The sequence below is a fragment of the Burkholderia sp. MR1-5-21 genome, assembly GCF_053427715.1.
This window is the reverse complement of the sequence record NZ_JBSAXD010000024.1, coordinates 1-55739: the sequence shown is the minus strand read 5'-3', so window position 1 is coordinate 55739 and position 55739 is coordinate 1. Positions and strand designations below refer to the sequence as shown.

General features: G+C 64.4%; 60 protein-coding genes, 1 tRNA gene and 1 pseudogene (1 of these 62 running past the window's edge). 47 read left to right on the top strand and 15 right to left on the bottom strand.

Translation table 11 applies throughout. The features are described 5' to 3' along the window. The 27 genes from ACV229_RS28145 to tatC form a co-directional block, all read left to right on the top strand. Positions 1–271, top strand: the 3' portion of a protein-coding gene (locus tag ACV229_RS28145) for a thiazole synthase (RefSeq protein WP_448086380.1). The gene continues 545 nt to the left of window position 1, outside the view; only the last 271 of its 816 coding nucleotides appear in the window; its start codon lies off the left edge, out of view; it ends in the stop codon at positions 269–271. After that, positions 268–1398, top strand: a complete 1131-nt coding sequence (gene thiE, locus ACV229_RS28140) for a thiamine phosphate synthase (RefSeq protein WP_448086379.1) — start codon at positions 268–270, stop codon at positions 1396–1398. The genes ACV229_RS28145 and thiE overlap by 4 nt, the downstream gene beginning before the upstream one ends. 102 nt (positions 1399–1500) lie before the next feature. Beyond that, positions 1501–2322, top strand: coding sequence for an ABC transporter ATP-binding protein (locus ACV229_RS28135; protein ID WP_448086378.1), 822 nt, complete (start codon positions 1501–1503; stop codon positions 2320–2322). Next, positions 2319–3086, top strand: coding sequence for a lipid asymmetry maintenance ABC transporter permease subunit MlaE (gene mlaE, locus ACV229_RS28130; protein ID WP_448086377.1), 768 nt, complete (start codon positions 2319–2321; stop codon positions 3084–3086). The genes ACV229_RS28135 and mlaE overlap by 4 nt, the downstream gene beginning before the upstream one ends. Positions 3087–3110: 24 nt before the next feature. Continuing rightward, complete coding sequence (gene mlaD / locus ACV229_RS28125) at positions 3111–3659, top strand: outer membrane lipid asymmetry maintenance protein MlaD (RefSeq protein ID WP_448086376.1); 549 nt, start codon at positions 3111–3113, stop codon at positions 3657–3659. A gap of 31 nt (positions 3660–3690) precedes the next feature. Next, the gene (locus ACV229_RS28120; RefSeq protein WP_448086375.1) at positions 3691–4641 is read left to right on the top strand and encodes an MlaA family lipoprotein; all 951 of its coding nucleotides are present in this window, start codon (positions 3691–3693) and stop codon (positions 4639–4641) included. Positions 4642–4753: 112 nt separating this feature from the next. Further along, complete coding sequence (locus ACV229_RS28115) at positions 4754–5383, top strand: MlaC/ttg2D family ABC transporter substrate-binding protein (RefSeq protein ID WP_448086426.1); 630 nt, start codon at positions 4754–4756, stop codon at positions 5381–5383. Further along, complete coding sequence (locus ACV229_RS28110; protein ID WP_448086374.1) at positions 5380–5649, top strand: STAS domain-containing protein; 270 nt, start codon at positions 5380–5382, stop codon at positions 5647–5649. The genes ACV229_RS28115 and ACV229_RS28110 overlap by 4 nt, the downstream gene beginning before the upstream one ends. 192 nt (positions 5650–5841) lie before the next feature. Continuing rightward, entirely contained in the window at positions 5842–6768 is a 927-nt protein-coding gene (locus ACV229_RS28105) for an ABC transporter ATP-binding protein (RefSeq protein WP_448086373.1), read from the top strand. After that, positions 6765–7604 carry an ABC transporter permease gene (locus ACV229_RS28100; RefSeq protein ID WP_448086372.1) on the top strand — a complete coding sequence of 280 codons (840 nt, stop codon included), beginning with the start codon at positions 6765–6767 and terminating at the stop codon, positions 7602–7604. The genes ACV229_RS28105 and ACV229_RS28100 overlap by 4 nt, the downstream gene beginning before the upstream one ends. A gap of 93 nt (positions 7605–7697) precedes the next feature. Further along, positions 7698–7937 carry a BolA family protein gene (locus tag ACV229_RS28095; protein ID WP_017333595.1) on the top strand — a complete coding sequence of 80 codons (240 nt, stop codon included), beginning with the start codon at positions 7698–7700 and terminating at the stop codon, positions 7935–7937. Positions 7938–7950: 13 nt separating this feature from the next. Then, positions 7951–9300 carry a UDP-N-acetylglucosamine 1-carboxyvinyltransferase gene (gene murA / locus ACV229_RS28090; protein WP_448086371.1) on the top strand — a complete coding sequence of 450 codons (1350 nt, stop codon included), beginning with the start codon at positions 7951–7953 and terminating at the stop codon, positions 9298–9300. Beyond that, a complete protein-coding gene (hisG, locus tag ACV229_RS28085; RefSeq protein ID WP_448086370.1) occupies positions 9297–9950 on the top strand; it encodes an ATP phosphoribosyltransferase in 654 nt (217 codons plus the stop codon). The genes murA and hisG overlap by 4 nt, the downstream gene beginning before the upstream one ends. 25 nt (positions 9951–9975) lie before the next feature. After that, positions 9976–11310: a histidinol dehydrogenase gene (hisD, locus tag ACV229_RS28080; RefSeq protein WP_448086369.1), complete on the top strand. Its 1335-nt coding sequence runs from the start codon at positions 9976–9978 to the stop codon at positions 11308–11310. Positions 11311–11447: 137 nt separating this feature from the next. Further along, the gene (hisC, locus tag ACV229_RS28075) at positions 11448–12527 is read left to right on the top strand and encodes a histidinol-phosphate transaminase (RefSeq protein ID WP_448086368.1); all 1080 of its coding nucleotides are present in this window, start codon (positions 11448–11450) and stop codon (positions 12525–12527) included. A 60-nt stretch (positions 12528–12587) separates the two neighbouring features. Next, positions 12588–13175: an imidazoleglycerol-phosphate dehydratase HisB gene (gene hisB, locus ACV229_RS28070; protein WP_448086367.1), complete on the top strand. Its 588-nt coding sequence runs from the start codon at positions 12588–12590 to the stop codon at positions 13173–13175. A 63-nt stretch (positions 13176–13238) separates the two neighbouring features. Continuing rightward, entirely contained in the window at positions 13239–13859 is a 621-nt protein-coding gene (locus tag ACV229_RS28065) for a YchE family NAAT transporter (protein WP_010092886.1), read from the top strand. After that, positions 13856–14497 (top strand): imidazole glycerol phosphate synthase subunit HisH, encoded by a 642-nt coding sequence (gene hisH / locus ACV229_RS28060; RefSeq protein ID WP_448086366.1) that lies wholly within the window; start codon positions 13856–13858, stop codon positions 14495–14497. The genes ACV229_RS28065 and hisH overlap by 4 nt, the downstream gene beginning before the upstream one ends. Positions 14498–14660: 163 nt before the next feature. Continuing rightward, complete coding sequence (hisA, locus tag ACV229_RS28055) at positions 14661–15416, top strand: 1-(5-phosphoribosyl)-5-[(5-phosphoribosylamino)methylideneamino]imidazole-4-carboxamide isomerase (protein WP_448086365.1); 756 nt, start codon at positions 14661–14663, stop codon at positions 15414–15416. A 138-nt stretch (positions 15417–15554) separates the two neighbouring features. After that, positions 15555–16331: an imidazole glycerol phosphate synthase subunit HisF gene (gene hisF, locus ACV229_RS28050; RefSeq protein WP_448086364.1), complete on the top strand. Its 777-nt coding sequence runs from the start codon at positions 15555–15557 to the stop codon at positions 16329–16331. Beyond that, entirely contained in the window at positions 16328–16744 is a 417-nt protein-coding gene (gene hisI / locus ACV229_RS28045) for a phosphoribosyl-AMP cyclohydrolase (protein WP_448086363.1), read from the top strand. Before hisF ends, hisI begins: the two co-directional genes overlap by 4 nt. After that, entirely contained in the window at positions 16741–17106 is a 366-nt protein-coding gene (locus tag ACV229_RS28040; RefSeq protein WP_084900054.1) for a phosphoribosyl-ATP diphosphatase, read from the top strand. Before hisI ends, ACV229_RS28040 begins: the two co-directional genes overlap by 4 nt. A gap of 88 nt (positions 17107–17194) precedes the next feature. After that, positions 17195–17587, top strand: coding sequence for a DUF4870 family protein (locus ACV229_RS28035; protein WP_448086362.1), 393 nt, complete (start codon positions 17195–17197; stop codon positions 17585–17587). Positions 17588–17618: 31 nt separating this feature from the next. Continuing rightward, positions 17619–17984, top strand: coding sequence for a histidine triad nucleotide-binding protein (locus tag ACV229_RS28030; RefSeq protein ID WP_448086361.1), 366 nt, complete (start codon positions 17619–17621; stop codon positions 17982–17984). A gap of 90 nt (positions 17985–18074) precedes the next feature. Continuing rightward, positions 18075–18305 carry a Sec-independent protein translocase subunit TatA gene (tatA, locus tag ACV229_RS28025; protein ID WP_448079506.1) on the top strand — a complete coding sequence of 77 codons (231 nt, stop codon included), beginning with the start codon at positions 18075–18077 and terminating at the stop codon, positions 18303–18305. 26 nt (positions 18306–18331) lie between these two features. After that, entirely contained in the window at positions 18332–18853 is a 522-nt protein-coding gene (gene tatB, locus ACV229_RS28020) for a Sec-independent protein translocase protein TatB (RefSeq protein WP_448086360.1), read from the top strand. Between the two features lie 41 nt (positions 18854–18894). Next, positions 18895–19677 (top strand): twin-arginine translocase subunit TatC, encoded by a 783-nt coding sequence (gene tatC / locus ACV229_RS28015; protein WP_448086359.1) that lies wholly within the window; start codon positions 18895–18897, stop codon positions 19675–19677. 60 nt (positions 19678–19737) lie between these two features. On the opposite strand, the gene ACV229_RS28010 is transcribed toward tatC, so the two are convergent. Continuing rightward, positions 19738–19893, bottom strand: a complete 156-nt coding sequence (locus tag ACV229_RS28010; protein ID WP_448086358.1) for a hypothetical protein — start codon at positions 19891–19893, stop codon at positions 19738–19740. 49 nt (positions 19894–19942) lie between these two features. Beyond that, positions 19943–21148, bottom strand: coding sequence for a Do family serine endopeptidase (locus tag ACV229_RS28005; RefSeq protein ID WP_448086357.1), 1206 nt, complete (start codon positions 21146–21148; stop codon positions 19943–19945). 21 nt (positions 21149–21169) lie between these two features. On the opposite strand from ACV229_RS28005, the gene ACV229_RS28000 reads away from it, so the two are divergent. The 8 genes and pseudogenes from ACV229_RS28000 to ACV229_RS27965 form a co-directional block, all read left to right on the top strand. Next, positions 21170–21916 (top strand): Nif3-like dinuclear metal center hexameric protein, encoded by a 747-nt coding sequence (locus ACV229_RS28000; protein WP_448086356.1) that lies wholly within the window; start codon positions 21170–21172, stop codon positions 21914–21916. A gap of 218 nt (positions 21917–22134) precedes the next feature. Beyond that, on the top strand, positions 22135–22755 hold the full coding sequence (gene petA, locus ACV229_RS27995) for a ubiquinol-cytochrome c reductase iron-sulfur subunit (RefSeq protein WP_448086355.1): 621 nt from the start codon (positions 22135–22137) through the stop codon (positions 22753–22755). After that, positions 22756–24138, top strand: coding sequence for a cytochrome b (locus tag ACV229_RS27990; RefSeq protein ID WP_448086354.1), 1383 nt, complete (start codon positions 22756–22758; stop codon positions 24136–24138). Between the two features lie 21 nt (positions 24139–24159). Beyond that, positions 24160–24918, top strand: coding sequence for a cytochrome c1 (locus ACV229_RS27985; RefSeq protein WP_448086353.1), 759 nt, complete (start codon positions 24160–24162; stop codon positions 24916–24918). A 93-nt stretch (positions 24919–25011) separates the two neighbouring features. Further along, positions 25012–25623 carry a glutathione S-transferase N-terminal domain-containing protein gene (locus tag ACV229_RS27980; protein ID WP_006400565.1) on the top strand — a complete coding sequence of 204 codons (612 nt, stop codon included), beginning with the start codon at positions 25012–25014 and terminating at the stop codon, positions 25621–25623. A gap of 71 nt (positions 25624–25694) precedes the next feature. Continuing rightward, positions 25695–26216: a ClpXP protease specificity-enhancing factor gene (locus ACV229_RS27975; protein WP_448086352.1), complete on the top strand. Its 522-nt coding sequence runs from the start codon at positions 25695–25697 to the stop codon at positions 26214–26216. A 19-nt stretch (positions 26217–26235) separates the two neighbouring features. Next, positions 26236–26311 (top strand) — tRNA-Thr (locus ACV229_RS27970). A gap of 297 nt (positions 26312–26608) precedes the next feature. Continuing rightward, positions 26609–26935 (top strand): annotated as a pseudogene (locus tag ACV229_RS27965) (phage portal protein); the annotation flags it as partial. Between the two features lie 78 nt (positions 26936–27013). On the opposite strand, the gene ACV229_RS27960 reads toward ACV229_RS27965, so the two are convergent. The 8 genes from ACV229_RS27960 to ACV229_RS27925 form a co-directional block, all read right to left on the bottom strand. Next, positions 27014–28102 carry a type VI immunity family protein gene (locus ACV229_RS27960; protein WP_448086351.1) on the bottom strand — a complete coding sequence of 363 codons (1089 nt, stop codon included), beginning with the start codon at positions 28100–28102 and terminating at the stop codon, positions 27014–27016. Positions 28103–28634: 532 nt separating this feature from the next. After that, positions 28635–29753 (bottom strand): DUF3396 domain-containing protein, encoded by a 1119-nt coding sequence (locus tag ACV229_RS27955; protein ID WP_448086350.1) that lies wholly within the window; start codon positions 29751–29753, stop codon positions 28635–28637. 9 nt (positions 29754–29762) lie between these two features. After that, a complete protein-coding gene (locus tag ACV229_RS27950) occupies positions 29763–30491 on the bottom strand; it encodes a VRR-NUC domain-containing protein (RefSeq protein WP_448086349.1) in 729 nt (242 codons plus the stop codon). After that, positions 30488–31015: a PAAR domain-containing protein gene (locus ACV229_RS27945; protein WP_448086348.1), complete on the bottom strand. Its 528-nt coding sequence runs from the start codon at positions 31013–31015 to the stop codon at positions 30488–30490. Before ACV229_RS27945 ends, ACV229_RS27950 begins: the two co-directional genes overlap by 4 nt. A gap of 360 nt (positions 31016–31375) precedes the next feature. Continuing rightward, the gene (locus ACV229_RS27940) at positions 31376–31864 is read right to left on the bottom strand and encodes a hypothetical protein (protein WP_448086347.1); all 489 of its coding nucleotides are present in this window, start codon (positions 31862–31864) and stop codon (positions 31376–31378) included. Further along, positions 31861–32919, bottom strand: a complete 1059-nt coding sequence (locus tag ACV229_RS27935; protein WP_448086346.1) for a helix-turn-helix domain-containing protein — start codon at positions 32917–32919, stop codon at positions 31861–31863. The genes ACV229_RS27940 and ACV229_RS27935 overlap by 4 nt, the downstream gene beginning before the upstream one ends. 221 nt (positions 32920–33140) lie before the next feature. Then, on the bottom strand, positions 33141–33389 hold the full coding sequence (locus ACV229_RS27930) for a hypothetical protein (protein ID WP_448086345.1): 249 nt from the start codon (positions 33387–33389) through the stop codon (positions 33141–33143). Between the two features lie 73 nt (positions 33390–33462). Then, positions 33463–33888, bottom strand: a complete 426-nt coding sequence (locus ACV229_RS27925; protein WP_448086344.1) for a helix-turn-helix domain-containing protein — start codon at positions 33886–33888, stop codon at positions 33463–33465. Between the two features lie 293 nt (positions 33889–34181). Between ACV229_RS27925 and ACV229_RS27920 the strand changes: the two genes are divergently transcribed. Beyond that, the gene (locus tag ACV229_RS27920; RefSeq protein WP_448086343.1) at positions 34182–36011 is read left to right on the top strand and encodes a methyl-accepting chemotaxis protein; all 1830 of its coding nucleotides are present in this window, start codon (positions 34182–34184) and stop codon (positions 36009–36011) included. A gap of 352 nt (positions 36012–36363) precedes the next feature. Here ACV229_RS27920 and ACV229_RS27915 read toward each other — a convergent pair whose 3' ends face one another. Further along, a complete protein-coding gene (locus tag ACV229_RS27915; protein ID WP_448086342.1) occupies positions 36364–38007 on the bottom strand; it encodes a cell wall anchor protein in 1644 nt (547 codons plus the stop codon). Here ACV229_RS27915 and ACV229_RS27910 point away from each other — a divergent pair. After that, positions 37997–38410 (top strand): hypothetical protein, encoded by a 414-nt coding sequence (locus tag ACV229_RS27910; protein WP_448086341.1) that lies wholly within the window; start codon positions 37997–37999, stop codon positions 38408–38410. The genes ACV229_RS27915 and ACV229_RS27910 overlap by 11 nt on opposite strands. A 472-nt stretch (positions 38411–38882) precedes the next feature. Here the strand turns inward: ACV229_RS27910 and ACV229_RS27905 are convergent, their stop codons facing one another. Together ACV229_RS27905 and ACV229_RS27900 are read right to left on the bottom strand one after the other, a co-directional pair. Further along, on the bottom strand, positions 38883–39614 hold the full coding sequence (locus ACV229_RS27905; RefSeq protein ID WP_448086340.1) for a LytR/AlgR family response regulator transcription factor: 732 nt from the start codon (positions 39612–39614) through the stop codon (positions 38883–38885). A gap of 1 nt (position 39615) precedes the next feature. Further along, complete coding sequence (locus ACV229_RS27900) at positions 39616–40638, bottom strand: sensor histidine kinase (RefSeq protein ID WP_448086425.1); 1023 nt, start codon at positions 40636–40638, stop codon at positions 39616–39618. A gap of 556 nt (positions 40639–41194) precedes the next feature. Between ACV229_RS27900 and ACV229_RS27895 the strand changes: the two genes are divergently transcribed. Continuing rightward, a complete protein-coding gene (locus ACV229_RS27895; protein ID WP_448086424.1) occupies positions 41195–41731 on the top strand; it encodes a hypothetical protein in 537 nt (178 codons plus the stop codon). Between the two features lie 75 nt (positions 41732–41806). Here ACV229_RS27895 and ACV229_RS27890 read toward each other — a convergent pair whose 3' ends face one another. Then, positions 41807–42784 carry a LysR family transcriptional regulator gene (locus ACV229_RS27890; RefSeq protein ID WP_448086339.1) on the bottom strand — a complete coding sequence of 326 codons (978 nt, stop codon included), beginning with the start codon at positions 42782–42784 and terminating at the stop codon, positions 41807–41809. 145 nt (positions 42785–42929) lie between these two features. On the opposite strand from ACV229_RS27890, the gene ACV229_RS27885 reads away from it, so the two are divergent. From ACV229_RS27885 to ACV229_RS27870, 4 genes are all read left to right on the top strand, one after another. Beyond that, a complete protein-coding gene (locus ACV229_RS27885; protein WP_448086338.1) occupies positions 42930–43058 on the top strand; it encodes a hypothetical protein in 129 nt (42 codons plus the stop codon). Next, a complete protein-coding gene (aguB, locus tag ACV229_RS27880) occupies positions 43055–43951 on the top strand; it encodes an N-carbamoylputrescine amidase (RefSeq protein ID WP_448086337.1) in 897 nt (298 codons plus the stop codon). Before ACV229_RS27885 ends, aguB begins: the two co-directional genes overlap by 4 nt. Positions 43952–44142: 191 nt before the next feature. After that, positions 44143–44403 carry a hypothetical protein gene (locus ACV229_RS27875; RefSeq protein ID WP_448086336.1) on the top strand — a complete coding sequence of 87 codons (261 nt, stop codon included), beginning with the start codon at positions 44143–44145 and terminating at the stop codon, positions 44401–44403. Positions 44404–44747: 344 nt separating this feature from the next. Further along, positions 44748–44951: a hypothetical protein gene (locus ACV229_RS27870; protein ID WP_448086335.1), complete on the top strand. Its 204-nt coding sequence runs from the start codon at positions 44748–44750 to the stop codon at positions 44949–44951. 189 nt (positions 44952–45140) lie between these two features. Here the strand turns inward: ACV229_RS27870 and ACV229_RS27865 are convergent, their stop codons facing one another. Next, positions 45141–45941 (bottom strand): transporter substrate-binding domain-containing protein, encoded by an 801-nt coding sequence (locus ACV229_RS27865; RefSeq protein ID WP_448086334.1) that lies wholly within the window; start codon positions 45939–45941, stop codon positions 45141–45143. Between the two features lie 410 nt (positions 45942–46351). Between ACV229_RS27865 and ACV229_RS27860 the strand changes: the two genes are divergently transcribed. The 5 genes from ACV229_RS27860 to ACV229_RS27840 all read left to right on the top strand — a co-directional run bounded on the left by ACV229_RS27860 (position 46352) and on the right by ACV229_RS27840 (position 55533). Then, positions 46352–49531, top strand: a complete 3180-nt coding sequence (locus ACV229_RS27860) for a type VI secretion system Vgr family protein (RefSeq protein ID WP_448086333.1) — start codon at positions 46352–46354, stop codon at positions 49529–49531. Between the two features lie 37 nt (positions 49532–49568). Further along, on the top strand, positions 49569–54182 hold the full coding sequence (locus ACV229_RS27855; protein ID WP_448086332.1) for an RHS repeat-associated core domain-containing protein: 4614 nt from the start codon (positions 49569–49571) through the stop codon (positions 54180–54182). A 41-nt stretch (positions 54183–54223) separates the two neighbouring features. Then, the gene (locus ACV229_RS27850) at positions 54224–54589 is read left to right on the top strand and encodes a DUF6896 domain-containing protein (RefSeq protein ID WP_448086331.1); all 366 of its coding nucleotides are present in this window, start codon (positions 54224–54226) and stop codon (positions 54587–54589) included. Positions 54590–54788: 199 nt separating this feature from the next. Then, positions 54789–55118, top strand: a complete 330-nt coding sequence (locus ACV229_RS27845) for a hypothetical protein (protein WP_448086330.1) — start codon at positions 54789–54791, stop codon at positions 55116–55118. 91 nt (positions 55119–55209) lie between these two features. After that, a complete protein-coding gene (locus tag ACV229_RS27840) occupies positions 55210–55533 on the top strand; it encodes a hypothetical protein (RefSeq protein WP_448086329.1) in 324 nt (107 codons plus the stop codon). The last annotated feature ends 206 nt before the right edge of the window (positions 55534–55739 follow it).

The window sequence follows — 55739 nt, the reverse complement described above, 5'->3', positions numbered from 1 at the left end:
GCTGCCGGACGTGCCGTTGATCGTCGACGCGGGGCTCGGCGTGCCGTCGCACGCGTGCCAGGTGATGGAGTGGGGCTTCGACGGCGTGCTGCTGAACACCGCGGTGTCGCAGGCGACCCATCCGGAGATCATGGCGCGCGCGTTCGCGCAGGGCGTCGACGCCGGCCGCGCGGCGTATCTCGCGGGGCCGATGGACGCGCGCGAAACCGCGCACGCGAGCACGCCCGTCGTCGGCATGCCGTTCTGGCACCAGGACGGGGGCTGCGCGTGAGCGCGGGGTTCGCCGCCGCATTCTGGCCGCCGGCCGACGAGCTCGCGGAAGCGGCCGAACGGATCCGCGCGCGGCTCGGCGACTGGCCGCGCGGCCCGGCAAGCTGGCGCCTGTGCGTCGCGCCGCCCGCCACGCTCGCCGACGGCGACGTGCTGATCGCGACGGCGGGCGACCACGCGGCGCGTGCGCTTGCATCGGCCGCGTCGCGGCCGGCGTCGCCCGACGTCGCGGTGATCGAGTACGGCGAACGCAGCGCGGTGCTGCATCGCGCGGGCGAGCGTCATGCGCTCGACGCCGCGCATCCGCTCGGGGACGACTGGATCCCCGCGCTGGCCGCGTTCGTCGATTGCGGCTTCGCGCCGCTCGATGCGCTGGTGCTCGCGCTCGCGTGGCGCGACGGCGACGAGACGGTGACCGATACCGTGACCGAGAGGCGCGCGGCCGACGCGTGGCCGGTCGACGCCGCGCGGTTCCCGCGCATCGCGGGGCTGCCGGCCGCGCCCGAGCCGGCGTTCCCGCCGTGTCCGGCGCAACTGGGGCTGTATCCGGTCGTGCCGAGCGCGGAATGGGTCGAACGGGTGCTCGACTGCGGTGTCCTCACCGTGCAGCTGCGCGTGAAAGACGCTGCGCCGGACGTGCTGCGTGCCGAAATCGGGCGTGCGGTCGCGGCAGGGCGCCGCCATCCGGATGCGCGCGTGTTCATCAACGATCACTGGCAGATCGCTGCAGATGCCGGTGCATACGGTGTACATCTGGGCCAGGAGGACCTCGAGACGGCCGATCTCGCCGCGATCGCGCGCGCGGGACTGCGGCTCGGACTGTCGAGCCACGGCTATTACGAAATGTTGCGCGCGCTGCACGTGCGTCCGAGCTATCTCGCGCTCGGGCCCGTATTTGCGACCCGGACCAAGGCGGTGGCCGCGCCGCCGCAGGGGCTTGCCCGGATCGCCCGCTACGCGGCCTTCGCGGGTGCGCAGGCGCCGCTCGTCGCGATCGGCGGGGTGGCGCAGGACACGCTGCCGGCCGTGCTCGCGACAGGCGTCGGCAGCGTCGCGGTGGTCAGCGCGGTGACGGGCGCGGACGACTATCGGGCTGCGCTTATTGCGTTGCAGCAAAATTTCGCCTGATAATTTGACAATGGTTGACCGGAGGGCCGCAGGCAGCGTCACGACATGATTCCAATGCAGGCCCTATAATTCGGCGTTCTGCGTAAAAGGACTGTCAGCTCCGTGAGCCCCTCCCCCACCGAGACACTGCTGGAACTCCGCGACGTCGATTTCGGTTACGGCGATCGCCTCGTGCTGTCGAACCTGAACCTGCGCTTCGCGCGCGGCCAGGTCGTCGCGGTCATGGGCGGCTCGGGCTGTGGCAAGACCACCGTGCTGCGCCTGATCGGCGGGCTCGTGCGGGCGCGCCGCGGCCAGGTGCTGTTCGACGGCGCGGACGTCGGCGCGCAGACGCGCGACGGCCTGTACGCGCTGCGCCGCAAAATGGGCATGCTGTTCCAGTTCGGCGCGCTCTTCACCGACATGTCGGTGTTCGAGAACGTCGCGTTCGCGCTGCGCGAGCATACCGACCTGCCCGAGGAGCTGATTCGCGATCTCGTGCTGATGAAGCTCAACGCGGTGGGCTTGCGCGGCGCGCGCGACCTGATGCCGTCCGAGGTGTCGGGCGGCATGGCGCGGCGCATCGCGCTCGCGCGGGCCATCGCGCTCGATCCGCAGCTGATCATGTACGACGAGCCGTTCGCGGGCCTCGACCCGATCTCGCTCGGCATCACGGCGAACCTGATCCGCACGCTGAACCAGGCGCTCGGCGCGACGTCGATCCTCGTCACGCACGACGTGCCGGAATCGTTCGCGATCGCCGACTACGTCTACTTCCTGGCCAACGGCGGCGTGCTCGCGCAGGGCACCCCCGACGAGCTGCGCGCATCGACCGATCCGAGCGTGCGCCAGTTCATCGACGGCGCGCCGGACGGCCCGTTCAAATTTCACTACACGAGCCCGCCGCTCGGCGCGGACTTCGGGCTCGGCGGAGGGCGCGCATGATCAGCGCGATCGGACGTTACGTCATCGGCGGCCTCGAACGCGCAGGCTACGGCACGCGCCTGTTCGTGCGCCTCGTGCTGGAATTCTTCCCGCTGCTGCGGCGGCCGCGGCTTGTCACGAAGCAGATCCACTTTCTCGGTAATTATTCGTTCGTGATCATTGCCGTGTCGGGGCTGTTCGTCGGCTTCGTGCTCGGCCTGCAGGGCTATTACACGCTGAACCGCTACGGATCCGAGCAGGCGCTCGGCCTGCTCGTCGCGCTGTCGCTCGTGCGCGAGCTCGGGCCCGTCGTCACGGCGCTGCTGTTCGCGGGCCGGGCGGGCACGTCGCTGACCGCCGAGATCGGCCTGATGAAGGCCGGCGAACAGCTCACCGCGCTCGAGATGATGGCCGTCGATCCGATCAAGACCGTGATCGCGCCGCGCATGTGGGCGGGGATCATCACGATGCCGCTCCTGGCCGCGATTTTCAGCGCGGTCGGCGTGCTCGGCGGCTACATCGTGGGCGTCGTGCTGATCGGCGTCGATCCGGGTGCGTTCTGGTCGCAGATGCAAGGCGGCGTCGAGGTCTGGGCCGACGTCGGCAACGGCGTGCTGAAGAGCATCGTGTTCGGGTTCGCCGTGACCTTCATTGCACTGTTTCAAGGGTACGAGGCGAAGCCCACGCCTGAAGGCGTGTCGCGCGCGACGACCAAGACGGTCGTGTTCGCGTCGCTCGCGGTACTCGGCCTCGATTTCCTGCTGACTGCGCTGATGTTCAGCTAAGCCTCAGCCAAGCCATATTTTGGGATGACGATGAAAAAGACTGCTCTCGACTTCTGGGTCGGCCTGTTCGTGGTGGTGGGCTTCCTCGCGGTGCTGTTCCTCGCGCTGAAGGTCGGCAACATGAGCTCGCTGTCGTTTCAGCCGACCTATGCGGTGAAGATGAAATTCGACAACATCGGCGGCCTGAAGCCGCGCGCGGCGGTGAAGAGCGCGGGCGTCGTGGTCGGCCGCGTGAAGGCGATCGGCTTCGATTCGAACACCTACCAGGCGCTCGTGACGATCGATCTCGACAACCAGTACCAGTTTCCGAAGGATTCGTCCGCGAAGATCCTGACGTCGGGCCTGCTCGGCGAACAGTACATCGGCCTCGATCCGGGCGGCGATTCCGAGATGCTGAAGGCGGGCGACACGATCACGATGACCCAGTCGGCGATCGTGCTCGAGAACCTGATCGGCCAGTTCCTGTACAGCAAGGCAGCGGACGCGGGCGGCTCGAAGCCGGCTTCCGGCGCGGCCGCCGTGCCCGCACCGGCGCCGGCGCCTGCCGCCGCGTCGGGCGCCGCTGCCCAATAACCACACGAGAGCATCCAAGAGGGTAACGATCATGCAGACGATTCGCATCAGGCACGCCGCGCTCGCGGTGGCAGCGGTGACTGCGCTCAGCGGCTGCGCCACCGTGCAGACGCCGACCAAGGGCGATCCGCTCGAAGGCTTCAACCGCACGATGTTCAAGTTCAACGACACCGTCGACACGTATGCGCTGAAGCCGGTCGCGAAGGGCTACCAGTACGTGGTGCCGCAGCCGGTGCGCGACAGCGTGACGAACGTGTTCTCGAACATCGGCGACCTCTACATCGCGGCGAACAACATCGTGCAGCTGCGGATCGCCGACGGCGTCGGCGACCTGATGCGCGTCGTGATCAACACGGTGTTCGGCGTCGGCGGCCTGTTCGACGTCGCGACGGTCGCGAAGCTGCCGAAGCACACGGCCGACTTCGGCGTCACGATGGGCCGCTATGGCATGCCCGCCGGCCCGTATCTCGTGCTGCCGCTGCTCGGGCCGAGCACGGTGCGCGACGCGGCGGGGCTCGGTGTCGACTACGTCGGCAATCCGCTCACCTATGTGAAGCCGGACAGCCTGAGCTGGGGCGTGTATGGCGTGAACCTGGTCAACACGCGCGCGAACCTGCTCGGTGCGGGCGACGTGCTGGAGGCGGCGGCGATCGACAAGTATTCGTTCGTGCGCAACGCGTACCTGCAGCGCCGGCAGATGCTGATCAGCAACGCGCGCGGCGAAGCGGGCGTGTCGTCGGGCAGCGAAGCGCTGCCGAAATACGAGCTGCCGGACGACGGAACGGCTGCGCCGGCAGCGACGGGGGCGGCAGCGCCGGCCGCAGCGTCCGCGCCGGCGGGTGCATCCGGCGCCGCAGCGCCGGCATCGGGGTCGGAAGCGGCCGGTGCGCCGAATCCGGGCAGCGAAACGTCCGTGCCGCCGATGCAGGTGACGCCGCCCGCGCCTGGCGGGCTGCGCTTCCCGAGCATCCGCCTGCATTGATCGGATTTACATACGTTACAGCCGGAAACGATTCAGTCGGTAGCAGCCGCGAACTTGCGCGTAAGCTACCGGCTCCAACCTCCGCATCGACTCATCCATGCAGGCCAATATTATGAAGAAACTGTTCCTGATCCCTGTTTTCGCGGCACTGTTCTCGTTTGGCAGTGCGGCACACGCGCAAGTCGACCAGACGAACCCGCAAGCGCTGATCAAGACGGCGACCCAGCAGGTTCTCGATGAAGTGAAGCAGCAGACGATCAAGCAGGGCGACACGAACCGCATCATCACGATCGTCAACAAGGACATCCTGCCGTACACCGATTTCCGCCGCACCACGCAGCTCGCGATGGGCCGCCACTGGCGCGAGGCGTCGCCGGCGCAGCAGCAGCAGGTGATGGAGCAGTTCAAGCTGCTGCTGATCCGCACGTATTCGGGCGCGATCGCGCAGTTGAAGCCGGACCAGCAGATCCAGTACCCGCCGTTCCGCGCGAGCCCGGACGACACCGATGTCGTGGTCCGCACGGTCGCGATGAACAACGGCCAGCCGGTCCAGATCGACTACCGTCTGTACAAGACGCAGCAGGGCTGGAAGGTGTATGACCTGAACGTGCTCGGCGCGTGGCTGATCCAGACGTACCAGCAGCAGTTCAACGAGAAGATCCAGCAAAGCGGCGTGGATGGCCTGATCCAGTTCCTCGCGCAGCGCAACCAGGAGCTTGCTGCCGGCAAGCAGGCATCGTGAGCGGCTTCGAAGCCGGCTCCTCGCTGACCCACGCGAGCGCGCAGGCCGCGCTCGCGGCGGGGCTCGCGCAGATCGGCGCGGGCGCGACCGCCGTCGACTGCGCGGCGCTGACGCAGTTCGACTCGTCCGCGCTCGCCGTGCTGCTCGCATGGCAACGTGCCGCGCGCTCGCGCGGCGCCACCCTCGACATCCTCAATCTCCCCCCGAAGCTCGAGAGCCTCGCGCAGGCGTACGGCGTCGACGCGCTCATCAGCGGGCGACATTGACGCTCACCCGCTGAACCCTGCCGGCCCGCTCCCGGGCGCCGGCCCCGGGTACCCGTCCCCCGTGTGCCCGTCCCACCCGCCGGTTTGCCCTATAATCAAGCGTTTTGCGGGGCCGCCGATCGTTGTCGGGCCCCCTTTTTCTTTCGCAGCAAGCACAGAATAGGCGTCGCGGCCGTTGCGCCGCGCACAGTCATGTCAGCCATAGAAATCCGTCACGTCAAGAAGCGCTACAAGTCGCTTCAGGCGCTCAAGGGCGTCAGCCTGTCGGTCGAAGAAGGCGAGTTCTTCGGTCTGCTCGGCCCGAACGGCGCGGGCAAGACCACGCTCATCAGCATCCTCGCCGGGCTTGCCCGGGCCGACGAAGGGAGCATCTCGGTGCGCGGCCACGACGTCGTCAAGGACTTCCGGGGTGCGCGCCGCGCGCTCGGCGTCGTGCCGCAGGAGCTCGTGTTCGATCCGTTCTTCACCGTGCGTGAAACGTTGCGGATCCAGTCCGGCTACTTCGGGCTGCGCCGCAACGACGACTGGATCGACGAGGTGATGGCCAATCTCGACCTGACCGAGAAGGCCGATGCGAACATGCGTGCGCTGTCGGGCGGGATGAAGCGCCGCGTGCTCGTCGCGCAGGCGCTCGTGCACCGGCCCCCCGTGATCGTGCTCGACGAGCCGACCGCCGGCGTCGACGTCGAGCTGCGCCAGACGCTGTGGAAATTCATCTCGCGCCTGAACCGCGAAGGTCACACGATCGTGCTGACCACCCACTACCTCGAGGAAGCCGAGTCGCTGTGCGACCGCATCGCGATGCTGCGCCGGGGCGAAGTGGTCGCGCTCGACCGCACCGACGCGCTGCTGCAACGCTTCGCGGGCCTGCAGCTGTACCTGCGCTTCGCGCTCGGTGCGCTGCCCGTCGAGCTGCGTGCGCTGGAATCCGATCCGGCCGCCCGCGCGCCCGGCGAACACCTGCTGCGGCTCGCGAACTACGACGAGGTCGAGCGGATCCTCGCGCAGTGCCGCGCCGCGGGCTGCACGTTCGACGAGATCGAGGTCCGCAAGGCCGACCTCGAGGATGTGTTCGTCCAGGTGATGAACGGGGCCGAGATGATCGAGGGGCTGGCATGAAACAACAGCCCCCACGCTCACTTCGTTCGCTGCCCCCCGAGGGGGCGCCCAGCACGCTTGGGGCGGCCCGGCGCGAGCTGGGCAGCGGTTTTCGGACGCTGTTCTACAAGGAAATCCTGCGTTTCTGGAAGGTGTCGTTCCAGACGGTGCTCGCGCCCGTCGTGACGGCGCTGCTGTACCTGACGATCTTCGGCCACGCGCTGACGGGCCGCGTCCAGGTGTATCCGGGCGTCGAGTACGTGAGCTTTCTCGTGCCGGGCCTGGTGATGATGAGCGTGCTGCAGAATGCGTTCGCGAACAGCTCGTCGTCGCTGATCCAGTCGAAGATCACCGGCAACCTCGTGTTCATGCTGCTGCCGCCGCTGTCGTACCGCGATTTCTACGGCGCGTACGTGCTCGCGTCCGTCGTGCGCGGGCTCGCGGTCGGCACGGGTGTGTTCGTCGTGACGGTGTGGTTCGTCCCGATGCAGTTCGCAGCGCCGGTGTTCATCCTCGCGTTCGCGCTGCTCGGCGCGGCGATCCTCGGCACGCTCGGCCTCATCGCCGGGATCTGGGCCGAGAAGTTCGACCAGCTCGCCGCGTTCCAGAACTTCCTGATCATGCCGCTGACGTTCCTGTCCGGCGTGTTCTACTCGACGCATTCGCTGCCGCCCGTGTGGCGCGAAATCTCGCGTCTCAACCCGTTTTTCTACATGATCGACGGCTTTCGCTACGGGTTCTTCGGCGCGTCCGACGTCAACCCGCTCGCGAGCCTCGCGATCGTCACCGGTTTCTTCGTGCTGCTCGCGCTCGTCGCGATGCGGCTGCTCGCGACCGGCTACAAACTGCGTCATTGATTTGAATCGGCCGCCGCTCGCGGCGCACGCCGCCCCGCCGGGGCGCGTCGTGACGCCGCGAGCGGGCTGGCACGTACCGACAGGAGCATCACCATGTTGCCGACTCCCGAACAGGTCAAGCAATACATCGCGGGCGGGCTCGCCTGCACGCATCTGGAAGTCGAAGGCGACGGCCAGCACTTCTTCGCGACGATCGTGTCGTCCGCCTTCGAGGGCAAGCGGCCGATCCAGCGGCACCAGCTCGTCTACGCGGCGCTCGGCGACCGCATGAAGCAGGAAATCCACGCGCTCAGCATGAAGACGCTGACGCCCGCCGAATGGCAGAACGCATAACCGGAAACACTGAGTGCAAGACACCGTCAACGAGCGCGACGCCGTCGAGAACGTCGCCACGGCACACCCGGCCGGCAATCGGGATTCGCAGGGACATGGGATGGACAAGCTCGTGATCGAAGGCGGCCGCCGGCTGTCGGGCGAGATCGTCGTGTCGGGTGCGAAGAACGCGGCGCTGCCGATTCTGTGCGCGGGCCTGCTCACGGCCGACCCGGTCCATCTCGACAACGTGCCGAACCTGAAGGACGTCCGCACCACGCTGAAGGTCCTGAACCAGATGGGCGTCAGAAGCGAGATGACGGGCAGCCACGTGCAGCTCGACGCGTCGCGCGTCGACAACCTCGTGGCGCCGTACGAACTCGTGAAGACGATGCGCGCGTCGATCCTCGTGCTCGGGCCGCTGCTCGCGCGCTTCGGCGAGGCAAAGGTGTCGCTGCCGGGCGGCTGCGCGATCGGCGCGCGGCCGGTCGACCAGCACATCAAGGGCCTGCAGGCGATGGGCGCCGAGATCAGCATCGAGCACGGCTTCATCGAGGCGCGCGCGAAGCGGCTGAAGGGCGCGCGCATCGTCACCGACATGATCACGGTGACGGGCACCGAGAACCTGCTGATGGCCGCGACGCTCGCCGACGGCGAGACGGTGATCGAGAACGCCGCACGCGAGCCGGAAGTGAGCGATCTCGCACACTTGCTCGTCGAAATGGGCGCGAAAATCGACGGCATCGGCACCGACCGGCTCGTGATCCAGGGCGTCGAGCGGCTGCACGGCGCGCGTCATTCGGTCATTCCGGACCGCATCGAGGCCGGCACGTTCCTGTGCGCGGTCGCGGCCGCGGGCGGCGACGTGACGCTGACGGGCGTGCGCCCGCACATCCTCGACGCGGTAATCGACAAGCTGCGCGAGGCCGGCGTGACGGTCGAGGAAGGCGATACCTGGCTGCGCGTGAAGATGGACCGCCGGCCGTCCGCGGTGACGATCCGCACGTCCGAATACCCGGCGTTCCCGACCGACATGCAGGCGCAGTTCATGGCGCTCAACACGGTTGCGACGGGCACCGCGCAGGTGGTCGAGACGATCTTCGAGAACCGCTTCATGCACGTGCAGGAGCTGAACCGGCTCGGCGCGAACATCACCGTCGACGGCAACACGGCGCTCGTGACGGGCGTCGACAAGCTGTCCGGCGCGAAGGTGATGGCGACCGACCTGCGCGCGTCCGCGAGCCTCGTGATCGCCGGCCTGCGTGCCGAAGGCGAGACGTTCGTCGACCGCATCTATCACCTCGACCGGGGTTACGACCGGATGGAAACCAAACTGACTGCTGTCGGCGCGAACGTGCGCCGCGTTTCCGGGAGCCAAGCATGAGCGCGCCGCTGACCCTCGCCCTGTCGAAGGGGCGGATTTTCGAGGAAACCATGCCGCTGCTCGCCGCGGCCGGCGTGCAGGTCGCCGAGGATCCGGAAACGTCGCGCAAGCTGATCCTGCCGACGACCGACCCGAACCTGCGCGTGATCATCGTGCGCGCGAGCGACGTGCCGACCTACGTCGAATACGGCGCGGCCGATTTCGGCGTGGCCGGCAAGGACGTGCTGCTCGAGCACGGCGGCTCGGGCCTGTACCAGCCGATCGACCTGAACATCGCGCGCTGCCGGCTGTCGGTCGCGGTGCCCGCGGGCTTCGATTACGCGAACGCGGTGCGCCAGGGCGCGCGCCTGCGCGTCGCGACGAAGTACGTCGAGACGGCGCGTGAACACTTTGCCGCGAAGGGCGTGCACGTCGACCTGATCAAGCTGTACGGCTCGATGGAGCTCGCGCCGCTCGTCGGCCTCGCGGACGCGATCGTCGACCTCGTCAGCTCGGGCGGCACGCTCCGGGCGAACAATCTGGTCGAGGTCGAGGAGATCATGCCGATCTCGTCGCGCCTCGTCGTGAACCAGGCTGCGCTGAAGTTGAAGCGCGCGGCGCTCCAGCCGATCCTCGACGCGTTCGAACGCGCGTCGCGCAACGGCGGGTAAGCGCATCACCGAAACGGAACTCCCCATGTCCATCACCATCCGCAAACTCGATTCGACGAGCCAGGGCTTCGACGCCGCGCTGCGTGCGGTGCTCGCGTTCGAAGCGAGCGAAGACGACGCGATCGAGCGCTCGGTCGCGCAGATCCTCGCCGACGTGAAGGCGCGCGGCGACGCCGCGGTGCTCGACTACACGAACCGCTTCGACCGGCTGAACGCGAACAGCGTCGCTGCGCTCGAGCTGCCGCAGGACGCGCTGCAGACGGCGCTCGACAGCCTCGAGCCGAAGGCCCGCGCCGCGCTCGAGGCGGCCGCGGCGCGCGTGCGCGCGTACCACGAGAAGCAGAAGATCGAGTGCGGCACGCATAGCTGGCAGTACACGGAAGCCGACGGCACGGTGCTCGGCCAGAAGGTCACGCCGCTCGACCGCGTCGGCCTGTACGTGCCGGGCGGCAAGGCGGCCTACCCGTCGTCGGTGCTGATGAACGCGATTCCGGCGCGCGTCGCGGGCGTCGGCGAGATCGTGATGGTGGTGCCGACCCCGGACGGCGTGAAGAACGACCTCGTGCTCGCCGCGGCGCTGCTCGGCGGCGTCGATCGCGTGTTCACGATCGGCGGCGCGCAGGCAGTCGCCGCGCTCGCGTACGGCACCGAGACCGTGCCGCCCGTCGACAAGATCTGCGGGCCCGGCAACGCGTACGTCGCGTCGGCGAAGCGCCGCGTGTTCGGCACGGTCGGCATCGACATGATCGCCGGGCCGTCGGAGATCCTCGTGCTGTGCGACGGCACGACCGATCCGAACTGGGTCGCGATGGACCTGTTCTCGCAGGCCGAGCACGACGAGCTCGCGCAGTCGATCCTGTTGTGCCCGGACGCGTCGTTCATCGAGCGCGTCGAGAAGGCGATCGACGAGCTGCTGCCGACGATGCCGCGCGAGGCCGTGATCCGTGCGTCGCTCGAAGGCCGCGGCGCGCTGATCAAGGTGCGCGACATGGCGGAAGCGTGCAGGATCGCGAACGACATCGCGCCCGAGCACCTCGAGATTTCGGCGCTGGAGCCGCAGCAGTGGGGCAAGCTGATCCGCCACGCGGGCGCGATCTTCCTCGGCCGCTATACGAGCGAGAGCCTCGGCGACTACTGCGCGGGCCCGAACCACGTGCTGCCGACGTCGCGCACCGCGCGCTTCTCGTCGCCGCTCGGCGTGTACGACTTCATCAAGCGTTCGAGCCTGATCGAAGTGAGCGCGGAAGGCGCGCAGACGCTCGGCGAGATCGCGTCCGAGCTTGCGTACGGCGAAGGGCTGCACGCGCATGCGAAGAGCGCCGAGTACCGGATGAAGGGGACCGCCGACCGCCAGAACTGAGCGTTCGGCGCTCTGTACGGGACTCGGGCAGGCGCTGAAGCGCCAGCCCGGGTACGCGCAGGAGACGAAGGGCAGGGTGGCAGCCGCCGCCTTGCCGGCCAATTGATGCCGGTGCGACGCACGCCGGCTTGCAGACCATGACGACGCCACAAGACATCATTCGCCAGGACGTGCTCGCGATGACGAGCTACCCGGTACCGGACGCGAGCGGGTTCGTGAAGCTCGACGCGATGGAGAACCCGTACTCGCTGCCGGCGCCGCTCGCGGCGGCCCTCGGCGAGCGGCTCGCGCAGGTCGCGCTGAACCGTTATCCGGCGCCGCGCCCGGCCGCGCTGCTTGACAAGCTGCGTCGCGCGATGGGCGTGCCGGCCGCCTGCGACGTGCTGCTCGGCAACGGCTCCGACGAAATCATCAGCATGATGTCGGTCGCATGCGCGAAGCCGGGCGCGAAGGTGCTCGCGCCGGTGCCGGGCTTCGTGATGTACGAGCTGTCGGCGAAATTCGCGCAGCTCGAGTTCGTCGGCGTGCCGCTCGCGGCCGACCTGACGCTCGACGTCGACGCGATGCTCGCGGCGATCGCCGAGCACCGTCCGGCGCTCGTCTATCTCGCCTACCCGAACAACCCGACCGGCACGCTTTACGACGAAGCGGGCATCGAGCGGATCATCGCGGCCGCGCAGCACAGCCTGATCGTGATCGACGAGGCGTACCAGCCGTTCGCCGAGCGTTCGTGGCTGCCGCGCGCAGCGGAGTTCGACAACGTCGTCGTGATGCGCACGGTGTCGAAGCTCGGCCTCGCCGGCATCCGCCTCGGCTATCTCGCCGGGCTGCCGGCGTGGCTCGCCGAATTCGACAAGGTGCGCCCGCCGTACAACATCAACGTGCTCACGCAGGCGAGCGCCGATTTCCTGCTCGACCACCTCGACGTGCTCGACGCGCAGGCGTCCGAACTGCGCGCCGAACGCGCGCGCCTCGCGCTGGCGGTGGCCGCGCTGCCGGGCACGACGGTGTTCCCGAGCGCCGGCAATTTCCTGCTGGTGCGCGTGCCGGACGCGGCCGCCGTGTTCGATGCGCTGCTCACCGAGCGGGTGCTCGTCAAAAACGTGAGTAAAATGCACCCATTGCTGGCCGAATGCGTGCGGCTGACCGTCGGTTCTCCCGACGAAAACGCCCGCCTCGTGGCCGCATTGAAACTCGCGCTGCCCGGCAAGGCCTGAGGGCGCGGCGGCGCGCGACGATCAATCCCCATTTACATCAGACTCATTCAAGGAATTGCCATGCGTGTGGCGGAAGTCGTTCGCAATACCAGCGAAACGCAGATCCGTGTGAAGCTCAATCTCGACGGCACGGGCCAGCAGAAGCTGGCCACCGGCGTGCCGTTCCTCGATCACATGCTCGACCAGATTGCCCGACACGGCCTGTTCGATCTCGATGTCGAGGCGCACGGCGACACGCATATCGACGACCACCACACGGTCGAGGACGTCGGCATCACGCTCGGTCAGGCGGTCGCGAAGGCGATCGGCGACAAGAAGGGCATTCGCCGCTACGGCCATTCGTACGTGCCGCTCGACGAGGCGCTGTCGCGCGTCGTGATCGACTTCTCGGGCCGGCCGGGTCTCGAATTCCACGTGCCGTTCACACGCGCGCGGATCGGCACGTTCGACGTGGACCTGTCGATCGAGTTCTTCCGCGGCTTCGTGAACCACGCGGGCGTCACGCTGCACATCGACAACCTGCGCGGGATCAACGCGCACCACCAGCTCGAGACGGTGTTCAAGGCCTTCGGCCGCGCGTTGCGGATGGCGGTGGAGCTCGACGAACGCGCGGCGGGGCAGATCCCGTCGACGAAGGGCAGCCTCTGACCATCTGACCGGACGAAACGCACACGACAACCTCACGGCTTCGGCGCATGGCGCCGGCTTGCGATGGATCTGCTCAAATCGTTCATTTCGCTGCTCGCGCTGATCAACCCGGTCGGCGCGGTGCCGTTCTTCCTGAGCCTGACGGCGCAGCAGACGGACGACGAGCGGCGCCGCACGATCCGGATTGCGTCGGTGTCGGTGTTCTGCGTGATCACGGTGACGACGCTGCTCGGGCAGCAGATCATCGACTTCTTCGGCATCTCGGTCGGCTCGCTCGAGGTGGGCGGCGGGATCATCATGCTGCTGATGGCGATCAGCATGCTGAACGCGCAGGCCGGCAACACGCGCTCGACGCCGGAGGAGCGCCACGAAGCCGAACAGAAGGACAACATCGCGGTGGTGCCGCTCGCGATCCCGCTGCTCACGGGCCCCGGCTCGATCAGCACGGTGATCATCTATGCGGCGAACTCGCGTCACTGGTATGACCGGGTGGGGCTGGTCGCGATCGGCGCGGTCCTTGCCTGCCTGTGTTTCTTCGCGATGCGGCTCGCCGAGCCGATCGCGAACTGGATCGGCCGCACCGGCATCAACATCGCCACGCGGCTGATGGGTCTGATGCTGTCGGCGCTGGCGGTGGAATTCATCGTCAACGGACTGAGGGCGTTACTGCCTGCACTGAGATGAAAACTTCGATTGCGATTGTGGATTATGGGATGGGCAACCTGCGCTCGGTCGCGCAGGCGCTCAAGCAGGCCGAACCGGCCGCCGACGTGGCGATCGTCGACACGCCGGCCGCGATCCGCGCGGCCGACCGCGTCGTGCTGCCCGGCCAGGGCGCGATGCCGGACTGCATGCGCTGCCTCGGCGAATCGGGCCTGCAGGAGGCGGTGATCGAGGCGTCGCGCACGAAGCCGCTGCTCGGCGTGTGCGTCGGCGAGCAGATGCTGTTCGACTGGAGCGCCGAAGGCGATACGAACGGCCTCGGGCTGCTGCCCGGCAAGGTCGTGCGCTTCGAGCTCGACGGCCAGCTGCAGGACGACGGCTCGCGCTTCAAGGTCCCGCAGATGGGCTGGAACCGCGTGCGCCAGTCGCAGCCGCACGCGCTGTGGGACGGCGTGCCGGACGACGCGTATTTCTACTTCGTGCACAGCTATTACGTGAGCCCGGCCAACCCGGCGCACACGGTCGGCGAGACGGTCTACGGTGCGCCGTTTACGTCCGCGGTCGCGCGGGACAACCTCTTCGCGACCCAATTCCACCCGGAGAAAAGTGCGGAAGTCGGGTTGCGTCTGTATCGCAACTTCGTACACTGGAAACCGTAAACGTGGTGCGCGAGCGACAGTCGGTGGGCGCGGAACGCCCGTCGCACGGGGCTCGCCTGCCAAAGCGCCGAACGAGTTGTACTAAACTAGCGAGACGGCGCGGCACCGGATGGGCCGGTGCGCGCCCGACTCTTTCCTTTTTCCAAGACGACACCCGATTGCTATGTTGCTGATTCCGGCCATCGATCTCAAAGACGGTCAATGTGTACGCCTCAAACAGGGCGATATGGACCAAGCCACGATTTTCTCCGAGGATCCCGCGGCGATGGCCCGCAAGTGGGTCGACCTCGGCGCCCGGCGACTCCATCTCGTCGACCTGAACGGCGCGTTCGCCGGCAAGCCGAAGAATCTCGAGGCGATCGAGGCGATCCTCGACGAGGTGGGCAACGAGATCCCCGTGCAGCTCGGCGGCGGCATCCGCAGCCTCGAGACGATCGAGAAGTACCTCGACGCCGGCCTGTCCTACGTGATCATCGGCACGGCGGCCGTGAAGGACCCGGGCTTCCTGCAGGACGCGTGCACCGCGTTCGCGGGCAGCATCATCGTCGGCCTCGACGCGAAGGACGGCAAGGTCGCGACCGACGGCTGGAGCAAGCTGACGGGCCACGAGGTGATCGATCTCGCGCAGAAGTTCGAGGACTACGGCGTCGAATCGATCGTCTATACCGACATCGGCCGCGACGGCATGCTGCAGGGCATCAACATCGAGGCGACCGTGAAGCTCGCGCAGGCGGTCGGCATTCCGGTGATCGCGAGCGGCGGCCTGTCGAACATCGTCGATATCGAGAAGCTCTGCGAAGTGGAAGAGCACGGCGTCGAAGGCGTGATCTGCGGCCGCGCGATCTACTCCGGCGATCTCGATTTCGCAGCCGCGCAGAAACGCGCGGACGAACTGAACGGCGAGCTCGACAACGCCTGATTCCGGCCGTTGTCCGTTTGCCCGGGCCGCCCGTCGGGCGGCCCTGACCGGGTATGCCCAACCGGGTGCCCGTGACCGGGCGTCCCTGACCGGCCGCCCTGACTGGGCGTCCCCAACCTCGGCACTAAGCGCAACATCATGGCTCTAGCTAAACGCATCATCCCCTGTCTGGACGTGACCGCCGGGCGCGTCGTCAAGGGCGTCAACTTCGTCGAACTGCGCGACGCCGGCGATCCGGTCGAGATCGCCCGCCGCTACGACGAGCAAGGCGCCGACGAACTCACGTTCCTCGACATCACGGCGACGTCCGACCAACGCGACCTGATCCTGCCGATCATCGAAGCGGTCGCGTCGCAGGTCTTCATCCCGCTGACGGTCGGCGGCGGCGTGCGTGCCGTCGAGGACGTCCGGCGCCTGTTGAACGCGGGCGCGGACAAGGTCAGCATGAACTCGTCCGCGGTCGCGAACCCGCAGCTGGTGCGCGATGCGGCCGACAAGTACGGTTCGCAGTGCATCGTCGTCGCGATCGACGCGAAGCGGGTGTCCGCCGACGGCGAAGCGCCGCGCTGGGAAGTGTTCACGCATGGCGGCCGCAAGGGCACCGGGCTCGACGCGATCGAGTGGGCGCGCAGGATGGCCGAACTCGGCGCGGGCGAGATCCTGCTCACGAGCATGGATCGCGACGGCACGAAGTCGGGTTTCGATCTCGCGCTCACGCGCGGCGTGTCGGATGCGGTGCCGGTGCCGGTGATCGCATCGGGCGGCGTCGGCTCGCTGCAGCACCTGGCCGACGGCATCAAGGAAGGCCGCGCCGATGCGGTGCTCGCGGCGAGCATCTTCCACTACGGCGAGCACACGGTCGGCGAGGCGAAGCGCTTCATGGCCGACCAGGGTATTCCGGTGAGGTTGTCATGAGTGCGGACAATGCGGCAATGCCGGCGTGGCTCGACAAGGTCCGCTGGGACGACAACGGCCTCGTGCCGGTGATCGCGCAGGAAGCGTCGACGAACGACGTGCTGATGTTCGCGTGGATGAACCGCGAGGCGTTGGCGAAGACGATCGAGACGCAGCGCGCCGTCTACTATTCGCGTTCGCGCAAGCGCCTGTGGTTCAAGGGCGAGGAGTCGGGCCACGTGCAGCACGTGCACGAGGTGCGCCTCGATTGCGACGAGGACGTCGTGCTGCTGAAGGTCGAGCAGGTGTCGGGCATCGCGTGCCACACCGGCCGGCATTCGTGCTTCTTCCAGAAATTCGAAGGTACTGTCGAAGGCGGCGACTGGGTCGCGGTCGATCCGGTGCTGAAAGACCCCGAACACATCTACAAATGACGCAAACGACCGAAGACACGCTGCTGCGCCTCGCCGCGGTGATCGACAGCCGCAAGGGCGGCGACCCCGATCAATCGTACGTGTCGCGCCTCTTTCACAAGGGCGACGACGCGGTGCTGAAGAAGATCGGCGAGGAAGCGACCGAAGTCGTGCTCGCCGCGAAGGACGTGCGCCAGGGCGGCGCGCCGACCGCGCTGGTCGGCGAGGTGGCCGACCTGTGGTTTCATTGCCTCGTGATGCTGTCCCATTACGACCTGAGCCCGGCCGACGTGATCGCCGAGCTCGAGCGCCGCGAAGGGATGTCGGGCATCGAGGAAAAGGCGCTGCGCAAGCGTCGCGAGCGAGAAGAAAACGGCGGTTGATGGTTGGCGACTGGCGGCTCACGCGATCGTCGCGCGGTGGCAATTACACGGTAAGCTGTAAGAATTGTCATTTTACGGGGGTAGCATCATGACCGATACGCCAAGCCAGTTTCCGTCGCCGTCGGTTCAGGGCAGCGCCGAAAGCGAGCGCCTGAACGGGCTCCGTACGCTGACCCATGTGCTGTACGGCCTGTATGCGTTGCACTGGCTGACGGGCGGCATCACCGGCATCATCGCGATCATCATCAACTACGTGAAGCGCGACGACGTGGCCGGCACGCCATATGCCGATCATTTCGAGTGGCAGATCCGCACGTTCTGGCGTGCGCTGATCGCCTATGTGATCGGGTTCGCGCTCGCGTTCGTCGTCGTCGGCTTCGCGGTGATGTTTGCGACGTGGATCTGGACGCTGTACCGTATCATCAAGGGCTGGCTGTACCTGAACGACAACAAGGCGCTCGATGCGCGCGCGTGGTTCTGACGACCGCGGCGGCGGGCCCTTCAGGAGCAACATGAGTCACGATCCGAACTGCCTGTTCTGCAAGATTGCGGCAGGCGAGATCCCGAGCACAAAAGTGCATGAGGACGATGAATTCGTCGCGTTCCGCGACATCCGCCCGGCGGCCGAGACGCATGTGCTCGTGATTCCGCGCAAGCATCTGCCGACGCTGTCGGCGGCGGGCGATGCGGATGCGCCGCTGCTCGGCCGGATGATGGTGCTGGTCGCGAGGCTCGCCGAGCAGCTCGGCGTCGCCTACACGGGCGGCGAGACCGGGTTTCGCACGGTGATCAACACGGGCCCCGGCGGCGGGCAGGAGGTGTACCACCTGCACGCGCATATCCTGGCGGGTCCGCGCCCCTGGCACCGGATGGGTTGACGGCGCGGGGCGGTTCCCGCGTCGATAGTCGAAGCCGGCGCAGTGCCGGCGATTTGCGCCGCGAGCGGCGAGGTTGAGGAGAGTTTCATCATGGGTGGATTGAGCATTTGGCACTGGCTGATCGTGCTGCTGATCGTCGCGCTGGTTTTCGGCACGAAGAAGCTGCGCAACATCGGCAATGACCTCGGCAGCGCCGTGAAGGGCTTCAAGGACGGCATGAAGGACAGCGAGGCGCCGTCCGATCCGCAGCAGCTGCCGCGTTCGGGCTCGGTGGACGTCAACGCGAAGGAAACGTCGCGTTCCGATTCGAACAAGGCGTGACGCCGGCACGCTGACGGGCATTCTCCATGCTGGATCTCGGTCTTTCGAAGATGGCGCTGATCGGCGTCGTCGCGCTCGTGGTGCTCGGCCCCGAGCGCCTGCCGCGTGTCGCACGCACGGCGGGTGCGCTGTTCGGCCGCGCCCAACGCTACATCAACGACGTGAAGGCCGAGGTCTCACGCGAGATCGAGCTCGACGCGCTGCGGACGATGAAGACCGATTTCGAAGCGGCTGCGCGCAATGTCGAGACCACGATTCACGACAACCTGCGCGAGCATGAGCAGGACCTGAACGCCGCGTGGAATTCGGCCGCCGGCGGCGTGACCGACGCGGCCGGTTCGACCGGCGGCGATTCGCCCGCCGCGCCGTCGTGGCGCGGCAGTTCCGTCGCGCTGACGCCGAAACGCCGCAACTGGCGGGTCAAGCAGGCGGCGACGCCTGTCTGGTACAAGCGCGCCACCACGCGCCGCACGCACGTGCAGTCCGGCGCCGCACGCGTCGCGCGCCACCAGCCGGCGAGCCTGCGCCGGCCTACGCGCTTCTTCTGAGCCGAGCGCATGCTCGCTCGTCAATCCAACCGAGGGCCGGTGTGAGCGACCCCCAGCAGAATCCGGACGAAGGCCCGGAAGAAACCTTCATCTCCCATCTCGTCGAGCTCCGCGACCGCATCATCCGCGCGGGGCTGTCCGTGATCGTCGTGTTCCTCGGGCTCGTGTACTGGGCGCCGGACATCTTCCGGCTGCTCGCGCGCCCGCTGATGGAGAACCTGCCGAAGGGCGGCAAGATGATCGTGACCGACGTCACCGGCTCGTTCTTCGTGCCGATGAAGGTGACGATGCTCGTCGCGCTCGTGATCGCGCTGCCGGTCGTGCTGTACCAGATCTGGGCGTTCGTCGCGCCCGGGCTGTACCAGCACGAGAAGCGGCTCGTCGCGCCGCTCGTCGGCAGCAGCTATGTGCTGTTCCTGTGCGGGATGGCGTTCGCGTACTTCCTGGTCTTCCCGACGATCTTCCGCGTGATGGCGCACTACAACGCGCCGCTCGGTGCGGAGATGTCGACCGATATCGACAATTACCTGAGCTTCGTGCTCGGGATGTTCATCGCGTTCGGGGTGACGTTCGAGGTGCCGATCGTCGTCGTGCTGCTCGTCCGGATGGGCGTGCTGACGGTGAAGAAGCTGAAGGAGATCCGTCCGTACGTGATCGTCGGCGCGTTCGTCGTCGCCGCGGTCGTCACGCCGCCGGACGTGTTTTCGCAGCTGATGCTCGCGCTGCCGCTCATCGTGCTGTACGAGGCCGGGATCCTCGCCGCGCGGTTCTTCGTGCCGAAGCCGGCGGAGCCCGAGCCCGAGAACGGCGAGGCCGCGAGCTGACGCGCTCGGGCAGCGTGACGGGGCCCGGTCGAGCGCCGGGCGACAAACCACTGCTAGTGATTAGACTGAGTTGCGGAAGCGGAAGCGGAAGCGGAAGCGGAAGCGGAAGCGGAAGCGGAAGCGGAAGCGGAAGCGGAAGCGGAAGCGGAAGCGGAAGCCAGCGCCGGGTGACACAACAACCCGCCGCTTCGCGACACCAGCAAAAAGGGCAGCCACGGCTGCCCTTTTTTCATGCATCGAGAACGGCGGCGCGCCGCCTGCGGCGTCATTCCGTGTCGCTGTCCTGCTCGTCGAGCGCCTGCTTCGGCGGCGGAGGGCGCTTGCCGATCACGACATTCAGGTCGAATTCCTTGCCCTTGCGCACGACGTGCACCTTGGCCGTCGCGCCCGGCTTGATCTGCGCGACGACATTGAGCAGCTTCGTCGTATCGGTGATTTCCTCGCCGTTGACCGACACGAGGATGTCGCCCGGCTTGATGCCCGCCTTGTCGGCCGGCCCGCCCTGCAGCACGCCCGCGACGATCGCGCCCGATTTCTGCTGGAGCCCGAACGATTCGGCGATTTCCGGCGTGACGTCCTGCGGCTCGACGCCGATCCAGCCGCGCGTAACCGAGCCCGTCGTGATGATGCTCTCGAGCACCGAGCGCGCGGTCGAGACCGGAATCGCGAAGCCGATCCCGAGCGAGCCGCCCGAGCGCGAATAGATCGCCGTGTTGATGCCGAGCAGGTTGCCGTTCACGTCGACGAGCGCGCCGCCGGAGTTGCCGGGGTTGATCGGCGCATCGGTCTGGATGAAGTTCTCGAACGTGTTGATGCCGAGGTGATTGCGGCCGAGCGCGCTGATGATCCCCATCGTCACCGTCTGGCCGACGCCGAACGGGTTGCCGATCGCGAGCACGACATCGCCGACGCGCGCCTGGTCGGAGCGGCCGAGCGTGATCGTCGGCAGGTCGGTCATATTGATCTTCAGCACCGCGAGATCCGTCTCCGGATCGATGCCGATCACCTTCGCGGTCGCCGTGCGGCCGTCGGCAAGCGCGACCTCGATCTGGTCGGCACCGTCGACGACGTGCTGGTTCGTTAGAATGTAACCTTCCGGGCTCACGATAACACCCGAGCCAAGGTTGGCCGCCGGCTCGTCCTGCTGCTTGCGGGTGTTGCGGTCGCCGAAGAAATAGCGGAACAGCGGGTCCTTCGCGCGCGGGTCGGGCGGCAGCGAGCCGTCCTTGCTGGAGAACACGTTGACGACGGCCGGCATCGCCTTCTGCGCGGCGTCGGCGTACGACGTGGTCGCGGGAGCGCCGCCGATGCCCGGCGCGACTTCCCGAAGCGCGACGATCGGCGTGGCGAGCTGCTTGCCGAGCTGTCCTTGCCGTTGCAGCCATTGCGGCTTGAGCGTCACGACGATGAACATCAGCGCGAGCAGCACCGTGACTGCCTGCGCGAAGAACAGCCAGAAGCGTCTAAGCATCTGAATGGACTAGAGGTTTATATGGATCGGATCGAACTCGAATTGTACTTGAACAATACCCTTGAATCCGCGCGGTTCAAGGACTATTGCCCCAACGGCCTGCAGGTCGAAGGCCGTCGCAAGATCGTAAAGATCGCGACCGGCGTGACCGCGTCGCTCGCCTTTCTCGAAGCGGCGCTCGAATGGGGGGCGGATGCCGTGCTGGTCCATCATGGCTACTTCTGGCGCAACGAGGCGCCGCAGATCACGGGTCGCAAGTACCAGCGCCTGAAGCTGCTCCTCGCGAACGACCTGAACCTGTTCGCGTTCCACCTGCCGCTCGACGCCCATCCCGAGTTCGGCAACAACGCGCAGCTCGGCGAGAAGCTCGGGCTGATCGGCGAAGCGCATTTCGGCGAAGGCGAGCTCGGCTGGATGGCGACGCTGCCGATGCCGGTGACGCTCGAGCACTTCGTCGCGAAGGTCGAGCGCACGCTCGGCCGCACGCCGCTCGTGCTCGGCGATCCGGAGCAGCAACTACGCCGCATCGGCTGGTGCACGGGCGCCGCGCAAAGCTATTTCGACGCGGCGATCGATGCCGGCGTCGACGTGTTCCTGACCGGCGAGGTGTCGGAGCCCGTCACGCACGCGGCCGTGGAGAGCGGCGTCGCGTTCGTTGCGGCGGGGCACCATGCGACCGAGCGCTACGGAATCCAGGCGCTCGGCGCCCATTTATCCGAGCAATTCGATCTCGAACACCTTTTTATCGATATCCATAACCCGGTCTGAATGGCCGATTTGCGGCGGCGCATCGCAAACATGTAATGAAGTGAACGCTTAATAGCGGTTTGAGTTAATCACTTCGGTAGTGGGGGAAAACCCTTAACTATCAAACACTTCGAAGGGATTTTCATCTCCGGGCCTTGTAAATGGCGACTCCATTCGAGCAAACTAGCGGCGGAATGGAACGTCGTGACGGAAAATCCAACTCAGAAGTGGGGCGTGTGATGCGAGACAAGGAAGACAAACGCGTCGACAGCGGCCGCCGTACCTGGCTGATTGCGACATCCGTAGCAGGTGGTGTTGGAGGCGTCGCCACCGTTGTACCGTTCGCGGCGTCGCTGGCGCCGTCCGAGAAAGCAAAGGCGGCCGGCGCGCCGGTCGAGGTCGACATCAGCGCGCTGAAGCCCGGCGAGATGATCACCGTGCCGTGGCGCGGCAAGCCGGTGTGGATCCTGAACCGCACCGATTCGATGCTCGCCGACGTGGTCAAGGCTGACAAGGAAGTCGCCGATCCGACCAGCAAGACCCCTTATTCGATGCCGTTGCCCGCGTACTGCGCGAACGAATACCGCTCGCGGGCCGATCGCAAGAACATCCTCGTCGTAATGGCCGTGTGTACGCACCTCGGCTGCACGCCTTCCCAACGTTTCACGCCGGGTCCGCAGCCGAACCTGCCGGATGACTGGCCGGGCGGCTTCCTGTGCCCGTGCCACGGTTCGACCTACGACCTCGCCGGCCGCGTCTTCAAGAACAAGCCGGCGCCGCAGAACCTCGACATCCCGCCCTACATGTTCACGTCGGCGACGACGCTCGTGATCGGCAAGGACGAGAAAGGAGAAGCGTAAATGGCGACGGAACACAACGAAGTCACGACGACAGGTCTCACCGGCTGGATCGACGCACGCTTTCCGTGGACGGTCATGCTCAAGAAGCATGTGACCGAGTACTACGCGCCGAAGAACTTCAACTTCTGGTACTTCTTCGGCTCGCTCGCGCTGCTCGTGCTCGTCAACCAGATCGTCACCGGCATCTTCCTGACGATGAACTACAAGCCCGACTCGACGCTCGCGTTCGCGTCGGTCGAGTACATCATGCGCGAAGTGCCGTGGGGCTGGCTGATCCGCTACATGCACTCGACGGGCGCGTCGATGTTCTTCGTGGTCGTCTACCTGCACATGTTCCGTGGCCTGATGTACGGGTCGTACCGCAAGCCGCGCGAGCTCGTGTGGATCTTCGGCTGCGCGATCTTCCTGTGCCTGATGGCCGAGGCGTTCTTCGGCTACCTGCTGCCGTGGGGCCAGATGTCGTTCTGGGGCGCGCAGGTGATCGTGAACCTGTTCTCGGCGATCCCGTTCGTCGGCCCGGACCTGTCGCTGTGGATCCGCGGCGACTACGTCGTGTCCGACGTCACGCTGAACCGTTTCTTCGCGTTCCACGTGATCGCGATTCCGCTCGTGCTGGTCGGCCTCGTGATCGCGCACCTCGTCGCGCTGCATGAAGTGGGGTCGAACAACCCGGACGGCATCGAGATCAAGGCGAAGAAGGACGAGAACGGCATCCCGCTCGACGGCATCCCGTTCCATCCGTACTACTCGGTGCACGATTTCCTCGGCGTGTGCGGGTTCCTGATCGTGTTCGCGGCAATCGTGTTTTACTCGCCGGAAATGGGCGGCTACTTCCTCGAGGCGAACAACTTCATCCCGGCGAACCCGCTGCAGACGCCGCCGGAAATCGCGCCGGTCTGGTACTTCACCGCGTTCTACGCGATGCTGCGCGCGACGACCGACCCGTTCAAGATCGTGCTGATGATCGTGATCGCGGTGCTCGGCGTGGTTGCGCTGGTCCGCGCGCGCGGCAAGTGGAAGATCGGGCTGCCCGTGCTGTCCGCGGCGATCGTCGTGTTCATGTACCTGACGGAATCGAAGTTCTGGGGCGTCGTCGTGATGGGCTCGGCGGTGGTGTCGCTGTTCTTCCTGCCGTGGCTCGACCGCAGCCCGGTGAAGTCGATCCGCTACCGGCCGCTGTTCCACAAGGTGTTTCTCGGGATCTTCGTCGTCGCGTTCCTGACCCTCGCGTTCCTCGGCACGCGGCCACCGTCGCCGGCCGGGACGGTGATCGCGCAGGTGTGCGCGCTGATCTACTTCGCTTTCTTCCTCGGCATGCCGGTCTGGACGCCGCTTGGCACGTTCAAGCAGCCGCCGGAACGGGTGACCTTCAAGCCCCATTAACGTGAGCGAGGAGAAAACGACATGAAGAAACTGCTTTCGACGCTCGCGCTGATCGGGGCGACCGCATGTGCGCTGTTCGCGGCGCCCGTGCCGGCCGCGGAAGGTAATTTTCCGCTCGACCGGGCGCCCGATAACACGGAAAATCTCGTTTCGCTTCAGCATGGCGCGCAATTGTTTGTAAACTATTGCCTGAACTGCCACAGCGCGAACCTGATGCGCTACAACCGTCTGACGGATCTGGGGATTTCCCAGAAGGAGATCGAGCAGAATCTCCTGTTCACGACCGACAAGGTCGGCAACACGATGTCCGTCGCGATGCGGACCGAAGACGCGCAGAACTGGCTCGGCGTCACGCCGCCCGACCTGTCGGTCGAGGCGCGCGCGCGCAGCCGCGACTGGCTGTATACGTATCTGCGGAGCTTCTACCGCGACGATACGCGGCCGACCGGGTGGAACAACGCGGTGTTCGAGAACGTCGGCATGCCCCATGTGCTCTGGCAGCTCCAGGGGCAACGCGTCGCGAAATTCGAAGAAAGGACGGACGAGGAGACGGGCGAGAAGGTGCGTACGCTCGTCGGCTTCCAGCAGGTGACCCCCGGGACGCTGTCGCCGGTGGATTATGATGCTTCGGTAGCCGACCTGGTGGCGTACATGACGTGGATGTCCGAGCCGGCCCAGCAGACCCGCAAACGCCTCGGCGTCTGGGTGCTGGTGTTTCTCGGTGTCCTGACTTTCCTGGCCTGGCGGCTCAATGCCGCGTACTGGAAAGATATCAAGTAATCACGCCTGACCGGCGTGGGGCCGGCGCTACGGGGGACCCGCAGAGGGGTTCTGCCGCGCGCTGGCCCTCGGCTTTTTTGAGGAAACGCAAATATGATGGTTCTGTATTCCGGCACAACTTGCCCGTTCTCCCAGCGTTGCCGGCTGGTGCTGTTCGAGAAGGGCATGGACTTCGAGATCCGCGACGTCGACCTGTTCAACAAGCCGGAAGACATTTCGGTGATGAACCCGTACGGCCAGGTGCCGATCCTCGTCGAGCGCGACCTGATCCTGTACGAATCGAACATCATCAACGAGTACATCGACGAGCGCTTCCCGCACCCGCAGCTGATGCCGGCGGATCCGGTGCAGCGCGCGCGTGCACGCCTGTTCCTGCTCAACTTCGAGAAGGAGCTGTTCGTCCACGTGAGCACGCTCGAGAACGAGAAGGGCAAGGCGGCCGAGAAGAACCACGAGAAGGCACGTCTCGCGATCCGCGATCGCCTGACGCAGCTCGCGCCGATCTTCGTGAAGAACAAGTACATGCTCGGCGAAGAGTTCTCGATGCTCGACGTTGCGATCGCGCCGCTGCTGTGGCGTCTGGATCACTACGGGATCGAGCTGTCGAAGAACGCGGCGCCGCTGATGAAGTATGCGGAACGGATCTTCAGCCGTCCGGCCTATATCGAAGCACTGACGCCGTCCGAAAAGGTCATGCGTCGTTGATGATGCAATAAGGGCATGACGGAACGGGACGTGCGGAGGGCCGCGCGACCCGCTCCGGTTCGAGGATTGTGATGCAAGAGATTTCAACGAAGCCTTATCTGCTGCGCGCGCTGTACGAGTGGTGCACCGATAACGGATATACGCCGCACATCGCGGTGAGAGTCGACAATTCGACGCGCGTGCCGCGTCAGTTCGTGCGTGACGGCGAGATCGTGCTCAACATCAGCTTCGAGGCGACGAGCCAGCTGCAGATGGGCAACGAGTGGATCGAGTTCACCGCGCGGTTCTCCGGCAAGGCGCACAAGCTCGAGATTCCGGTGGCCAACGTGCTCGCGATCTATGCGCGCGAGAACGGCCAGGGGATGGCGTTCCAGGTCGACGCGGTCGCGGAGGACGGTCAGGATTCGGGTGAGTTCGAGGAAGAAGCCCAGGCGGACGAGCCGCAGGGCGACGAGCGTGGCGCATCGGCGGGGCTCACGCCCGTGACCGACAGCGGCGCGAACGAGGAGCCGTCGGAAGGCGCGGAAGAACCGCCCAAGTCGGACGGCGACGGATCGAAGGGCGGAAGACCTCGCCTCAAGATCGTGAAATGAGGTAGAATCTCGCGCTTACGCCGGCTTAGCTCATCTGGTAGAGCAGTTGATTTGTAATCATCAGGTGGCGGGTTCGAGTCCTGCAGCCGGCACCATATCTGACAAGGGGTTACGCGACGTTTGCGTAGCCCCTTCGCGTTTCCAATAACCCCCTTACGTTTCCAATGCGCGTCAGCGGGACGGTTTTACCGGCCTCGTGCCGCGCACGTACCGCGCCGTCATGCATGGTCCGCTGTGTCCTGCCAGGCGCTGTCCGGCCTCCAATCCTTCGTCGATCGTCTTGTGCGTGACGCCGCGCGCGCGAAGATCGCGGAACTGAAATTTCGCCTTGTCGATGCCGGCCAGCTCGCGCGCCTTGTCGAAGCGCGAACGCAGCTTGCCCTTCGTCAGCGGGCAACTTCCGGAACCTGTTCATGTACGCGCCGAAGGGGAAGAAGGACGGCATCCAGCTCCTGCCGATCGGCGAGGTCGCGGCGAAGGATGAGTTCTGGAACCTCAAGAAGGTGACGGTCGAGGATCAGCTCGCAGCGCACAGGGTGCCGCCGCAACTGATGGGCATCATCCCGTCGAACGCGCGCGGGTTCGGCGACGTGCACAAGGCGGCCAAGGTGTTCAACTACCTAGAGGTGGAGCCGCTGAAGACGCGGCTGCGAGAGGTGAACGATTGGCTTGGCATCGAGGTCGTGCGGTTCAAAGACTATGAACCACCGGCGGGATGACGATATCGGTACGCCGGTCGGCCCTATTCATGCACAGGGCTGGCTCGGCGATTCAATCACGAGGAGTGTGGAAAGCGACTACAGGCGGTCCGGCAACGTGTATTCACCCTCGAGCGCCGGCGTCTGCAGCAACTTCGCCTTGTACTCGACAAGCTGTTCGTCGGGCACGTCGTAGCGTCGCAGCCAATCGTCGCTCTCGGCTGTCGTTGCAAAAAACGGTGATGCCGAGCCCGCCTGGCCGACCTGCAACTGCCACACCGTCGGAACGCGCACCGCTTTCACGGCTGCATTCAGGATCACGTAGTTGGCGGGCGGGACCGGCGGCCCGTCTTCATCGCCTTCTACCGATGAGCCGGATTCGGGGCGTCGGCCCGCCTGGATCACGACGCCACCATTCAGATCGTAGAGTGCGTACCAGTTTGGCGGGAGCTCGTTTCTCAGCATATTCAGTCCGCCGGCTTTGCCGAGCAGTTCCGCGTTGAGGGCGGTCAGCCAGCCGACCGTTTTGATGCCGTTACGCAGGCGCGCTGCCTGGAGCAGTGGCTCCCCGACGTCGAGGGCGATCATCTGCTTGGCCAGCTGGTATTCCGTCGGCACGTTCTCTGCGGTCTTCGCGAGACTGAGATTGACCGCGTAGCCGGCGTATCCGCTGACTGCGTTGAGCCGGCGGGCGAAATCGACGAACAATTTCTGGAACGCCGCAGGATTCTCGGCGACGTACAGCAACGAAGTAGAAAACGTCAACGTGTTCAAGCCGGCGTGCGGGCGTTCCTCTCGCCAACGCTGCTGGCCGAACACCTGAAAATGCCAAAATCCGGCGTCGGCTGCGTTGTCGCCGGATGTCACGTAGGCGGTCAGCGCAGCCTTGTCCGATTGGGTCGTGAATATGCTTGCGGGCAGGTTGCCGCCCTTGAGCTTGACCGGCTCCTTGCCGTCCTGCCAGAGCCATTTCAGCTTGTCCTTCGCGATCTCACGGTATTGCTCATAGCATTGGGCGATTGCGTTGCGAACGGCGGGATCGGCCGCGTTGCGAAAGAAAAGCGCGCCGCGTACGACGACAGCCGCTCCAACATAGTCGCGCTTGGCGGTCGGTTCGAGAGCTCCCCCAGGAATCAGCGCTTCGTGCTGGTGAGCCTTCGCGTATTCGATGAATGCCTTATCGGTCATGTCGGTTAGGGAACTGGGATGGGAACTGGGGGAGGCATGCCTCCGCCCGGATGGGAGCTGGCACCTGTTTGGTTGAGCAAAGTCCGCACCTGTTTGCCGATCGAGGAAAACGCTTCACGTAGTGCGTCGACAGTCGGACTTGATGACTCTTCCTCGTCGTCGTCGGGGCAGCCACAACTTGCAGGATCCAGTTCCGAGACCGTTGCATTTGGGCCCGCGATTTCCTGATAGTCCGCCATCTGTTCGACGTTACGTTTGTCCAAGAAGGGGTTTGGACCAAGGCGGTGCGTCCTAGTGGCTTTCGAGAGGTACCGACGGCCCTCAGGCCGGCACTTCGGGCACTTGGATCATGTGCCGAGCGAGTACAGTGGAACTACAGTTTTGGCGAGCGTGGACGGCCTTGATTGAGCTTGTGTAGCCTTGGGTTTGCGTTTTGCGAGTGGCCCAAAGCATTGATTTTAAAAAGGGGTCTGGTGCTTATATAAAACTCAGAAGGCAGTGTTTGGCGCGAGCGTCGCTCGCGCCTAGATGGCTATCCACCTTGGTTATGGAGTTTCGGCGTTTTGTGCAGCTCCACCCAGTAGGCGTTGAGCTGGTCATCCGGCACGTTGAAGCGGCGCAGCCATCCTTCGGTCGCAACGACTGTTTTGAGCAGCGGCGCAGTGCTGTCGAGGGTTCCGTCTTGCAGGGTATCGATCGTGTCCGCGATGATCGGGTGCAGAGCGCGATTCAGAATGACGTACGCGGCGGGTGGCGAGACGGGAGTTCCCGGCCCGTTGGACACACCGGACTCAGGCGCCACACCGGCCTTGATGATCAGCCCTCCGTCGCCTAGCGGTCGACGAGCGAACCAATCCGGCGGAAGTACGAGCGACGACTCTCCGCCGGCCGCGCGGATGAGATCCCCGTCGAGCGCATTCAGCCAGTCGACTGTCTTGATCTTCGTGTACAGCTTGCGGACGTTCGAGCGCATTGGATCGCCCACGTCGATGCCCGGACCGAAGCGGCGCGCGTAGAAGTACTCGCTGGCTTCGTTCGGCCGACGCCCCATCGGGGGCACGTTGACGGCAAGGCCGCCATGCCCGTGGACGGTCGGGAGGGCTTTGGCGAGGGCGTTGAACAGCGCCTCGAACACGCCTGGTCGCTGCACGAGAAATGCCCGGGGTACCGTGAAGGCCAAACCGTCGAGCCCGCGCTTGCGCGCGGCTTTCCCTTCGCTAAGCGCGAACACTGTGAATTCGTAGAATCCGGCAGCAAGCTTGTGCTCGGCACTGGTCATCGCGACGGCAAGGGTCTTATCGGCGGGGACACTCGCCGCAAGGCTTTCGAATCCGGGAGCCTTGTCGTACTGGAGGGGCTCCTCGCCCTCCGAATAGAACCAGCGCAGCGGCCCGGACTTCGACGGCGATTGGCCGGACGCGACTTCCAGGGCGTGGTGATGCTCCTCGATCGCCGCGTTGTACTGCTTGAAGCAGCGCACCAGCGCTTGCCGGACGTCGGGAGTGAAACCGTTTTGGAAGTAGAGCACGCCCCGCACTACCAGGGCAGCACCAGTGATCCCCTTTCGGTACGGAGGCTCGTATAGCCCGAAAGGCATTGTGTCCACGCGGCGCGGATCTTTTGCCCAGGCTTCGATTTCATCGTTTGTCATGGCGTCAACTTACAAAGCAGGGAGCGGAGGGGGCTGCATTGGCGGGAGCGGCGGGGCCCCCGGCGCGCTGCTGCTGCCGCCGAACAGTTCATCCAAGTCAGATTGTGGAGCGGTTTGCTTCGAGCGCGAAGTTTTCCTCTGGCCGTCGTCGTCGCCACATCCACAATCGGCTGCGCCGAGGTGGACGAACTTCGAAGGACTGCCCGCGATTTCGATGTAGTCGTCTTCCTGGTCGGGGCCGTAGCTGTCGCCAGGGAATTTCATTTCCACCACGGTCTTGATATTCGATTGCACGGGCGGCTGTGACGGATCGTTCACGATGACGACGTCAGGGCGGCGGACGTCGCCGGCCTCGTATTTCTTGCCCTTGCTGGGCCACACATTCTTGATCCACTTGCGAATCCCGGTATTAGGCTCGAGCGGATCGTCGTAGTCCATGATCGGTTCCGGCGGCTGCGTGGTCATGTCGTACGGTTGTTCCGGACGGTATTCCGTTGGAATTCCCGTCTGCATCTTCGACACTTCGTTCGGCACCCCCAAGCGCATCTCGACGCACCGCTGCCGCTGGATGGTCCCGGCTCTCGTCGCGACGCCAATCCGTCGGCACTCGCAGAACGTGTGGCACAGAACCTCGCGATCTTTCGGTGACAGCTTGGCGGCGCTTACGCCGACCTGTGTTGTCTGGCCGCCCGCGCTCATGCCCCCGGGTGACGACCCCGGGGAGTAGCCGCCGCTCATGCACCGCTCCCGGGCTGCTGAAACGACAGCGACGACGCCTGATGGCTGCTGAGCCAATCCGTGTGACCGCTCGTGTCGGTCGTGCCTTGGATCGTCTGCCCGTCCGCCGACGTTACCGTATATGGGTGGTTGGCAATCGGCTCGCGTGTCTTGTCGTCGACGAGCTGGAAGCGCCCGCGATATGCGCCGTCGTCTTGCGTGGCGGTCTGCGCGACCACGCTTTTTCCCGCGCCAACCGAACCGCCCGAGCCGGATGTCGGCTCAACTGTTGCCATACCCTGCGATGCGATCAGAGTTGCGCCGCAAGCCGTCTTGTCGCCCTCGGTCGCCACGGCCCGGCCGCCGAACGTCATGCTTCGAATCCGGACGCCGATGATCGGATAGACGCCGCTGCAGCGCGGGCACGAGACCATATCGCCTTCGAGCGCCAGCGGTTTCCCAAATACGACGTTGGTAGATGTGCACGCGAGCACACGGCCGCCGTGATCGGTCGTGTCACCTTCGCGGATGAATGCGGAGCTCATGCCGAATCCTCATAGGAAAACCAGCGAGGAATCTAGCACGCCCGGATAACCTGCTCCCCTGTTAGGACTGTCGGGAAGGCTCGTCGAAATGCTTGTGTGACGCGTTTCCAATCAGAAGCGGGTCCTTGTCAGATAAGGCTGGGAAGCCGATAGAAGCGCCTATTTTGGAAACGCGGAAATGCGCTAAGTCCTTGCAATTGTTGACAATTTCAAGTGCTTTGTAACCATCAGATGGCGGGTTCGAGTCCTGCAGCCGGCACCATATCTGACAAGGGGTTACGCGATGTTTGCGTAGCCCCTTGTTGTTTTCGGGTTCGTGCTGGCGCCAGGCGTTTTCCATTATTCCGTGCCGACGAGCCCTCAGGCTTCCCACCGTTCAAACCGAAGCAGGCATTCCCGCTGCGGGAGCCGCGCGTTGTTTCCGAGCATGGCGCGCAGGGCCTCGGCGGCGCGGGCTGGACTTATGACGACGTGTTCGACCATCTGATCCAGTAGCCATAGCACACCACGGACCTCAACGTTTTCACGTATCGCCAAGGCACGCAATTGCCCGTCTCCCGTCAACAGCGGGAGGTTGTGTTCTCTCGCCAGAAAGTAGCAGGACATGTCCGCCAAGGACGGGTTGTTGTGCTGATGACTTAGCTCCTGCAATTGACCAACCTCGTCGCTGCTTAGCGACTCGACGGTGAGTCCCAGGTCAATCAATGGCATTAGCTCCGGATTGTCCAGCTCATACGCGACGAAGTCCGTGCAGCACAGCGAAAACGGCAGTTGAAACAGTTCCTCAAGTAGCGCGGCGTGGTTGAAATCAATCCAGATATTCGTATCTGAAACATATACCTTGGTCATCCAGCCTCCAGCGCTACGGGGGCTTTAGTCTCCAAGGCTGATACCGGCTGCTGCAGGAACTCGGCGGCACGGGATTCGGTGAACAATCCTTCCGCCAAACCCCAATAGACGAGCGACGCAAAGCGTAGCGGCTTCTCGGGCTCGATCGGTTCGGGCTCGGCAGTCTTCCATCCCAGCTTCCCGATCTGGATGTTCAACGACTTGAAAAGCGAGTCGCTAACCAGTTCCAAATCCTTGAGGCGACGCAGTGCGACCTGCATCGAGACGCCATACCCGCGCTTGGCAAGCAACAGTTCCTGAAGGAGCACGCGATGACGCGGGCTGCGACCGAAGTCAGCCTTGACCCGCTCTTTCGGGTACAGCAAAGCACCCGCGAAGCGGTGACAGCATGCTTCCTTTTCCTTCTCAGGCATGTCCTCCGGAAGCGCCATGACCCAATGGCCGAGTTCATGCGCTGCCGTAAAACGTTGGCGTTCGCCTGGGCGTTGTCGGTTCAACGCAATCAAGACGTGCTTCTTGTCTCGGGTCGCAACGCAAGCACCATCGAACTTATCGATACCTTCAAGCAGTGCCACCTTGATGCCATGCTCTTCGAGCAACTCGGTAAAGTTGGCGATGGCATCACTGCCCAAGCGCCATTCCTCGCGAATCCGCTCCGCGGCCAATTCCGCTTCCTCGCGGTTGGTCACGGGCAGGGATTCGGTAGGCAAAGGCTCAATGGAAACGCCCGCTGCGTCGAAGCATCGTTCGAGCGCGAGATACCGTTCCAGATGGTCGCGAGCCTGCTCAATGACGGCCTTTTGGTCACGCATCGGCATGTCTGAAAGCTTGCGGAACTCGACGGGGGCCAACTCGACCGCATCGGCTCGGAAGAAGTATTCCGGCTTCACATCAAGCGCTCGTGCGAGTTGAAGCAAGCGGGTCGAGTTGGGCACTGCCTCGCCCTTCTCGAACTTGTTCAAGGCCTGCTTGGTGATGTCGCCCATGCGTTGCGCGAGCGCCTCGAGGCTGAGGCCACGGAGCAACCTGGCGCGTTGGATGCGGTCACTGATCATGATGATTCTCCTTGGTTGACAAATTAGTTTTCGATGTAAATTTTGTCAACCAAGGCGTAATGGGGGCGGAGCCGATCCTTCTGGTCAATGTTGGCAGTCGTTGGCGCCACTCGAACAAATGGGAAGGGTTGCCGCCCCGACGTCGGACACCATGGAAACCAGTATCACTAGCTCAAAGACCGGACGCAGATTCAACCTTCCTGATGCGATTCATCGTGCGTTCATCGACGTTCAATATCTCCGTATCCCGGAGTGATTGAAATTTGCCGGGTGACATGGTTGATGGAGAGAAAGACAAATCCGTCAGGTTCGAATCCGAGCAGATTGAGGTGTGCATCAATGACTTCCATCCATGGAATGCAAGGCCGGTCCGTCGTCATTGCCGGGTCGGGTGTGCTTCGGAGCGGCAGCCGAAGGGTGGTCACTTGTTCTCGTTGCTTACGACGTGCTTTATGATTGGCGTCAGCCATGATCAACTCCTTTGGTGAGTTGGTGGTGGTCAGCGGGCCGTGAGTGTTGCTGCACTCTCGGCCCGCGCTTCGTTTACTGCTTTCTTTTCCTCTTCTCTGCGACCTGATTCCTGACGATCAGCGCATCGAGTAACTCCCGTGCAACTTCGTGGACATGTTCCGGCATCCTTGTGATCGCTTCGAACTGACACCGCAAGACATCGTCAGGCCTGCGTTCCTCTTCGTCGAAGACGCTCGCATTCGCGCTGACCTGGAGCGCAATTGCCAGTCGGCGAATCACAATCAGTGGCGGATAAGCGGTTCCACCTTCATAGCGTCGGATTTGCAGGGCGTTGATATCGGCTGCATCCGCTAGATCCATTTGCGTAAATCCGCGCGATTCGCGGAGTTTTCTCAGGCGCTGTGAAAATTCCATATGCCGTAACCAAGGTGAACTGCATTCATTTTTGACACGATTCCTGACAATCTCGATGAGCAGGAATTTCGTTCGCTCGATCATCAATATAGATCGGGTTGCTTATTGAGATGCTCAATTGGCCGAACGGCATATAGGTGGTCCGTTACCGCCCAGCGCCCAGCGCCCAGCGCCCAGCATCCAGCGTCCGCAAGCATGGGGTATCCGGATCCGGACAACCCGTCACCCAAGCGCGGCAGCCTCCCCCTCAGCCCACCACCCACCCCGGCCTGACCAGTCAGGCCTTAAGTTCCCCCATCAGATGTCGTTAAACCTGCCGTTGCCTGTCAGTTCGGCGACCTAATCCAACTCACGCGGCAACGGAGACCGACGTCATCATGCTGTCATCGATTCGCGCACGGATACTGGCGACCTGCGTCGCCATCGTGGTCACGGCGCTGGCCACCACGGGCGGCCTTGTCTACTACGTCGTCAAGAACCACAACGACGAGGCCATCGACCAGAACCACAAGTCGATCCTCAACGGACACGCACTTGCGATCGACGAGTGGGTCGCGAGCCGGAGCAGGGAAACGCAGGCGCTGGCGGACACGATCGCGATCGGCGAAGGCGATCCGCTGCCGGCGCTGAAGCTGCTCGGCAAGTCGGGCGGCTTCGAGGTGCTGACGCTCGGCCTGCCGGACAAGACGGCCGTCTCGAACGTCCCGCTCTCGCCCGGCTACGACCCGACCGCGCGCCCCTGGTATAAGCAGGCGATCGACGCCGGTCATCTGGTCGTGACGGCGCTTTACCGCGACGCGTCAACCGGCAAGCCGGCCGTCGCGTTCGCGGTGCCCATCGTGCGCGACGGCGCCGTCAAGGGCGTCATGGCCGCCAGCCTCTTCATGCAGAGCGTGAGCGCGATCGTCACCGCCGTGCACCCGACGCCGGCGAGCTTCGCGTTTCTGGTCGACAAGAGCGGGCGTGTGATCGCCTCAGCGAAAACCGACCTGATCATGAAGCCGGCGACCGAGCTGTCGTCCGCGCTGGATCCCGAGCACCTCGACGCGCTGAAAACGGCGTCCGAGCCCGTGGCCATCGACATCGACGGCGCGACCAAGCTGCTGCGCGCCCAGCCGATCGCCGGCACCGACTGGTCGCTCGTGCTCGCGCTCGACAAGTTCGACGTCACGGCCGGCATGCGCGCCGTCGCGACGACGACGCTTGCCGCGATCCTGATCGTCGCCGTCATCGCGGCGGCGCTGGTGGGCGCGCTGACGAACGCGGCCTTCAAGCGCATCCTGCTGGTGCGCGACGCGCTCACCGATGTCGCCAGCGGCAGCGGCGATCTCACGAAGCGCCTGCCCGCCGAAGGCGAGGACGAAGCCGCGCAGATCGCCCATGCGTTCAACCTGTTCGCCGAGAAAATCAGCACGATCCTGTTGCAGATCCGCGAGTTCAGCGAATCCGTCAACGTCGCCAGCGCCGAGATCGCGCAGGGCAACCAGGACCTGTCGAGCCGTACCGAACACGCCGCGTCGAGCCTCCAGGAGACGGCGGCCGCGCTCGAGGAAATCGCCGGCACGGCCCGCAACTCGGCCGACGCAGTGACCCAGGTGAGCCGGCTCGCGGAATCGGCGTCGGGCGTCGCGGTGCGCGGCGGCGCGGTCGTCAGCGAGGTCGTCTCGACGATGAACGACATCACGCAGGCATCGACCGAGATCGCCAACATCATCGGCGTGATCGACGGCATCGCGTTCCAGACCAACATCCTCGCGCTCAATGCCGCGGTCGAGGCCGCCCGTGCGAACGAGCACGGGCGCGGCTTCGCCGTCGTCGCGGGCGAGGTGCGCGCGCTCGCGCAGCGTAGCGCGCAAGCAGCCAAGGAGATCAAGCAGCTGATCCACTCGTCGGTCGAAAGGATCGAGGGCGGCTCCGGGCTCGTGCAGACCGCCGGCGCGACGATGGACGAAATCGTCGAGGGCGTGCGCAACATCACGAGCGTCATCGCCGAAATCAACGTCGCCGCAACGGAGCAGAGCACGGGGCTCGCGCAAGTGAATCAGGCGGTGTCGCAGCTCGATCACGCGACGCAGCAGAATGCGGCGCTCGTCGAGCAGTCGGCGGCCGCCGCGACGCTCCTGCGCGAACAGGCGGGGAAGCTCGCCCAGACGGTCGGCGAGTTCAAGCTGGCGGAGGGGCGTGGGTCGAAGCTGCAGGCTGCCTGAGCGGTGGTTTCGCGGGACATGATTGCTTGCTGCGTGGCGCGGGTGGACTTTGCATTGCGCCACGTACTGGACACCGTGAGGTATCCGGTTCGATGACCTCCGGCATACACATTGCGCGTCGAATCTGCGCGAACATGCCCTATAAGCCCGACCGACCGGCAGCACGTTCCCGGCCCCGGCATACGAGTGCGGAGCCTGCCGGGCAGATCGCGCTCGATGCGATGAGCGCCGTATCCGCCGACGCTACCAACGAAAAAGGGACGCCGCGATTCCTCGCGGCGTCCCTATTGACTGCGCGCTTACGCCGGGCGTCGATCCCGAGGCCTTCGGGATCCGCAGCCCTGCGTAGCGATCAGTTGTTGTACTGCCAGGTGTTGATGTAGTAATCGCCACCCGCCTGCCAGCCGAGCTGGACCTGAACCGCCGATTCCGCGCTGACGTTGGCCGTCGAGGTCAGCTGAGCGACGAAGCCGCTCAACGTGCTCGAGTACGTCGTCCCGTTGACCTTCGGCGTGGCCCAGTTCATCACGTCGTACGGCTGCGCCTGATACGTCTGGACGCCATTCGTGAACGCCCCGGCGCCCTGTGAATTGATCGCAACCCACGGATTCGGATAGGCGAGGCTGGCCGTCGGCACCGTCCAGTCGATATTGACCGTCGGCATCGTCATCGACGAAGTGGTCGACGTACCCGAGCCGCCGGCCGTCAGCAGGTTCGCGATCACGTCGCTGCCCAGCGTCTGCCACGGAACGGTCGTCCCGGCCGCGGCATTCATGTTCGACGCGATGTTGAGCACCTTCTGCGGCGTACCGATCTGCTGACCGGCGGAATCGAACAACGTGATCGTGTACACGCCGTGCTGCCGGATGGTCGATACGTCGACCGGTGCCGCGGTGTAGTCCGGCGTGGCTGGCGTGAACGAGCTGGCGCCGCCGGACAGCGATGCCCACGACCACTTGTACAGCGTGCTCATGCCGACGTCCGGCCACGAGGGCATGCTGGACGACGAGTAGGCGGGCGGCGCCGTGACGGCCTTGAGCGGGAACGTCAGGTAAGGTCCGATGCCGGCATGCGGACTGAGCATGTAGATCCCGTTTGCGGGCAGTCCGGGACCCGTCACGAGCGCCGATCCGACGTACTGGGTCAGGCCGTTGACGTTCATGTTCACCGGAATCTGGATGTTCAGGCCGGATTCGAAACGGCCGTTGCCGGCGTCCGCCGAATTGGTGAACTGCGTGCGGCCGACGAACGACGCAATGTAGATGTCGTATTGCGCCTGGTTGCCGATGATGTCCCAGGTTCCGTTCGGAAGTTTCTGCACGATGTCGCTGGCGAAGTTCGGCGTGCCGTCGGCCTCCGTGATGAGGAAGTACACCAGCGCGGCCGGATTGCTGATCGCAGGCAGCGTGCCCGCCGGCAGGAACGCCACGGTCTTCACGCCTTGCAGCGTCGTTCCCTTCGTGAACAGCGTGTGGCGCGTGCCGAAGCTCTTGTAGCCGTCGTTCAGGTAACTCGTGTCGATGGCCGACGAGCACGCCGCGTTGGTCGCGCCCGGCGTAGCCTGCATCGCGTTCATGCACTGGCCGAGTTGCGAGACGAGCGTCGCCAGATAGTTTGCGGACTGCAACGGGGCAGACAGCGGTGCCGGGGCCGTCGTGCCCTTGTTCAACGCAATCGGCGTGTCCGGATCGGCCAGGCTCGTGATCTGCAGACCCGTGCCTTTGGCCGACGGCGCGACTGCGACCGCGTCGATCACGGCGTCAGCGCCGCTCTGGTTCGGCGTGAAGGCGCCCCCGACGGGGTCGAACGACGTGGCGGACAGGCCGTTTGCATTCAGGATCGGCGCGAGCGCCTGGTCGAGCGTGGCGATTGCCGTCGACACGGACGACGACGTGACGGCAGTCAGACCGCCCGATTGCGTCAGCGTGAGCGGGTTGCCGCTCGACGTGAGCAGCGCTGCGACCGCGGTCGTCAGCGGGGTGACGTTGGCCGTCACCGGCGCGCCATTGCTCGTCGCCGTGCTGGCAACGACCGAATACAGCGTTCCGGACGCGCCCGACGGATCGGTGGCGGTAATCACGAAGGGTGCCGTAAGGCCGCTGATCGACACGCTGTACGTGCCGTTGTTGCCCGACGTGACTGTTGCCGTTTTGCCGGTGGCGTCCATCACCGTGACCGGCGCGCCTACGAGCGCGTTGCCGATCGCGACCGTGCCGCTCATCGTGCTTGCGGCCGTGGTGCTCGAATTGCCGGATGAGTTGGACGAGCCGGAGCTCGATCCGCTATCGCCTCCGCCGCCGCCGCATGCGGCGAGCACGGCGGAAGCGGCTATGCACAGCGTAAGCCGTGCGATCCCCGAGGAGTCTTTCTTCTTCATATTGTTGTTCCGGTTGAAGTGACGGGTTTCGATCGAAACCCGAATGAGCAGCCGACACGCCGCTTTGGGCATCCGGTCATGAGCAACTTGTCATGCTTGTTCGACGGATGCGTGCGTACCACGAGTGGCGTGCCAAATGATCACTCGCCGCTATATCGGCTCCGGAATGTATTACTGAAGAGTCGTTAATTCAATAAGTAATTTCTTGCTGACGCGAAAATAAATCGTCGGAATTTTGCAAGGCAACGTCGCTGGAAATGGGCGAATGCCAAAGCTGACAAGCGTTATGCTTTCTGCATGTGGCGATTAGGTATCGTGTGTCTTATGGCGCGGAGTTATCCGGAGCGTATAGAATTTCAATTCTAATTTTCGTAAAGAAAATCCCGAATGGGATTGCGCAATGACGAGTGATCGCTGCGTAACGATCTTTGGCCGCCATTGTTACTGACGCCTTTCGCGGGCGGCAATATGCGCGATCTTCGACCACGCTCACGTCACATCTGCCTGAACAGCCCCGCATAAGCCCGACTCACCGGCAACACGTTCTGTTGCCCCCTCACGTGAATGCGAAGCCGCCCAAGCAGATCCCGCTCGACGCGATCGATTGCCGCGTACGCGACGATCACGCCGCGGTGCACCTGCGCGAAGCGCGCGGGATCGAGCCGTTGCAGGAGTTCCTTCAGCGGCGTGCGGATCACATGCCGCTCACCGGCTGTCACGACTTCCGTGTACTTGTCGAGCGCCTGGAAGTACAGCACGTCGTCGATCGACACGAGCCGCGTCGTGTCCTTCACGCCTACCGTCAGCCAGCGGATCGGCGCCGCCTCCGTCGACATGCACGCATGCTCAGGCGCACCGGCGCGCGCCGGTGCAGCCCCACCGCGCTGCAGCTTCGCAATGCAGCGCAGCAGGCGCTCATCCGTCACGGGCTTCAGCAGGTAGTCGATTGCCGCACGATCGAACGCGTCGACCGCGTACTCGTCGTACGCGGTGACGAACACCACATGCACGTCGGGCACGAGGCCGGCGAGCTTCAACCCGTCGATCCCCGGCATCCGGATGTCGAGGAACGCGAAGTCCGGACGCGACGCGTTGAGCGCGGCCAGCGCGTCGACGCCATTGCGCGGCATCGCGACGATCTCCAGCTCGGGCCATAGCTGGCCCAGCCGTTCGGCGAGTTGCGCGGACAGGTTCGGTTCGTCGTCGGCGATGAGGGCGGTCGGCATGTCAGTCGATCGGGATCAGCAAGGTGGCGGCCACGCCATGCGCGGCCTCGGCATTCGTCGCGACGCTCACGCGGCCGCGCTCGCCGTGCAGCGCCCGCACGCGCGCGGCGACGTTCGCGAGTCCGACGCCGGCGTGCAGGCGGGTGTCGCCGTGGCCGAGACCGACGCCCGTGTCGAGCACGCTCAGCTCGAGCAGGTCGTCGCGACGCCGCCCGCGAATGTGGATCGCACCGCCGTCGATCGACGGCTCGATCCCGTGCAGCAACGCATTTTCGACGAGCGGCTGCAGCAGCAGCGGCGAGAACGGCAGCGCACGCAATTCGGCCGGCACGTCGATCGAATACGCGAGCCGCTCGCCGAGCCGGATCGACGCGATCTTCAGCAGCGCTTCGACGAGTTCGAGCTCGTCGTCGAGCGTCGACGTCGCCTGCCGCGTGCGGCTCAGGCTCGCGCGCAGATACCGGTTCAGGCTGTCGAGCATCGTCGACGCGCGCGCCGGATCGCGCTCGATCAGGCTCTGTACGTTCGCGAGCGTATTGAACAGGAAATGCGGCTCGATCTGCGCCTGCAACAGCGCGAGCCGTGCCGCGGTTTCCGCCTGGCGGGCCTCGGCGGCCTCGCGGCGCTCGGTTTCGAGCGTCGCGCGCATCCGTGCGGCCTGCATGTACAGCGACACGCACGCGAACGTGACGCCCGCGACGACGAACGACAGCCCGTAGTTCTTCCATGCCGCGGCACTGGCGGGTGCGAACAGATGCGGGATGTGTCCGCCGAGCGTCGACGCGGCGATTTCGAAACCGATGAGCACGCTCAGCGGCGCGAGCACGAATACCTTCAGCGCAAGTCCGTACTTGCGCCGCGTCAGGTGGTCGAGGCCGACGCTGAGCAGCACCGCGCAGAAGCCGATCGCATTCGCGACGACGAGGTACGGAAGGACGGCCTCGCCGCTGTGGCCGATCCAGAAGCCGAGCCCGACGACGCTGTTGAAGCACGCGAGCCCGAGCAGCGACCGGATGTCGCGCAGCAGCCGACGCATATCGCGGCCGGGCTCCCGCATGTGGAAAAAAGAGAAAGGCCTGACTTGCATGGTGTCGAATGAGCGTGGACGCGCACGAGTGCGCATGTCTCAACCCTAGCTTCAGACTCGTCGAACCGGTGTGCGATGCGATGGACGGCATCGGGGGCCGACGAACAGCGCGATCGGCCGACGGCTGGTGGCGTCTGCTCACGAGTGTAGTGGAACGCCCGGACCCTGGATACGCGGGGGCATGGAGCGAAGTGCAACGCGACGATTGCCGGTGCGAGTTCGTCTCCTAACAGATGGTCTCCGCATTCGCGTCCCGTTGAGCCAATCCGGAGGAACGCCGGCGTCGTTTCACTGATCGTTCGGCGCGTCGGTGTATCGACAGATCGGCGGATCGGCTCGCGGCCGGGGCCCCGGCCGCCCGGTCGGCAACACATCCATCGGCCCGCACCGCCATTCGTCCGCGAAAACCGGTATCCCGTCGCAAGCGCCCCTGTGCATGGCCACACGGCACTACCGTGGCGCCATGTCCAACCCAACCGACGCGCTACCGGCCATGAACCCGATCCTTCACCTCAAGAGCTACGTCTATGTGCTGTTCTGCGTGCTGCTTTACATCGGCGTCAAGCGCTGCTTTCCGCGCGAGGTGCCAGCGACGCGCCCGCTTCTGACGCCGGTCGTATTCGCGATGCTGGGTCTTTTCAGCCTGAACCGGCTGTTCCCGCACGCCGGGAGCGACGCCAATGCGATCGCGCTGGCGATGCTCGCGGCCGGCGCGGCGGTGGGCTGGCTGCATGCGCGCCGCTGGCGGCTGCAGTATCTCGACGGGGCGTCGGGGCTGCGCGTGCGCCTGCCCGGCGACGCGAGCCTGCTGGTCACGCTGATGCTGACGTTTGCCGCCGAAACCTGCATGCATTACGGCGTCGACTCCGGGCAACCGTGGGCGCAGACAAGTGACTTCGTCATGCTGTCGTTCGCAATCCGGGGCGCGCTCGTCGGCATGCCGCTGGGGCGCGCGCTCAACGTGGTCGTGCGGTGTCTTCGGCATGCGAACGGCTCGCTGGACGAAGGTGCGCGTTACACGGTCGATTGACGTTGATGCCTGCATTTGACGGGAGCGGGTACGCGATCGCGCGTTGAAGCGGACGTCGACCGCCAGCGGTGCGCCTCACCGCGCCGCACGATCCGCGCCCACCGTTTCTCCCAACACCCGCGCCACCCGCGCCACCCGCGCTTCGCACTCCGCCAGCTTCGCTTCGACGCGCTCGATCAACCGGTGAATCTTCGGCGACCCGCGCCGGCTTGCCGGATAGGCGGCGCAGATCCGGTCCTCGCCGAACGACGCGCTCTCGAACCGCCACGCGGTCAGCAGCGGCACGAGCCGCCCCGATTCCAGCGCATCGACGACGCTCCATTGCGGACACGGCAGCACGCCGCCGCCATCGAGCGTGGCAGTCAGTGCGAGATCGTAGCTGTCGGTGACGATCGGACCCTTCGGCTCGATCCGTTGGCGCTCGCCGTCGCGCGCGAATGTCCACGTGCTCGCGAGCGTCGGATGCCGATAGATCACGCAATCGTGCTGCGCCAGTTCGTCGGGCACCATCGGCCTGCCGCGCCGCGCGAGATACGCGGGGCTCGCGCACAGCAGGCTGCGATTCGACCCGATCGGCCTGACGATCTGATTCGGCAGATCGTAGTTGCCCATCCGGAGCGCGACGTCGAAGCCTTCGCCGACGATGTCGACGTAATGGTCCGACAGCGACAGTTCGAACTGCACATGCGGAAACACCTGCGCGAACGGTGCACACAGCGGCGCGAGGATCGCGTGCCCGAACGAATGCGCAGCCGTCACGCGCAGCAGGCCGCGCGGCTCGTCGTCATGGTCGGACAATTGCCGCGCGCCGTCTGCGAGACGCCGCAGCACGTCGGTCGCGGTCGCGAGATAAAGCCGCCCGCCTTCCGTCAGCACGAGGCGTCGCGTCGTGCGCTCGAGCAGCTGCACGCCGAGCGTCTCTTCGAGCCCGGCGATCGCCTTCGTGACCGCCGACGGGGTTTTCGCGAGCTTGCGCGCCGCCTGGCTGAGGCTGCCTTCCTCGACCGCGCATACGAACGTCTCCAAGGCGGAAAGCAGATCGATCCGACGCATTCTTTCCTCAAAGGCACAGGTAGTGTGCGTAATAAGACCACGAATCGATTTTTTTCTCTACTTACGATCACAAGTGAGCTACAGGCCAGCGCGGCAGTCGAGCGGCCCGCATCCCGGCCGGGGAATCGTCAAAAGAGAGAGACCGATGAAGCGAATCGCATGGATCGTCGTCGCACTCGCAACGCTCGCCGCGGCGCAGCGCCAAGCGGTCGCGACCGCGCGCGGCGCCGTTCTGGCCGGCAGCATTTCAACGATCTTGAGGAGAACGGGATGAGAAACGTGAGAGTGGCCGCGACGCAAATGGCGTGCGGCTGGGATATCGATGCGAACCTCGCAAAAGCGGAACGGATGGTGCGCGACGCGGCCGCACGCGGCGCGCAGATCGTGCTGCTGCAGGAGCTGTTCGAGACGCCGTATTTCTGCATCGACCAGAATCCCGCGCATTTCGCGCTGGCGAAGCCGTACGACGGCCATCCGTGGCTCGGCCGCTTCGCGTCGCTCGCGCGCGAACTCGGCGTCGTGCTGCCGGTGAGCTTCTTCGAGCGGGCCGGCCAGACGCAATTCAATTCGCTCGTCGTGTTCGACGCGGACGGCCGCGCGCTCGGGCTCTATCGCAAGACGCACATTCCGGACGGCCCCGGCTACTCGGAGAAGTATTACTTCACGCCGGGCGACACGGGTTTCCGCGTATGGGAGACCGCGTACGGCCGGATCGGCGTCGGCATCTGCTGGGATCAATGGTTTCCGGAATGCGCGCGCGCGATGGCGCTGGCGGGTGCGGAGATCCTGCTGTATCCGACCGCGATCGGCAGCGAGCCGCACGATCCGGCGATCGATTCGCGCGTGCACTGGCAGAACACGCAGCGCGGGCATGCGGCCGCGAACGTGATGCCGCTCGTCGCGAGCAACCGGATCGGCGTCGAGCGCGGGGAATCCGGCGCGATCACGTTCTATGGGAGCTCGTTTATCGCGGGCCCGGACGGCGAGAAGATCGTCGAATGCGATCGCGACGGCGAGGCGATCGTGACGGCCGATTTCGATCTCGATGCGCTTGCGGCGAAGCGCCGCGCGTGGGGCGTGTTTCGCGACCGGCGGCCTGATTGCTATCGCGCACTGGCGAGCGGCGAGCCGGCCGGGGATACGTGGTCGACCCGTATCAAGGCCTGACGCATTCGTTGGCCACCGGCGGCGTGCATCGCCGCCGCAAAGGCGTATCCTGACACGGTGTCGTGCAACGGCGGCCAGGCTCCGGCTTCGGCTGCCGCGTGAGCGCGGCAGGCCGTTCGCCCGCATCGCCCGCAACCTCTCGGGTTCCCGGCGACGGCCAAGCCGCGCGCTTCTTCAATGGGGGCGTCATCATGCCAGTCACGCACCATTCCGCAGGCCCCTTCGTCACGGCGAGCGAGATCCGCGCGATCGTCGGTCCGATCGAAGACGACGTCATTGCGCAAATCCTCGATGTCCGCCCGACCAGCAACGAAGTGCTGGATGCCTACACATGGCTCCGGGCGGACGACCGCCTGGAAGGCAGGCTGGAGCACGAGCTGCACGGCAAAGCCGCGCGCGTGCTCGAGATTCTCGAACAGGACGAAATCGACGGCGACGACCGAACGCGCTGAGCGCCGGACCGTGTCGTTGCGCGTTCCGTGCATGGCGCGGCGGGTGTGGCTGCGCCCCATTTTGGTTGTCACGCGAGCGTCACGATCACCCAATATGGTTTGCGTTCCCGTCGCCGCGGCAGGTCATACGTGCCCGCGAACGGACTGTCCCGGACCGAGCCGGCCGGGAACGTTTCCGTGCGACGGCGGGCGATCCGAGGTGCGGCGATGCTGCGTCCATTCCGAGCGGATCGCCGCTATCTTGCGCGCGACAGATGCGCTGACTGCGCATGCGCGACATTTCATTCAAGAAAGGGATCGACGACGGCTCGTGACGAACCGTCGGAGACCAGGGAGACAGGACCATGCTGAGTCCGCATGAATTCTCGATGCTGTTGCGCATTGCGCGTACGCCGGACAGCGTCGACCTATCCAACCCGGCCTATATCGTGCTCGTCGAGAAGCAGCTGGTCGACGACACGCAGGTTCGCGCGAATCCGGTCGCCGCACGTCCGGCGCTGACGCCGGTCGGGCAGGCGCTGATCGCCCGCTTCGACGAGGCTGCGTGAGCGAAGCAAGGGCGCGTGGTGAGGTCGCCACGCGCAGGCAGCGGCGGCGTTGAAGGCGTTCCCCGTCGAAGCGCTGTCCGCCTGATCAAAAAACAGGGACATCGACCGATCGATGTCCCGCGACGCGCGCTCAGGCCGTCCGCGCGAACGGCCTGACGCGTCGGGCGATGTAATCGATTCCTGCCGCGATTACTGCGCGAGCGGCACCGTCACGTCGCTGCCGAACCAGTGCATCGAGATCTTCTTCAGCGTGCCGTCCTGCTTGAGTGACGTCAGCGCGTCGTTGATCGCCTTCTCGAACTTCGGGTTGCCCTTGCGGAACGGGATCGCCATTTCCTGCTTGCCGCCGTTCAGCACGGCGCCCGGGCGCAGCGGCAGATTCGACGTCTTGATCATGTACGGCAGCATCAGGCGATCGTCGAGCGTCGCCTCGATCCGGCCGGCCGCGAGGTCGCGCAGCTTCTCCGGCGCGCCCGGATAGGTCTGCACCTCGATGCCGGGCACGGCGCGCGCCATCTGGTCATAGTTGGTGCCGAGCGTCACGCCGAGCTTCTTCCCCTTGAATTCCTCGAGCGACTTGAAGTCGCGCGTGTCGTCCTTGCGCTGGATCAGCTGCGCGGCGGAGTACGTGTACGGCTGGCTGAAATCGAGCGCTTCCTTGCGCTGCGGCGTGATCGTGACCTGGTTGACGATCACGTCGAACTTGCCCGCCTGCAGGCCCGCGATGATGCCGCTCCATTCGGTCGGGATGAACTCCGGCTTCACGCCGAGCTTGCCCGCGACGGCCTTCGCGACGTCGACGTCGAAGCCCACGAGCTGCCCCGAGCTGTCACGGGAGTCGAACGGCGGATACGTGCCTTCCAGGCCGACCCTGAGCACGCCGGCCTTTTTTACCGAGTCGAGCAGGTCATCCGCGTGGGCGGCAACGGCGGTGAAGCCGAGGGCCGAGGCGAGCAGCAGGCCCGAGAGCAGGAACTTCTTGGGTTTCATCGCACATCTCCTGTTTTGTGTGTGAGCGTCTGGCAGCGAGGGTGTCCCGGTGCGGCTGGTGGTCCGGACGCCGGCAGCCGGGCGGGCCGACGGCGGGCGGGCATGCATGCCGCAACCTGCGCGCTTCCGGCAGCCGGAATGCGGGGCAGGTTGTAGACACTACTCGCAACCGGGCGCGACCGGAAGCGGAATTGGCCCTGATTGAAATGGGCAAGGACCGGTTGCCGGAGTGTGGTCGTGCAACTCGCCATCGCCGCGCAAGCCGGTGCCTGCGACGCGGTTGGGCATCGTGTTCTTTTAAATCAGGTCATTTGTCTGAGTTCAGCCGCAATTTGTCAGTAAAATCGCGCGGGCAGGATGTGTTGAGGCGCCATCCGAGGGCGCTTTAAAAGAAAAAAGGCCGATGCCATATGAACATGCAGAACCTGATTGCCGCCATGCGCGGCGGCTTGCTTCAGCAGGACCGGTTGCTGAAGCTCGATACGCCGCTCGGCGAGAATACGCTGACGGTGCAGCGCGCCGTCGGCCGCTCGCGCATCGGCCGGGCGTACGAATTCACGCTGGACGTGCTGGCAACAGATGGCGATCTGGAACTTAAAAAACTGATCGCGCAGCCGGTCACGTTATGGATCCAGCAGGCCGATCGCAGCTATCGGCCGGTCCACGGGTACGTGCACACCGCGCGCCGGCTCGGCGCCGACGGCGGACTCACGACCTACCAGCTCGTGTTTGCCGATTTCACCCATTTCCTCAGGTTCCGCCGCGACCAGCGGATCTGGAACGACACGACCGTCGACCAGATCGTCACCGACGTGCTGAACGGCCATCCGCAGGCGCAAGGGCATTTCCGCTTCGCGCTGTCGAAGCCGCTGCCGAACCGTTCGTACACGCGCCAGCACGAAACCGACTGGCACTTCATGCATCGGCTGATGGAGGACGAGGGCCTCTACTGCGCATGGCAGCAGGCCGACGACGGCAAGTCGCACACGCTGTTGATCACCGACAACCTGCAGGCGTTTGCGCCGCTGTCGCCGGAAACCGTGCGCTTCTATCGCGCGGGAACCGCGAGCGAGACGGATGCGTTCACGCAGTGGTCGGGCACGCGCACGCTGCAGAGCGTCACGCGCACGACGCGAACGTTCGACTACAAGAGCCCGGCGACGCCGTCGAACCCGAAGGGCACGATGCTGCCGACGATGGCTGGCCAGGGCGAGCTGCCCGACCAGCTCGAGGTCTACGAGTACACGGGCGCGTACACGTACCTGGGCCAGGACCGCGGCGATCATCTGACGAAGATCCGGATGGAGGCGTGGGAGTCCGAAGCAAAGCGCTTTCATGGCGCGGGTGGCGTACGCGGCATCGATGCGGGGCGGCGCTTCACGCTGTCGGATCATCCCGCGCACGATCGCGATCCGGCCGATCAGCGCGAGTTCGCGGCGATCGAGGTGGCGTGGTGGATCGAGAACAACCTGCCGGTGTCGAGCGGCGGCGCGGATTTCCCGCACGGCCTGCGTGATGCGCTGACGCAGGCGCAGGCCGGATACGGCACCGATCCGGCGTTTCGCGTGCCGCACGACGACGGCTCGGTCGGCTTCTATCTCGTCGAGGTCGAGGCGCAGCGCGCGAGCGTGCCGTATCGCAGCCCGTTCGAGCATCACAAGCCGAAGATGCATCTTGAGACGGCGATCGTCGTCGGGCCGCAGGGCGAGGAGGTCTATACCGACGAACTGAACCGGATTCGCGTGATGTTCGTCTGGGACCGCCAGAATCCGGGCGACGCCAATGCGTCGTGCTGGGTGCGCGTCGTGCAGTCGGACAGCGGCAGCGGCTATGGCGGTGTGCACATGCCGCGGATCGGCGAGGAAGTGCTGATCGATTGCGTCGGCGGCGATTGCGACAGGCCGCTCGCGGTCGGGCGCGTGTACAACGGCGCGAACCAGCCGCAGTGGCATAGCGACGGGATCCTGTCGGGGTACCGGTCGAAGGAGTATTCGGGTAGCGGCTACAACCAGCTCGTGATGGACGACGCGACCGGGCAGAACCGCGTGCAGCTGATGAGCAGCAGTGCGAACAGCCTGCTGCATCTCGGCTACCTCATCGATCAGAACGGCAATGCGCGCGGGTCGTATCTCGGCAGCGGGTTCGATCTGCGCTCGGATGCGTATGGCGCGGTGCGGGCGAGCCAGGGGCTGTATGTGACGACGCACCCGAAGGGCGTCAGCAGTCAGCCGCTCGACGTGCGTGAAACGCAGCAGCAGCTTGTGAATGCGGAGAGCCTCGTCGAGGCGATGTCGGGCGTCAGCGAACAGCATCAGGCGGAAAGCCTGAAGGACGCGCAAGACACGATGCGTGCATTCACCGACGCGACACAGGACAGCGTGCCGGGTGCGGCATCGGGCGGACGCACGGCGGGCGGCGGCACCGGCAATGCGAATGCGTTCAAGGAACCGGTGATGCTGTTCGGTAGCCCGTCCGGGATCGGGATGTCGACGCAGCAGTCGGTGCACGTTGTTGCGAACGATCACGTGAACATTGCGAGCGGGCAGAGCGTGCATGTTGCGGCCGGCAAGTCGCTGCTGGCGAGCATCGGGCAGAAGCTGAGCCTGTTCGTGCAGAACGCGGGGATGAAGCTGTTCGCCGCCAAGGGCAAGGTCGAGATCCAGGCGCAGGCGGACAACGTCGAGGTGACCGCGCAGAAAACGGTGAAGGTGATGTCCGCCACGGACCGGATCGAGATCGCGGCCGATCAGGGGATTCTGCTGACGAGCGGCGGCGGGTATATCCGCATCGCCGGCGGGAACATCGAGATTCATACGCCGGGGGCGGTCGACGTGAAGGGCGCGTCACATACGTTCGCAGGGCCGGCGAGCATGGGGTATCCGTTGCCGAGCCCAAGGCCGGATCAGCCGGGGCAGTTGGAGTTGCTGCATACGTACGGGAACGGCGAGGCGGTGAAGGGCGGCATGTTCTCGGTGTTCGATGCGAATGGCGGCCTGCTGAAGAAAGGCGCACTCGACAACAACGGGCACACGATCGTGAGTGGTCTGCCGCCTGGGGCCGTGCAGGTGAAGTTCGGTGAGGATCCGCGCTCGCAGGATCAGGAATCGAGTCTGTTCAAGGTGCAGTCGTGGCCGCCGAATCCGGCGCCGGCGCCAGGCGCCGAAGCCGCCGCGCAGGCGCAGCTCGGTTCGTTCCTGCCGTCGGCAGGTGGAGCCGCGAGCGGGGTCGCGGGACTGGCAGGCGCGGCAACGCAAGGCGGTGCTGCACTCGCGAAAGCCGCCGCGGCACAAGGCATGGGCATGGCCCAGAAGGCGCTCGGCGGCATGTTGCCGGCCGGTGCGTCGAGTGCGGTCGGTGCGGCGAGCACGCTCGCAGGGCTGGCGGGGACGGCTTCGCAGGGCGGGGCCGCGCTCGCGAAGGCCGTCGCAGGTCAGGGGCTCGGCATCGCGCAACAAGCTGTCGGCAGCGTGCTGTCGGCCGGTGCGCAGGCCGCGCTGTCGCAGGCGGGACAGTTGAGCGCCGCCGCGCAGCAGGTCGGCAACCTCGCGCAATCGGCGCGTAGTGCCGCACCTGCACTCAAGACGATCTGAGCGTCGCCCTGTTCAACTTTCCGGGAATAAAAACATCATGACCGCTGCCGGCGTCATTCAACCCAAACCCACCGACGTGTTCGTGTCTCCGATCATGAAGATCACGGAGGCCGACGTAAAAGCCGGCATCGACGTGTTCGACAAATGGCTGATCAAGGTCAGCGGTGGCGTCGTCAATGTCAGCCGGCTGCAAATGGTCGCGCAGAACGTGCCGATTCTCGCGAACATCTTTGCGGCGGTCGATGCGGTGCTCGACATCAAGGCGATGATCGAGCACGGCGACAAGCCGATCGATGCGTTCGACTGGGTCAACCTCGGCCTCGATCTCATCGGTATCGTGCCGTTGCCGCCTGCCACGGCCGAACTCAGATTGGGCGCGCGCCCGGTCCTGAAGATGATTCGGCAGGAAATCGTCAAGAGCGGGAAAGCGGTCGGCGAGGCCGCATTGCAAGTGCTGCGCGATTCGATCATCTCCGCGATCGTCACGAACGTGCAGGAGCGCTACGCGGGCGAGATCGAGAAGTTTCTGAAGGTGATGCGCGATGGACTCAAGGAGGTGCTCGACCATTGTGCGAAGTTCATCGGTGACCTGATGAAGGCGATCGCCGACATGTTCGCGCATGCGGCGGGGAAGAAGTATGAAGTCGGACACAACGTGCAGTCGGCCGGCACGCATCTGAAAGGGCTTGGCGCGGCGATCGTCGCGTATGACGGCAAGAAGATCATCGACAACATCGGTGGATTCTTCGTGGACGTCGGCAAGATCGAAGGGAAGGCCGCGATCAACATGGCAACCTCGGCCAGCGAGCTGATCGACCCGAACTCGACGAAGAAGCTGCAGCTTTTCGCGGACGATATCTACAAGCGGATTCCGACGATCCAGAAGCGCATTCGCGAGCTGGACGGCAACGACGCGGGCAAGATCGGCTGGCTGATCACGATCGGCGAGGATGGCATGCGCAGTTTTCGGAAACGGAATCCGAAGCCGCATTCGACGGGCGTGCACGAGCAGGGGACGACGAAGGTTGAAGAGAAGCGGCCGCAGCAGCGGGTGGATACGATGCAAAAAACCGCTGACGCGAAGCATCCGGGGCCCAACTGCTGCCACGAGAATTTCCCGGTCAAGACGCCGCCGGCCGCCACCGAGCATTCGATCGGATTTGCGCTCGGCGACGAGCGGATCAATCACGACGATTTCACGCTCGACGGACCGTTGCCGATCGTCTGGCAGCGTGCTTATCGGTCGTTTTTCGACGCGAACGACGACCGCGGTGAACTGGGCGCGCGCTGGATGACACCCTATACGGTGCGTTTCGATGTGCGGGAAGCGAAGCTCGTCTATCACGACGCAAGCGGCAGAAGTCTCGACTATCCGCTGTTGGCCGCCGGTGACGCGCACGATGATCTCTCCGAGGGCCTTACGCTGTTGCGGCTCGACGAACAGTGGTTGACGCTGACGCGTGGACACGCACTGCTCGAAACGTACGAGCGCACAGCACAAGGCAACGCATTTCGTCTCGCGTTCGTCAAGGATCGCGCCGGTAACCAGGTGACGCTCGATTACGATGCCGAGGGCCGGCTGTATCGGCTGATTGCTTCACAAGCCCAGGTCGCATTCCGTCATGACGCGCGTGGACGCATCGTCGGCATCGCGCATCATGACGCACAGGGCGAATACGTCGGCACGCTTGCAAGCTATGAGTACGACGACAAAAACGATCTGGTCGGGGCGACCGACCGCTACGGCAATCGTCGCGAATACCGCTATCGTCACCACCTTGTAACGCGATACACCGACCGTACCGGCCGCGGTGTGAACCTCGAATGGAACGGCGACGGCCCGAAGGCAAAATGCTTCCGCGAGTATGCGGATGATGGCAGCAACGAGGTGCGCCTCGCATGGCATCCGGACTTCCGGATGGTCAGCGTGACCGATGCGATCGGCAACGTTACGCATCACTATTACGACAGCAAGGGTTATTCCTTCCGCGTGATTCATCCGGACGGAAGCGAGGAGTGGATGTATCGCGACGAGAACGACAAACTCGTTCAGTACATCCATCGCGACGGCACCGTCGATCACATGGAATATGACGCGCGCGGCAACTTCGTGCGCCATCAGCGCCCTGACGGCAGCGTGATCGACATGGCGTACGACGCGAAGAATCAGATCGTGCGCGTTACCGATCCGCTGGGGCATCCGTGGCTGCGCGAATACGACGATGCGGGCAACGTGGTTGCGCAGATCGATCCACTGGGCAGCAAGACCGAGTTTGCATACGACGGGAAGGGACTTGTCACTCGAATCAAGGACGCGAAGGGCGGCACGAAGGCGTTGACGTACGACAATGCCGGACAGCTGACGAGCTATACCGATTGCTCGGGCAAGACGACTCAATGGACGTATGACGTACAGGGACGGCCGGTCGAGACGAAGGATCCCGCAGGCGGTACGACAACACTCCGCTATGGCGCGAATGGTCAGCTGGTCGAATTGGATTCGCCGGCTGGGCTCGAGCGACTGAGCTACGACGCGGAGGGACGTCTGCTGACTCGTACCGACCCGCTGAGCCGAATGACGCGTTACGGCTACGACGCGGCGGGACGTATCAATATTCGCACTGATGCACTTGGACAGACGTTGTCGTACCGTTATGACGGGCTCGGACGTCTTGTCGCGCTGACCGATTCGAATCACGCGACTTATGCATTTCGTTATGACGCAGCCGGCAGGTTGATCGAAGAGATCGACTTCGACGGGAAGGCGACGCGCTATGCGTATGACGAAGCGAGCAGTCGGCTTGAATCGATCGATGAGGCCGGCCAGGTCGTGCGGATGTCTCATGACCGTGGCGGTCGGCTCAGTGGGCGTTCGGTCGGGGACGAAGAAGAACGCTTCGCTTACGATCCTTTGGGGCGATTGATCGAGGCGAGCAATCGATACAGCCGCATCCATCGGTTCTTCGATCCGGCAGGCAATCTGGTGCGTGAGCATCACGCGTACGACGTCTTTGGCGAGCGTCGGAGTTTCGTGTGGCATCACGCTTACGACGAACTGGGCAACCGGATCAGAACGGTTCGACCCGACGGACACACGGTTGACTGGCTGACCTACGGCTCCGGGCATGTCCACGGGATGATGCTGGACGGCAAGGAACGGGTGCAGATCGAGCGGGATGATCTGCATCGGGAGACGTTGCGAACGCTTGAGAGCAAGATCGATCAACGTACCGTGTATGACCGGGCCGGGCGATTGTTGCAGCGGACGACACAGCGCGCGAATGCGCCCGCACCGTTGGCGGAACGTCGGTACCGTTACGACGCCGCAGGCCAGCTCACGCAGATCGAAGACAGCCGCAGAGGACTGACGGACTATCGCTACGATCCCGTGGGGAGATTGATCGAGTCGATCGGGCCGGCAGGCAAGGAGCGGTTCGCGTTCGATCCGGCAAGCAATATCGTCGATCCTGGGCGTCCGGAGGCTGCACGTACTGCTGAACGCTCGAGTCCGGTTCGTCCGGAAAGCACGTTGCCGCCCGAGGTGCCGAAGGTACTCGGAAACTTGCTGAAGGGGTATGCAGGGCAGCATTTCGAGTACGACGCGCGCGGGAACCTCGTTCATCGAATGTCTCCGGCCGGTGAGCATCACTACGAGTGGGATGCGTTCAATCGGCTGCGGGCGGCACGAGTGGAGGAAGCGTCGCGAAGAAGCGCGTCCCGGTATTACTACGATGCGCTCGGACGGCGCATTGCCAAGGAGGTGGACGGCGAGCGGACGACGTTCGGCTGGGATGGCGATGCGCTGGCGTACGAGAGCGAAACGCAAGGCAGTACGCATTACGTGTACGAGGCGGGGTCGTTCGTGCCGATGGCGCAGTACGTGAATGTGCCGGTCGCAGGGATCGAGACGCCGGTCCTGACGGAGTCGGACCGATACACACCGGAGGAGGATCCGCTGCAGCGGATGCCGGAGCGTGCCGGCGATGTGCACGCGTTCCATTACCACTGTGACCAGATCGGCACGCCGCTGTTGATGACCGATGAACTGGGCGACGTGGTGTGGGAAGCATCGTACAAGGCGTGGGGCGAGGCGCGGGAGGTGATCGCTCGGGCGTCGAAGTCCGCCGGGGTCGTGCCGCGGAATCCGTTGAGGTTTCAGGGGCAGCAGGTTGATGAGGAGACGGGGCTGCACTATAACCGGTATCGGTATTACGATCCGAGTGCAGGGCGGTTCATTGGCAAAGACCCGATCGGGTTGGCGGGTGGGATCAATCCGTACGAGTACGCGTCCAATCCTACGGAATGGATTGATCCACTTGGGCTGAGTAAACAATGCCCAACAATGATTAATCCAAGACGGCTGCAGTCACGTCAAGGTCCGAGTGAAATGACAGGAAATAAAGTCAAGCGATATGCATCTGCGATGCGTGCGCAGGGGGGCTTCGGAACGTTTCCGCCAATCGAAGCAGCGGACGTCGGTGACGGAAAGCTTGTGATCATCGATGGTCACCACCGAGTTGAAGCCGCAATGAAGGCTGGCATATCAGAGGTTCCTGTAAATGTCACGACGGTATCTCCGGAGGAAGCTGCTCAACTCAAGGAAGAGGCCGACATGGCAAAGGCAGAGAGGGTGAATCGATGTCAATATTAACTTATATTGAATTCGTGGAAGTCGTAAGGAGATTCGCTTTTTTGCAATCAAAGATACAGGACGAATTTTTTAGGCAAAATGAAAAGGCAATCGATTGGAAATATTTAACAGATCTGCCTCGTCATGGATATGTGAACGTGTTGGGAGAGAAGTGGGACTACAGGCGACATGGCTTGGGCGTGAGGTTTGAGGGCGAGCATGGTCTTGTTGTTGATATTCATAACTACATCTTGAGTAGAGGCGTGGTGGATGCGCATAGGATTTGCGAATATATCCTCTCCACGACGAAAGAGATCGAGGATGGTGTAGATGTTTATCGAGATTGTGCCGAGGCTCTCCGAAATATGGAGTTGGTTGGCGTAGTAAAAAAAATGGATGTCGATGGGGAGGCCTGGGTGCTGGCCTGATATGTGCACGGCCAAGTATCCAGCCTACGATGCCCGCCTGTCCTTATAGGTCAGGAAATAATGCGCACGTTCACAAAGAAGATCATTCCGGAAATAAAGTTAATGATCGATGGCTTGTGTCATTAGATCCGAATGGAACACACATTGGCATCCGGAATCTCGCTGATCTATCAGCTGCTCGAGGGAGGCTGCACGGATCATGAGCTACGAATATAGATTGATTTTTGACAACGCTGCTTCAGGGCAGCATGTAATGGACTCGTTAAAGTCGAGTGACGCATGTGTCAAGGTACAAGCACAGGAGATCCTGCTGAAGGGCAGGGAGATGCAGGCCTTGGCTGAATATGATGCTAGATTGCTTAAAGAAGGCGATCTATCGCTATGGATGGACGTTAATTTTAAGTCGCTGAATTTATACAATCTGGTGCAAGGAGCGTTGAGTGGCAGGGTTGTTGGATGCTTCGAAGACGGAGATTTGGACGATGAAGTAACGCTGAAGGAGGAGTTTCGCATCAAGAAAAACATCTAAACACCAAGGGCCGCTTCTGCGGCCCTTGGTGTATGTGAAGTCATCCGAGGTCCGGAGAGATGGATAAGGGAAAGGTAAAGAGGTGGGAAATATGGGTGTGCAGCACAGTAAGGAAGAAATTGAATTTCTATCGAGATCTTCTGACGGCAATGTGGTTATGGATGCACTCATGTATTTGTGCTTTAACATCAATGACCCAGACTGGATTCAGGATAAATGCATCGATGCAATTGAGAACGGGATGAACGATGATGTCAGGGGATTAGGTATTACATGCATCGGTCACGTAGCTAGAATGTATGCCAAGGTTGATAAGGAAAAGGTGATCCCCGTCCTGGAAAGAAAACTCAAAGACGATTCCTTGTCTGGAAGGGCTCAAGATGCTCTCGACGACATTGACACATTTGTCAAATGAGTTGATATGGCCGCTTGATCGGCCATTGGTATATGAGTGATACCACTCGCGGAACGCCTCGCTACTGCGCGAACCGGACTCAGGACAACGCGTCTCTTGCCGGCACCTTAGGAAGCGAGACCATAATAGCCTTCAATTCACTGAAGGCTGCCGGGCTAAGCTCCAAGGCGGCTAAGTGTGCTGTCTTACGCGCACGAGGCTAATTC

Bases quoted from the DNA above. Each gene is read 5' to 3' on its own strand.
- mlaE (WP_448086377.1), top strand. From the start codon at position 2,319: ATGATCAGCGCGATCGGACGTTACGTCATCGGCGGCCTCGAACGCGCA.
- mlaD (WP_448086376.1), top strand. From the start codon at position 3,111: ATGACGATGAAAAAGACTGCTCTCGACTTCTGGGTCGGCCTGTTCGTG.
- ACV229_RS28120 (WP_448086375.1), top strand. From the start codon at position 3,691: ATGCAGACGATTCGCATCAGGCACGCCGCGCTCGCGGTGGCAGCGGTG.
- ACV229_RS28115 (WP_448086426.1), top strand. From the start codon at position 4,754: ATGAAGAAACTGTTCCTGATCCCTGTTTTCGCGGCACTGTTCTCGTTT.
- ACV229_RS28105 (WP_448086373.1), top strand. From the start codon at position 5,842: ATGTCAGCCATAGAAATCCGTCACGTCAAGAAGCGCTACAAGTCGCTT.
- ACV229_RS28100 (WP_448086372.1), top strand. From the start codon at position 6,765: ATGAAACAACAGCCCCCACGCTCACTTCGTTCGCTGCCCCCCGAGGGG.
- ACV229_RS28095 (WP_017333595.1), top strand. From the start codon at position 7,698: ATGTTGCCGACTCCCGAACAGGTCAAGCAATACATCGCGGGCGGGCTC.
- hisG (WP_448086370.1), top strand. From the start codon at position 9,297: ATGAGCGCGCCGCTGACCCTCGCCCTGTCGAAGGGGCGGATTTTCGAG.
- hisD (WP_448086369.1), top strand. From the start codon at position 9,976: ATGTCCATCACCATCCGCAAACTCGATTCGACGAGCCAGGGCTTCGAC.
- hisC (WP_448086368.1), top strand. From the start codon at position 11,448: ATGACGACGCCACAAGACATCATTCGCCAGGACGTGCTCGCGATGACG.
- hisB (WP_448086367.1), top strand. From the start codon at position 12,588: ATGCGTGTGGCGGAAGTCGTTCGCAATACCAGCGAAACGCAGATCCGT.
- ACV229_RS28065 (WP_010092886.1), top strand. From the start codon at position 13,239: ATGGATCTGCTCAAATCGTTCATTTCGCTGCTCGCGCTGATCAACCCG.
- hisH (WP_448086366.1), top strand. From the start codon at position 13,856: ATGAAAACTTCGATTGCGATTGTGGATTATGGGATGGGCAACCTGCGC.
- hisA (WP_448086365.1), top strand. From the start codon at position 14,661: ATGTTGCTGATTCCGGCCATCGATCTCAAAGACGGTCAATGTGTACGC.
- hisF (WP_448086364.1), top strand. From the start codon at position 15,555: ATGGCTCTAGCTAAACGCATCATCCCCTGTCTGGACGTGACCGCCGGG.
- hisI (WP_448086363.1), top strand. From the start codon at position 16,328: ATGAGTGCGGACAATGCGGCAATGCCGGCGTGGCTCGACAAGGTCCGC.
- ACV229_RS28040 (WP_084900054.1), top strand. From the start codon at position 16,741: ATGACGCAAACGACCGAAGACACGCTGCTGCGCCTCGCCGCGGTGATC.
- ACV229_RS28035 (WP_448086362.1), top strand. From the start codon at position 17,195: ATGACCGATACGCCAAGCCAGTTTCCGTCGCCGTCGGTTCAGGGCAGC.
- ACV229_RS28030 (WP_448086361.1), top strand. From the start codon at position 17,619: ATGAGTCACGATCCGAACTGCCTGTTCTGCAAGATTGCGGCAGGCGAG.
- tatA (WP_448079506.1), top strand. From the start codon at position 18,075: ATGGGTGGATTGAGCATTTGGCACTGGCTGATCGTGCTGCTGATCGTC.
- tatB (WP_448086360.1), top strand. From the start codon at position 18,332: ATGCTGGATCTCGGTCTTTCGAAGATGGCGCTGATCGGCGTCGTCGCG.
- ACV229_RS28005 (WP_448086357.1), bottom strand. From the start codon at position 21,148: ATGCTTAGACGCTTCTGGCTGTTCTTCGCGCAGGCAGTCACGGTGCTG.
- ACV229_RS28000 (WP_448086356.1), top strand. From the start codon at position 21,170: ATGGATCGGATCGAACTCGAATTGTACTTGAACAATACCCTTGAATCC.
- petA (WP_448086355.1), top strand. From the start codon at position 22,135: ATGCGAGACAAGGAAGACAAACGCGTCGACAGCGGCCGCCGTACCTGG.
- ACV229_RS27990 (WP_448086354.1), top strand. From the start codon at position 22,756: ATGGCGACGGAACACAACGAAGTCACGACGACAGGTCTCACCGGCTGG.
- ACV229_RS27985 (WP_448086353.1), top strand. From the start codon at position 24,160: ATGAAGAAACTGCTTTCGACGCTCGCGCTGATCGGGGCGACCGCATGT.
- ACV229_RS27980 (WP_006400565.1), top strand. From the start codon at position 25,012: ATGATGGTTCTGTATTCCGGCACAACTTGCCCGTTCTCCCAGCGTTGC.
- ACV229_RS27975 (WP_448086352.1), top strand. From the start codon at position 25,695: ATGCAAGAGATTTCAACGAAGCCTTATCTGCTGCGCGCGCTGTACGAG.
- ACV229_RS27960 (WP_448086351.1), bottom strand. From the start codon at position 28,102: ATGACCGATAAGGCATTCATCGAATACGCGAAGGCTCACCAGCACGAA.
- ACV229_RS27955 (WP_448086350.1), bottom strand. From the start codon at position 29,753: ATGACAAACGATGAAATCGAAGCCTGGGCAAAAGATCCGCGCCGCGTG.
- ACV229_RS27950 (WP_448086349.1), bottom strand. From the start codon at position 30,491: ATGAGCGGCGGCTACTCCCCGGGGTCGTCACCCGGGGGCATGAGCGCG.
- ACV229_RS27945 (WP_448086348.1), bottom strand. From the start codon at position 31,015: ATGAGCTCCGCATTCATCCGCGAAGGTGACACGACCGATCACGGCGGC.
- ACV229_RS27940 (WP_448086347.1), bottom strand. From the start codon at position 31,864: ATGACCAAGGTATATGTTTCAGATACGAATATCTGGATTGATTTCAAC.
- ACV229_RS27935 (WP_448086346.1), bottom strand. From the start codon at position 32,919: ATGATCAGTGACCGCATCCAACGCGCCAGGTTGCTCCGTGGCCTCAGC.
- ACV229_RS27930 (WP_448086345.1), bottom strand. From the start codon at position 33,389: ATGGCTGACGCCAATCATAAAGCACGTCGTAAGCAACGAGAACAAGTG.
- ACV229_RS27925 (WP_448086344.1), bottom strand. From the start codon at position 33,888: ATGATCGAGCGAACGAAATTCCTGCTCATCGAGATTGTCAGGAATCGT.
- ACV229_RS27920 (WP_448086343.1), top strand. From the start codon at position 34,182: ATGCTGTCATCGATTCGCGCACGGATACTGGCGACCTGCGTCGCCATC.
- ACV229_RS27905 (WP_448086340.1), bottom strand. From the start codon at position 39,614: ATGCCGACCGCCCTCATCGCCGACGACGAACCGAACCTGTCCGCGCAA.
- ACV229_RS27895 (WP_448086424.1), top strand. From the start codon at position 41,195: ATGAACCCGATCCTTCACCTCAAGAGCTACGTCTATGTGCTGTTCTGC.
- ACV229_RS27890 (WP_448086339.1), bottom strand. From the start codon at position 42,784: ATGCGTCGGATCGATCTGCTTTCCGCCTTGGAGACGTTCGTATGCGCG.
- ACV229_RS27885 (WP_448086338.1), top strand. From the start codon at position 42,930: ATGAAGCGAATCGCATGGATCGTCGTCGCACTCGCAACGCTCGCCGCG.
- aguB (WP_448086337.1), top strand. From the start codon at position 43,055: ATGAGAAACGTGAGAGTGGCCGCGACGCAAATGGCGTGCGGCTGGGAT.
- ACV229_RS27875 (WP_448086336.1), top strand. From the start codon at position 44,143: ATGCCAGTCACGCACCATTCCGCAGGCCCCTTCGTCACGGCGAGCGAG.
- ACV229_RS27870 (WP_448086335.1), top strand. From the start codon at position 44,748: ATGCTGAGTCCGCATGAATTCTCGATGCTGTTGCGCATTGCGCGTACG.
- ACV229_RS27865 (WP_448086334.1), bottom strand. From the start codon at position 45,941: ATGAAACCCAAGAAGTTCCTGCTCTCGGGCCTGCTGCTCGCCTCGGCC.
- ACV229_RS27860 (WP_448086333.1), top strand. From the start codon at position 46,352: ATGAACATGCAGAACCTGATTGCCGCCATGCGCGGCGGCTTGCTTCAG.
- ACV229_RS27855 (WP_448086332.1), top strand. From the start codon at position 49,569: ATGACCGCTGCCGGCGTCATTCAACCCAAACCCACCGACGTGTTCGTG.
- ACV229_RS27845 (WP_448086330.1), top strand. From the start codon at position 54,789: ATGAGCTACGAATATAGATTGATTTTTGACAACGCTGCTTCAGGGCAG.
- ACV229_RS27840 (WP_448086329.1), top strand. From the start codon at position 55,210: ATGGGTGTGCAGCACAGTAAGGAAGAAATTGAATTTCTATCGAGATCT.